The sequence below is a fragment of the Burkholderia sp. WSM2230 genome, from assembly GCF_000472445.1.
Taxonomy (GTDB): domain Bacteria; phylum Pseudomonadota; class Gammaproteobacteria; order Burkholderiales; family Burkholderiaceae; genus Paraburkholderia.
In genome coordinates this window covers 569982-625489 of sequence record NZ_AXAJ01000002.1, presented here as the reverse complement: position 1 = coordinate 625489, position 55508 = coordinate 569982, and the positions used below count along the sequence as shown (strand labels likewise).

The following is a 55508-nucleotide window of genomic DNA, read 5'->3' as shown; positions in this document are numbered from 1 at the left end:
CGTGTGCCGCCGCGTGTTCTGGGAAGGCACGCATTGGCAGCGGATGCGCGCGTTGATCGACAGCGTCGCGGCAAGGCCGACTGTGTCCGACGCCGGCGCTGACGGTGCTGACGGTGCTGACGGTGCTGCCGGTGCTGGCGGTGCTGGCGGTGCTGACAGTGCTGACGGTGCTGGCGGTGCACCCGGCGCTCCCGACGCCCCCGCGTGACGCACGGCGCGGCGCGCTCGCCCGCGGCAACGCAGCCTGCGTACAATGCGGGATTACCTATCTGGCAGAGGCCTGACGTATGGCGATGAAAAAGACCGACCTTGAAAAGAACAAGGCACTCAAGCTCAATAATGCGATGAAGCAAGGCACCGCCGAGCGCTTCGGCAAGGCCGCGGCTGCGGCGCCGAAAATCGACCGCCGCGAGCAGCGCAAGCTCGATCAGGCGCAGGGTTTGGTCGCGTTCGCGTGCAAGCTGAACGGCGATCTGGTTGCGGAGCTCAAAGAGCGCGCCGCCACGCATCCCGAAGGCATGACTGGACTGCTCAACGAAGTGATCAAGCGCGGTCTGGCGGAGTAAGCGCGCTAGTGCCGTGGACGCGCGCGGCATGAGCCTTTGCGGCGCGCTTGCCGCCATGCCGCGAACCGTCCCGACGAACGCTACCGCAAAACGAAAAGGCCAGAGCATGAGCTCTGGCCTTTTTGCTTGCGGCGCCTGCTTTCGACCCGGCCGACACGCGCCGCATTAGCGGCCTGCGCACCCGGTGAAGCAGCGCTCGCTGCCGGACAAGCCTTCTTAGTTCTGCGTGCCCTTGTCGTTCGTGCCTGCTGCCGATGCCGCCGCCGCGACCGGAGCGCGCTTGCCGTGCGACTTCAGCTTCTTGACGTGGTGCTTCTTCGGTGCGCTAGCTGCAGCGGCCGGAGCGGCTGCGTCCGACGCTTGTGCGAAAGCCTGAACCGAGACCAGCGCGATGGATGCAGCTGCGAGCGAGACGATAACTTTTTTCATGTGTTTTTCCCCAAACCTCAACGACTGAGTCAGTGTGAATGAAATAGCTGCACGGTGAAGCAGGTAGGGCTCAGGAGCCTTACCGCTCCCCGCGGGAGAGTATTACCTGGCATAGGCGGTTTGTCATGCGCGAAACCCGATATGTATTTTCCTGGAGACAGCTTGCTTTCGGCATGCTTTCACTCATGAGGCCCCGTATACGGGAAATCACCTGGCTTCAGACCAGATTGCGCAGCAGGCTGGCGGTTTCGAGCAGTGTCGGCAGAACGCGGTGCAGCGCCGCGCTGGGGGACTCCTCCCCAATCGGCATGCTCACGCTGATCGCGGCAACGACCGTGCCGTGCCGGTCGCGCAAGGGCACCGCGACGCCGCGCACACCGAGTTCGAGTTGCTGGTCGGTGACCACATAGCCATTGCGCCGGATTTCGCCGAGCACTTCGCGCAGCCGTTCCACGGTGGAATAGGTGTGCGGGGTGAACACCTTGATCGGATACGACGCCAGCCATTGCTCGATGCTCTCCGGCGCCTGGAACGCCAGCAAGACCAGTCCCGCCGACGACAAAGGCGCCGGGGCGCGCGAGCCCAGTACGAAGCCGACCGCCATCGCGCGGTTCACGCCGTTGCGAGCCACGTAGACCACGTCGTGTTCGTCGAGAATCGCGACGAGCGCCGTTTCCTGAAGCGTCGCGGTGATGCGCTGCAGGAAGGGCTGCACGGTGCGCGGCAAACGCGCCGAGTCGAGATACGACTGCCCCAGCCGCAGGACACGCGGCGCGAGCCAGAAAAGCTTGCCATCGGTGTCGACGTAGCCGAGTTCACGCAGCGTCAGCAGATAGCGGCGCGCCGCCGTGCGCGACAGACCCGCGCGGCCGGCCACCGCGGTCGGCGTCATGCGCGCGTGTTCTTCGTCGAATGCCTCGATGATCGCCAGGGCCTTCGCGGCGCCGGCGATCCAGTCTTTGTCGTCCATCGGGTTGCCTGAGATGTGGCCGGCTGATGTGGCCAACTGATGTGGCCGCTGGCGCGGTCAGCGTGTGGTCACGCGGCCGCGTCGTCGTGCGGTCGTGTCGTCGTGCAGTCGTGTCGTCACCGGCCGCGTGGCGAAGACGGCCGGTGCGCGGGACGCCGGTCATTGCGCGCAATTGTGCCCGAAGCCGCGCTGACCTTGCGCGGTTATCGCGCGGAAAGGGGGGAATCTCAGGTGACGGTTCGGCTTGCAGTCGCAGGACTGGCGGGGGCTCACGAACCAACCCCGCTCGAAGGCGTATGGGAGGCGGCCGCCGCGGCTGCACGACGGCGATCAGGCCGCCCGGGGGTGCGCATACTGATGATGCTGGACGTCGCCGGTCGGCGGAAACACGCACCAGCAACCGTCGTCATGACGGAAGAAGAAAAGTCCGCGTGAGCCGTTTCCGGCCGAAGTCTCGACGCGGACATAGCGTCGGCCGCCCACGCGCGTACGGCTGAATTCGGTGACATGAAGATCCGCGGAAGGCGCTGGCGCGAGCCATTTCTCGACCAGGAAACGCAACGAGTGTTCGCTTGCGCCTCTCATGATCCACTCCTCGCCGGTTTGTTTTTCCGTGCTTCGCGAGTCGTGTCCGTGGTGTCGTCGCTTTCGTGACTGCCCGTTGAGCTTTCGTCCCGCTCGGCCGATGCAAGCGCTATCTCGCGGTTCGTGGCTGCTGCCCGCAGCGTGCTGCAGTGAGCCGCATGCCGGAGATCCGAGAGGAGACGGACCAACTGTCGTGCTGTTCTGCGCTTCATTCCACACCCCCGCACTGCATCAAGGACTTCAGAAAACACTTTAACTCTATGCCTGGATCGGGCGTTGCCAAACCTTTTTTGACTAAATAGCAACAGCTGCGCTTGCAAAAATAGACACGCAATCTTCGTACCGTCCGGCTTCAATTTGCGCGCCGCGCGCGAGGCAATCTGTACGCTCGCGAGCCAACGACAGACGAAACCGGTACGTCCGCAAAAGCGCGGCGCCATTGGCAGTTGTCCACAGCGGCCTTTGCATAACGTTGGGATAGCGCATGGAACAGCCTGTGCGCCGAATCTTCATAACAGGGGTCTGCTGTCTGTCTCTGCGAAACTTATCCCGGGCTGGTAGTTTTTCTACAGAACCGTCCCGCACGGTTATCGGATTCGCACTACCTTGATGTACGGAAGAATCCGCAGTTATCCACAGAGCGGGCTTACCCTTGTTAACTACTACTACGTATGTATACGAAGAAAGTAAATGACATAGGAGAACTGCCGCTGCGCGCCGCTTTTGCAAGCGGAGCGCGCTGCGTTGTGGGACGATGCGGGTTGGGTCGGGAAGCTTCAGCGGATCGTGTCCGCTTCGCTCGCTGGCCGGATAGCAGCGGCCGTGCCGATGAGGTCCGGTGTGTCCGACACTGACGCAGGCGACGGCGCGGGCGCTGTTGCTGGTGCCACCGCCTCGACTGGCACAGGTAACAGGCGCGTCTCGATGCGGTCATTGACGACAGGCTGTGTCCGCACGACCGTCTGCAGATAATGGTCGACCAGACCGAAGAAGCGGTCGTAGAACTTGCCCGACGGAATTGTTTCGCTGGAGATCTTCACCATGGCGTCGCTGTTCGAGCGGATCGGCAGCGACAGCGAACCGAGCACGCTCAACCCGACGCTCGCCGAGGTATCGCTCTTCTTCAGCGCGAAGCCGTTCTGCACAGCGTTCACGTAGACGATGCTCGAACTGCTCGCCTCCTCGCCCGGCGTGCACACCACGTGAAATTCGACGACAACGTGCGTATCGCCGGACGGCTGGAAGTTCTTCGTGCCGTCGACGGTATCGTTACGCGTCATCGTCGTCAGATAGCCCTGGCTCAGCAAAGCGCGACGCGCGGCTTCGCACGTGTCAGTCACGCTCGAATTGAAATTGCGTGCATAAGGGCTCGCACCGGTTTCAAACAGCTCCTGCTGGAACTTGGGCGTCGGCGCGCTGCTGCAAGCGGCGAGCATCAGCACGCCGCATAAGGAGGCGACAGTGGTCTTCAAAAGCGAGGTAGACATGGTCAATCTAAAAAACGCTGCTTAGGTGCGCGAGGAACCGCGGAGGAAATGCATTGTAGAGCGGTTGGCGTACGTGCGTAAAAAGCGTGCAGCGAAGCAGACGGTGCGCGCATTGCGCCGCCTTTCACGGTGTATCGGATGGGGAGAAAGCAGGCTGACTTGTTGCGAGTGCCTTGATGCGTTGCGTGCAGGCGTCGCTAGAGAAAACGAATCGCCGACGTTCAGTTTGACGTCGCAGGAAGCCCCGCCGACGTCACCGCGCCGCCAGTGCTGGTGCTGGTGCTGGTGCTGGTGCTGGTGCTGGTGCTCGGAGCATTCGCGGAAGGAACGGCGAACGCGTTGGTCCAGTTCCCGGCCGCGGCCGGGCAACGACCGGACACGCGGGCGTCGCAGAGATCTGTCTGGGCGTTGGGGTTTTTTGCCGAATCTTGCTGGGTGGCGACGTTCGCGAAGTCGCCGGCGCGCAAACTGACCTTCTTTGCGTATGCCTGTGAGCCGCCATAGCTCTTGAGCGCGGCGTTCATATCGCCGTTGGCCGAGCGCATGTAGCCGTACAGGATCGCGGAGCCTACTTCGATGTTCGCTGTCGGCTCGGTGAGATCCTTCACGTTCCGCAGAAGCCCGCGATGCGCGCTCGGCACGACCTGCATGAGGCCGGTTGCGCCGTTCGCGCCCCTCGCCTTTTCCTTGAAGCGCGATTCGATCGAAATGATTGCCAGCAGCAATGCAGGAGGCAATGAATATTTCGATGCGGCGGATTGCACTGCATCCGAGATTTTTTCCGCCTTTTCCTTCGCGAGGCCAAACTTCTGCGTCAGATACGCGGACACGCGGTCGCCATTTTCCTCGGCCATCGCGGATTGAGCGAGGCCGAGCGAAAAGAGAATCAGGCAGAGTAACCGGCTCATAGGAAACGTCTGAGGAAAAAGTCTGCGCATTATAACCGTGCCTTAAAAAGTGGCATCTACTGGGTCGAATGCGGATGCAGACGGTCGGGCAGGTGCCCTAGGTCGGCTAGTACAGGCTTGCGCGCCGCCGCACGGCTTGCAGGCTCCGCTTTAATACTTGAACAGCATGTCGGTTAGTTGCGTATTTGACTTGAGCTGGCCGTTGGCAGCAATCCGCGCGGCGGCGAAAAAGCCTGCCTTCCACCGATTTGAGACAATGGCGGTCGCGCGGTCGACGAACAGCCGTTCGCGTCAATCGCAGATCTATGGAACACGACACGTCCTCTGTATGAGCAAGACCGCATTTATCCCGAGCGTCCCCGCAGCGTCAGAGGACGATTTCGAAATTTCCGCGATGTCGAGGCTCGCCGGCTATCGGCGCTTCTTCGGCGTGTTGAAGGTGGTCCGAACCACGGACGGCCGCGTACTGTTCCCGTTCGACGGCGCTCCAGAACTCGGGCCCTACCCGACCAAACTCGAAGCGATCGCGGCCGCGCAGGTCTACGGTGAGCACATCGTCACGAGCGACCTTGCCCGGCCGGAGTTGTAATGGAGGGCGACATGGGCCGTGAAATTAGTCGCGGCCGCTGCATCAAGGAAACGCGATAAAAAAGCGCCGGCTGTTTAGCCGGCGCTGCGAGAGTTGACTGAATGGGCGTCCAGCCATTCTCCTTTGATGCCGCTAGTGGACCTCGGGGACGCGTGCCGGCTCGCGAGAGACGTGGTCGTGCGAACGATTCAGTATTTCGCCCGGCGGCCTGCCTATCAGGTGTCCAGGACAGAAAATCTAGGCGCCAACTACGTCTTTACCTATTCGTATAACCGAAACAGCCTGTCAGACATTCAAAGCCATTGAATGGATGGAGCTCTTTTTGGGGGCTTGGTGCGGCATCCTGCGGATGCTGCACAAAAGACGCCTCAGGCCTGGCGGAAATGGACTCGGCATAGGCAGGTCTCAAGCCCTGCAAGTCGCAAATCAGGCATGTCATATACGTGCACGTGCGTTCGACCGGGCGCGCTCTCAGCACAGCACCGCTGGAACAACTTACGAGCACTGTCAAGGCAGGGATGACTGCGCCTGGCACCGGTAAGGAGTTTTCATTGAGGTATACTCCCCCACCCTATGAGGAGGAATCGTGGGTCACACCATTCGCGAGAAGCAAAAGCTGCTCAACAGAGTTCGCCGGATCAAAGGGCAGGTTGAGGCCATCGAACGCGCACTCGAAGACGAGCGTGGGTGCAACGACGTCCTGCAACAAATCACCAGTTGCCGGGGCGCGATGAATGGTTTGCTGGCAGTGGTACTTGAGGACCACATTCGCTCCCATCTCGTTGACGCAGACGAAGCTGGCACCCACCACGACGGTAGCGCGACGGAGCAGTTAATCGAAGTAGTCCACAGCTACTTCAAGTAGAGGTAGAGATGAGCGATTTGGAGAACAGCCCCTTTGGCGCGGGGCACGACCATGTCTTTCTAGGTGCAGGCCACGAAAAAAACGAGCGCAAGACATGGGCGGTGATTGCCCTGTGCAGTGCGATGATGCTAATTGAAATCGTCGGTGGCACTCTGTTCGGCTCTTTGGCGCTAGTCGCCGATGGGCTCCATATGTCGACCCACGCAGGTGCCATGCTAATCGCGGCGTTCGCGTACACCTACGCGCGCAAGCATGCTACCGATTCACGGTTTGTTTTCGGCACCGGCAAGCTCGGCGACCTGGCAGGCTTCACCAGCGCCATCGTACTCGCGATGATTGCGCTGCTGATTGGCTACGAGGCGGTCTCGCGATTCCTCTCACCGGTCCCCATTCACTTCAGCGAAGCGATTCCCCTCGCAGTGATAGGTCTGCTTGTCAATGTCGCGAGTGTCTGGCTGCTCAGTGGTGACCATCACGGCCACAGCCATGGTCACGGCCATAGTCATGGTCACGACGAACACGCTCACGCGGATGAAGTGATGCGCGTGGTCGCACCGTCCGGCGCGTTTGCGGTCTCGATTTTCGAGGATGGTGTGCCAGCGGTGTTTCGCATCACGCCGGAAACTGAAGGTTCCAGGCTTGAGGCAGCAGCAATTTCCGTGACGACAATTCGGTCCGATGGTACGCGCCAGTCGTTCGCGTTTGCTGACCGGGGGGGTTATTTTGAGTCGAAAGAGGACATCCCCGAGCCGCATGCATTCAAAGCCCTTGTTGCGCTGCCGGATGGCCAACATGAAGTGGAATTCGAAGAGCACGAGCACGGCCATGTCGATGCTCATGGCACTGCTACCCGGGACCACAACATCCGCTCGGCGTACGTGCACGTGATGGCGGACGCAGCAGTCTCGGTGCTGGCCATCATTGGACTGGTGCTGGCACGCGCATTCGGCTGGCTCTGGATGGACCCGCTTGCTGGCGTCATCGGCGCCCTGGTGATTGCAAACTGGTCCTACGGCCTGATGCGTGACACAGGTGGAATCCTGCTGGACATGAATCCGGACCGGCGTATGGTGGACAGCGTCCGTCATGTGATTGAAGACAACGGTGACAAGGTGCTCGACCTGCACGTATGGCGCCTCGGCCCGGGTCACATGAGCGCTGTCGTATCAGTGACAACGACTGATACGCAGCGTACTCCAGGCTTCTATCACGCGGCACTGAAACGCTTCAAAGCACTGTCGCATCTGACGGTCGAGGTCAATCCCATTCCGGCGGCTTAAGCGATGGCCGTGAAATCACCATGCATTGACGTGTGCACGTTACTCATCGTCCGAGGCGGCCGGGAAAGACTTCACGCTGACAGACATCGCTTGCTGTTGACGCGTCGCGGCTTGTGTACCGGGACGCTCTCTCGAGTCTATAGTCGCCGCCAGCTGTGACTTAGGCTTGAGGAGATTACCAATAACGACGACCAGCAGAAGCAGTAGTAGCGCGATGGTCCACCCGCCTTTCGGCGCGACGACCATTGCGAAGATGATGGTGATGACAGCGCCTCCGACGCCCGCCCCCGACTTCTTCCCGCGAACCATTGGCCTGCCCCTTTATTTACTTCGTTCATGCGATTCGAGCATGAGCGGACCGCATTTGTGGCTGTTGGCAGTTCCGGACGTCAGACCGATGCCGATAGTCTTGACCTTTTCGACCGTACCAAATAGCGGCGAATGTTGATTGCACGCTTGCTGACAACAACGGAAGTGCCGCCCGCACACGCGCATCATTCCGAATGGCATCTTGAACAAATCTGCCAGCCAAAGCCGCCACTTTTCCACTCGCAATTAGAAGCGTTTGCGCTTTGCAATAAATTACTTGTCGACAAAAAGTGGGAGGGAAACGGATAGAAGCGTTTATATGTAAACGCTTCTATCTACGGTCGGCAGAAACCGGCAAGCACGAATCCCCTCACTCCACCGTCACCGACTTCGCCAGATTCCGCGGCTTATCCACATCCGTCCCCCGCGCACAAGCCGTGTGATACGCGAGCAACTGCAGCGGCACCACATGCAGAATCGGCGAGAGCAGCCCATAGTGCTCCGGCATTCGAATCACGTGAATGCCATCGTCGTTGACGATCCTGGTGTCCGCATCCGCGAACACATACAGCTGGCCGCCGCGGGCGCGCACTTCCTGAATGTTCGACTTGAGCTTCTCGAGCAACGCGTCGTTCGGCGCCACCGTCACGACCGGCATCGCCTCGGTCACGAGCGCCAGCGGTCCGTGCTTCAATTCGCCAGCCGGATAAGCTTCCGCATGAATGTAAGAGATTTCTTTTAGCTTCAATGCACCTTCAAGTGCAATCGGATAGTGCATGCCGCGCCCGAGGAAAAGCGCATGTTCCTTGCGCGAAAATTCCTCCGACCACGCGATAATCTGCGGCTCCAGCGCGAGCACGCTGTTAAGCGCGGCCGGCAAATGGCGCAGTTGCCGCAAGTATTGGGCTTCCTGCTCAGGGCTCACACGTCCGCGCAACTTCGCGAGCGTGACGGCCAGCACGAACAGCGCGACCAGCTGAGTGGTGAACGCCTTCGTGGATGCCACGCCGATTTCGCGGCCCGCATGCGTGAGAAACGCCAGTTCGGTCTGACGCACCATCGCGCTCGTGCTGACGTTGCACACGGCAAGCGTGTGCCGATGCCCCAGCTCCTGCGCGTGCTTGAGCGCTGCAAGCGTGTCCGCGGTTTCGCCCGACTGCGAGATCACCACGACCAGCGACTTCGGATTCGGCACCGACTCGCGGTAGCGATACTCGCTGGCAATTTCCACCTGCGTCGGAATCTTCGCAATCGATTCGAGCCAATACTTCGCGGTGAGCCCCGAGTAGTAGCTCGTGCCGCAAGCGAGGATCAGCAGATTGTCGATATCAGCAAAGACTGCGTCGGCGCCCTCGCCGAACAACGACGCATCGAACGAATCGGATTGCGGGATCGTGTCCGAGATCGCCCGCGGCTGCTCGAAAATTTCCTTCTGCATGAAGTGACGATACGGACCGAGCTCGACCGCGCCGCCATAGGCCGCGACCTGACGCACTTCGCGCCGCGCTTCGTTGCCCTCGCGGTCGGCAATCCGCACGCCCTCGAGTGTCAGCTCGCACACGTCACCTTCCTCGAGGAAGATGAAGCGCTCGGTGCTGCCCGCCAGCGCAAGCGCGTCTGAAGCGAGGAAGTTCTCGCCCTCGCCCAGTCCCACCACCAGGGGCGAGCCTTGCCGCGCGCCGACCACGGTATGCGGCTGATCCTTATGCAACACCGCAATCGCGTAGGCGCCATGCAGTTGGGCGACGGCCTCGCGCACAGCGGCGAACAGATCGCCGCGATACAGGCTGTGAATCAGATGCGCGATAACCTCTGTGTCGGTCTGCGAGACGAACGTGTAACCCTTGCCACGCAGCGTCTCACGCAGCGATTCATAATTTTCGATGATGCCGTTGTGTACCAACGCCAGCGCGTCTTTCGAGAAGATTGGATGCGCGTTGTCGGTCACCGGCGCGCCGTGCGTCGCCCAGCGCGTATGCGCGATACCGGTGATGCCGCCCAGGTGGCTGTCGCGCACCTGATCGTCGAGATCGGCAACGCGCGCCACGCTGCGCGCGCGCGCCGGGCCGCTGTCGCCTAGCACCGCGACGCCGCACGAGTCATAGCCGCGATATTCGAGGCGCCGCAGTCCTTCAATCAGGACAGGGACGATATTACGTTGCGCTGCCGCGCCAACAATGCCGCACATGGTCTATTCCTATTCAGTGCTGGAATTTCGCGGGGCGCGCGTCGCGCCGCCCTCGCCTCTTCGTCAACTCTTCTTTTTGGTCGGGCGCACGTAGCCCGTCTTGCTGGTTTGCGTCTTGTCGTTCAGCACGAGTGCGTCGGCTTCCACGTCTTTCCACACCGTCGTGCCTGCCGCGATCGTCGCACCGCGCTTTACCCTCACCGGGGCAACCAGTTGCGTGTCCGAACCGACGAACACGTCGTCTTCAATGATCGTGCGGAACTTGTTCGCGCCGTCGTAGTTGCAGGTGATGGTGCCCGCGCCGATATTCACCCGCGCACCGATATCCGAGTCGCCGATATAGGTGAGGTGATTCGCCTTCGAGCCGTGCCCGAGCACCGCGTTCTTCACCTCGACGAAATTGCCGACGTGTGTTTCGTCTTTCAGCGACGCACCCGGCCGCAGCCGCGCATAAGGTCCTAGCACGGCGTTCGCGCCGACTTCCGCGCCTTCGATATGCGTGAACGCGTCCACCCGGGTGCCCGCGCCGATGCTCGCGTTGCGGATCACGCAGTTCGGACCGATGGTCACGTTGTCGGCGAGTGTGACGCGGCCTTCGAACACGCAGTTCACGTCGATCGACACATCGCGGCCGCATTCGAGCGTGCCGCGCACGTCCACGCGCGCCGGGTCGGCAAGCGTGACGCCGGCGACGAGCAACGCATCGGCCACATTGCGCTGATGAATCCGCTCAAGTTCGGCGAGCTGCTGCTTGCTGTTCACCCCAAGCGTTTCCCATTCGTCCTGCGGCTGCGTGGTGATCACTTCGAGACCCGCCTCGATTGCCATTTCCACAGCGTCGGTCAGATAGAACTCGCCTTGCGCGTTGTCGTTCTTCAGCGCGGCGAGCCAGCCCGACAGCCGCTCGGTCGGCGCAACGACGATGCCCGTGTTGATCTCGTCGATCAGAAGCTGGTCGGCGCTCGCATCTTTCTGTTCGACGATGCGCGAGACGTTGCCCTGCGGATCGCGCACGATGCGGCCGTAGCCGGTCGGATCCGCGAGCGTGACCGTCAGCACGCCGTAGGCAAGCTGGCCCGCGCGCTCGACGAGCGCCTGCAACGTGCTCGCGCGCGTGAGCGGCACGTCGCCGTAAAGCACGAGCGTGGGCACGGACGGATCGAGAAGCGGCAACGCCTGCTGCACCGCGTGGCCGGTGCCGAGCTGCTGCTCCTGCACGGCGAATTGCAGATCGGGCGCAGCGACGGCTTCGCGGACCGCTTCGGCACCATGGCCGATTACCACGACGAGGCGCGTGGGCTGCAGCGTGCGGGCAGTGTCGATGACATGAGCGAGGAGCGGCCGGCCGGCGAGGGGATGGAGCACCTTGGGCAGCGCGGAACGCATGCGCTTACCGGTGCCTGCCGCCAAAATCACGATGTTCATGGCGTCGGCAAATAGACGAGTTTGGAGCCGACGATTCTATCACGCACCCTGTTGCGAAAATGGCCGCGAAAGCGGCCACATTGCAAGCGAAAGTAAGTGCCGAAACGCCCTTTTTGCGGGGTTTCCGGTCAAAGATCGTCAAACTGCACGATCGAGATCGGCCGTGCCGCACCAAGGGGCGCGCCGTCGTTCGCATCGGTCGAACATGGTTCTTCGTCGAATGCAATGTCGCCTTGCGGATCGGCCTCGCCGGTCGCGCGCAGGCCCGCGAACGGAAACAGCTTGTGATCCATCAGATGCGAAGGCACGACGTTCGACAACGCGTTGAACATGTTCTCGATGCGACCAGGAAAACGCTTCTCCCAGTCGCGAATCAGCGCCTTCATTTCCGCACGCTTCAGGTTCGGCTGACTGCCGCACAGATTGCACGGAATGATCGGGAATTCACGCAATTCCGCGTACTTTTCCAGATCGGTTTCCTTCACGTAGGCGAGCGGGCGGATCACGATGTTCTTGCCGTCGTCCGATTGCAGCTTGGGCGGCATGCCCTTCAGCTTGCCGCCGTAGAACAGGTTCAGCAGCAGCGTTTGCAGAATGTCGTCGCGATGATGGCCGAGCGCAATCTTCGTCGCGCCGAGTTCGCCCGCCACGCGGTACAGAATGCCGCGCCGCAGCCGCGAGCAGAGCGAACAGGTGGTTTTGCCTTCGGGCACCAGCCGCTTGACGATGCTGTACGTGTCCTGATTCTCGATGTGAAACGGAATGTCCAGCTGCTTCAGATACTCGGGCAACACGTGTTCCGGAAAGCCCGGCTGCTTCTGGTCGAGATTCACCGCGACGATATCGAAGTTGATCGGCGCACGCTCGCGCAGCCGCATCAGAATGTCGAGCATCGCGTAGCTGTCTTTGCCGCCCGACAGGCACACCATCACCTTGTCGCCGTTCTCGATCATGTTGAAGTCGCCGATCGCCTGGCCGACCTGGCGCGCAAGCCGCTTGAAGAGCTTGTTGTTCTCGTACGCCTCCTTCTGCTCGCGGCGCGTGAGCGGCGACTTCTGGCGGGTGGCGGGCGTGGTGTCGTCGATGATTTCGGGAGCGTTCATGCTCAGTCCTCCTTGATACGGAAAACTTCGACGCCCACCGCGTCGCAGTCGGGATACACATCGGGCTTTTCGGTCGAAACGCGCGCCGCCCGCACTTGCGGATGCTCAAGCATGGTCTTCACGAGATCGTCGCAGAGCGTTTCCTGCAAGTGAATATGGCCCTGCTCGACGCGGCGCGAAATGGTCGAACGCATGAAGTCGTAGTCGACGACCTCGTCCAGCTTGTCCGCTACCGGCGTGGAAAGCGCGAGCGGCACGAACAGTTCGACGTTGATCACGACGCGCTGTTCGCCGCGCTTTTCGAAGTCGTGCACGCCGATGTTGATGTGCACTTCGTAATTGCGCAGAAAGAGCCGGCGACAATCGGCGAGCCGGGGATGCGAAAGAGCGGCAAACATGTTCGTTCCAGTCGAAAAAAGCGTGCGTGGCACGCAAAGGGGCGCAGTGCTTCAGGCGCCCGTCAAAAACATTACGTCGCGCGGCAGCGGCACGAGGTGCTGCCCGCCGTCGACCACCAGCGTCGTTCCAGTGACGCCGGTTGCATCCGCGAGATACAGCGCGGCGGCGACAATATCTTCAGGCCGCGACGCGCGGCCCAAGGGCGTAACACGGTGAGCGGCGGCGAAACTTTCCGCCGTCTGGTCGCCGGATTGCATGGTGAGGCCCGGCGCGAGGCCGACCACCCGGACTTTCGGCGCCAACGCCTGCGCAAGCGCGACCGTCGCGGTCTGCAACGCTGCCTTCGACAACGTGTACGACAGATAGTCCGGGTTCATGTTGTAGAGCTTCTGATCCAGCACGTTGATTACCACGCTGCGCTGCGTTTCGTCGGCGAGCGCGGCCTGCGGCGTCGCGTCGTACAACATGCGCGCGAGCACGAGCGGCGCGCCGAGGTTCATCGCGGTCAGCTTCAGCAGCAGCTCGTAGCCGACGTTGTGCGCCGTGTCTTCCTCAAAGCGCGACGCATTATTGACGATGCACTGCGGCCGGCCGAGCGTCGCGATACAGGCCGGCAACAGGCCCGCGACTTGCGCCTCGTCGCCCAACTCGGCGTGCAGCGCCACCGCCTTCCGGCCCATGGCGACGATTTCCTCGACCACCTCTTCTGCTTCCCGCCGCGAGGCGCCGTAATGCACGGCCACGTCCCAGCCCCGCGCGGCAAAGCCGAGCGCGAGCGCGCGTCCGATGCGGCGCGCGGCGCCGGTAATCAGCACGACACGCGGCGTTTCACGCGCGCCGGCGGCTGCGGTGTCCGTAGAAGCGGTCATTTACAATGCGGGAATGAATCCGAAAGCTCACCAACCCGATAGTTTACCTGCTCCCGGCCCGAGCGCGCTCGCGCAGTCCGAAGCACTCGTCGCGCGGATTCGTGCGGAGCTCGAAGAGGCCGGCGGCTGGATGCCGTTCGACCGCTACATGGAGCGCGCGCTGTACGCGCCCGGACTCGGCTATTACAGCGGCGGCGCCCGCAAATTCGGGCTGCGCGGCGACGACGGCAGCGACTTCGTCACCGCGCCCGAACTGTCGCCGCTTTTTGCGGCCACGCTCGCGCGCCCCATCGCCGAAGCACTGCAGGCAAGCGACACGCGCGACGTAATGGAGTTCGGCGCCGGCACCGGCAAACTCGCCGCGGGCTTGCTGAACGCGCTGGCAGCGCTGGGTGCCGAGTTCGACAGCTACTCGATTGTCGATCTGTCAGGCGAATTGCGCGAGCGCCAGCGCGAGACTATCGAAGCCGCGGCGCCCGCGCTCGCCGGCAAAGTGCGCTGGCTCGACGCGCTGCCCGAGCGCTTCGAAGGCGTGGTGATCGGCAATGAAGTGCTGGACGCCATGCCGGTGCGGCTTTTCGCTTTCGTCGACGGCGCGTGGCGCGAGCGCGGCGTGGTCTGGCGCGACGGGTGGTTCGCATTCGAAGACCGTCCAGTGACCGAGTCTGCCGATCTGGCGCGACTGTCCGAAATCGACACCGCCGGCAGCCAATACATCGCCGAGACGCACGACGCCGCGTGCGCCTTCACGCGCACTATCTGCACGATGCTCGCGCGCGGCGCGGCGTTTTTTATCGACTATGGTTTTCCGCGTCACGAGTACTACCACGCGCAGCGCGCGCAGGGCACGCTAATGTGCCACTACCGGCATCGCGCGCACGGCGATCCGTTTGTTTACCCAGGCTTGCAGGACATTACCGCGCACGTGGAATTCACCGGCATCGCCGAAGCGGCTGTGGAGACCGGCGCCGATCTGCTTGGCTTCACGTCGCAAGCGCGCTTCCTGCTGAACGCGGGCATTACCGATGCACTTTCGGAGATCGATCCCACGGACACCGCCCGCTTTCTGCCCGCGGCGAATGCCGTGCAAAAGCTCTTATCAGAGGCCGAAATGGGCGAGCTGTTCAAGGTGATCGCGTTCTCGCGCGGGCTCGCGGACACGCTGCAGGCGTTTTCCAGCGGCGACCGGTCGCACACGTTGTGATGCCAGGATACGCGACATGATCCGCTGGCTGCTCACCACCTTTGTTGCGTTGGCCGTGCTGTCGGCTTGCTGGCCGTGGCTTCGCAAACTGGGCATTGGGCGGATGCCGGGCGACGTGACCGTGCGCCTCTTTGGGCGCGAATATCATTTTCCGTTCATGTCGACGCTGTTGCTGTCGATGCTGCTGTCGCTTATCGCCCGGCTTTTGTAAAGGCTGCGTTTTCGCTCGAAGGCGGCCGCATTCGCAAGCCGCCGCCACCGCAACTCACTCCAGCGCCGCAGCCACTGCTTGCACGCGCTCCTTGTGCACGGCGTCCTTGATGCCGGCCGGCGCATCAGCGAACCGCTTCGCCACCGCGCCCGCATCGACGCCTCGCGCGGCGACGAGCGCGACTCTCAAACGCTCGGCTTGCGGATAATCGCGCGCCTCGAAACCGAGCCGCCCGCGCGCGTCCGCCTCGCAGGCCTGCAACGCTTCGGCAAAACGCGAAGGCTTGCGAATCGCGTCGCTGCGCTCGAGCAGACGCACGAGCGCAGCCGCTCCCATTTCCATCACGCGATGGATGTTGCCGTGCTCGCGCGCCACCAGCAGAGCCAGGTCGCGGCATTCGTTCGGCACGCGCAAGCGCTCGCACAACGGCTTGAGCAAATCCACGCTACGGCCTTCGTGGCCGATATGCCGAGGCAGAATATCTTCCGGCGTGGTCGCCTTGCCCAGGTCGTGCGTGAGCGCGGCAAACCGCACCGGCAGCGCGTAGCCCTGCTGCGCGGCGTGGTCGAGCACCATCATCACGTGCACGCCGGTGTCCACCTCGGGGTGATAGTCGGCATGCTGCGGAACGCCCCACAGCGCGTCGATCTCCGGCAGGATCCGCGCCAACGCGCCGCACTCGCGTAGAACCTCGAACATGCGCGACGGCTTCTTTTCCATCAGACCGCGCGACAGTTCCTGCCATACGCGTTCGGCGACGAGCGCATCCACTTCGCCATCCGCGACCATCTTGCGCATTAGCGCCAGCGTTTCGGGCGCGACGGTGAAATCCGCGAAACGCGCGGCGAAACGCGCGATGCGCAAAATGCGCACGGGATCTTCCAGAAACGCGTCGCTGACATGGCGGAAGAGTTTCGCCTGCAGGTCGCGCTGACCACCGAACGGATCGATAACCGGCCCGGTCAGTTCGCCGTCGGGGCGCACTTCACGCGCCATCGCGTTGATCGTGAGATCGCGGCGCGCGAGGTCTTCCTCCAGCGTCACGTCGGGCGCATAGAAAAACTGGAAGCCGTGATAGCCGGCCGCGGTCTTGCGTTCGGTCCGCGCGAGCGCGTATTCCTCGTGCGTCTGCGGATGCAGAAACACAGGAAAATCTTTGCCAACCGGACGATAGCCCTGCGCGACCATCTGCTCGGGCGTCGCGCCGACCACCACGTAATCGCGGTCCTGCACCGGCACGCCCAGCAATTCGTCGCGAATCGCACCGCCTACTGCATAGATATTCATGGGCATTCGTCTAGATACGCGACGGCGTAGGTGTCGCGCAACGCGTCCTCAATCCAGGCTTTTACCGCGGTCTGTGCGGTCAGCCGCTGCACGTAGGCCCGCGACGTCTCCGACAATGCCGGCTGCCAGGTGTTGAAGCGCATCGCCACCGGCGCATACATCGCGTCGGCAATGCCGAACTCGCCGAAGAGGAATGGACCGCCATAAGTGTCGAGGCACTCGCGCCAGATCGCCTCGATACGCGCGATGTCGGCCAGCACGCCCGGCGTCGCATTCTTGCCGGGAAACGACGCGCGAATGTTCATCCACATGTTCGATCGCAATTCGCCGAAGCCCGAATGCATCTCGGCGCTGACGCTGCGGGCGTGCGCGCGCGCCGCTGCATCGCGCGGCCACAACGCGTGCTGAGGGAAGCGCTCGGCAAGTGTTTCGGCGATGGCGAGCGAGTCCCATATCGCGAGGCCCGCGTCGTCGATCAGACACGGAATCTTGCCCGGGCTGTTCGGCGCGTGCGCGAGCACCGCGGGATTGGTGCCGGGCTGATTCAAATGGATCAGCACTTCGTCGAATGGAATGCCGAAGTGCTTGAGCAGCACCCATGGCCGCATCGACCATGATGAGTAGTTCTTGTCACCAATAAGCAGCTTCATGCCTGTTCGTATGAAGAGTGAGAAAAATTCAGCGGCCCGCGCTCGCGCGGAACGCATCGAAACGCGAGCGTGCCGACGCGCCCGTCAGGTACACAGGCGCAATCGTTTCGATGCTGGCCGGCTCGAGTCCGAGCTCGGGCGCGAGCGGGCGGCTCAGCACGTTGTCGCGTTTCATGGAGTCGAGATTGTCGCGCGTGATGACCGGTTCGCCCGGCGCCATTTCGAAAGTCATGGCCTGCATGCGCGCGAGCGCTTGCGGCAGGCGAATGATGCTCGCGTGCCGGCCGATCACGTCGCCGCAGTATTTGACGAGTTCTTCGAGTGTATAGACGCTCGGGCCGCCGAGTTCATAGGTCTTGCCGCTGGCCGCGTCAAGATCGAGCACGTTCACGATTGCCTTGGCCACATCGCCGACATAGACCGGCTGAAACTTCGCGTCCGGCATGGCGAGCGGAATGACCGGAAAGATGCGCTGCAGAAACGCGAACTTGTTGAGGAACTGGTCTTCGGGACCAAACACCACGGAAGGCCGGAACACCGTCCACGCGAGGTTGGCCGCGTGCACCGCTTTCTCGCCGTCGCCCTTCGAGCGCGAATACATGCTCGGACCATTCGAATCCGCGCCGAGCGCGCTCAAGTGAATCAGCCGATGCACGCCCTTGCCTTCGCAAGCCGCGACGATGCGGGTGGGCAGCTCGACATGCGCGCGCGCAAATTCGGGACCGTATGGCGTGCGGCGCTTGCCGTGCAGCGTGCCGACCAGGTTGATCACGCAGTCCGCGCCTTCGACAAAGCGCGCGAGTTGAACCGGATCGAACACGTCGGCTTCGATCACGTCTATAGGCAAAAGCGTGAGATGGCGCGCGTTGTAGCGCCGCCGCGTGGCGATGCGCACGTCTTTGCCCATTTCGACGAGGGCGTTGACGAGATGGCTGCCGATGAAACCGGAACCGCCGATGATCGCAATGGCTTTATGTCGCATTTTCGACTCCCTGGTGGAAGCCGCGGCAACGGCTGGCGTGGCGCGCCGCTACCTCAGCAGGCAGCGGCGGCCCGGCGCTTACGGTGCGATGTAACCCAGACGCGCCTTCAGCGATTGCGGACGGCCTTCGAACAATGCCGCGTAGTAGACCGTGTTGGACAACACATTCTTAACGTAGTCGCGCGTTTCCTGGAACGGAATCGCCTCGGCGAAGATCGCGCCTTCAACCGGATGCTGCAATGACTGCCGCCAGTTGCGCGGACGGCCCGGTCCGGCGTTATAGCCCGCGGTGGCCAGTACGGCGGAACCATCGAACTGATTGTAGATCATCGACAGATAGTTCGTGCCGAGCAGAATGTTGGTGTTGATGTCGTTCATCTGCTCGCGCGAAATCGGGCCGAGGCCGATCTTCTTCGCGACCAGTTGCGCGGTGCCGGGCATCAATTGCATCAATCCGCCCGCGCCGACTTCGGAGCGCGCGTTGATGATGAAGCGCGATTCCTGACGAATCAGCCCGTATGCCCATTCCACGTCCAGACCGGTGGACTGCGCGTCGCGCTCCACGATGTCGCGGAACGGCGACAGATAACGCAGCGAAAAATCGTGTTCGGTTTTCGTGCGATCCGCCGTGTTGACGGTGCGGTCGTAGAGCTGGATGCGGCGTGCGTATTCCGCGGCGGCGAGCAGTTGACGGTCGCTCATGTTGCGCAGCGGCCAGTTCCATTCGCGATTGCCTTCCAGCCGCAGGTTCAGCGCATAGAAGCGCTGCGCGAGATCGAAACCGGGCGTGTTGCCGGCCTGCTGGATTTCGGAATCGGTGACCATGGTTTTGGGCGGCAGCGTGATCTTCTGGCCGAGCTCTTCTGCGGCGAGTTGGCCATAGAAGTTAAAGCCCTGCGAGATCGACTCGAATTCCTGGTTCGCTGTAGTGGTGTCGCCCGCCTGCTTGAGCGCGCGCGCATGCCAGTAGACCCACGACGGCTGGTTGCGCAGCACAGCCGGCATCTGTTCGATCGACCAGCGCACCATGTTCCAGTCGCCAGCCAGAAGCGCCGTGCGCGTGCGCCATTCGTACGCAGGGTTCGAGAGCGGCGCATTCGCCGACAGTCTGTACCAGTCCACCGCGCTCGGCATCTGCTTCGCGGCGGCCTGATAGGCAATCGTGCCCCAGCCGATGGCGCGCTCCGGAGAATTCAGCGAAGGCGCGACCGACGCGAAGGTGGCCGCTGCCATGGCCGGGTCGTTGCGCGCCATGCGCGTGATCGCGAGCAACGCGAGTTGGTGCGATTGCGGATCGGGACCGACACCGCGTGCGAGCAGCAGCGGCGGCGTATTCGCGGCCTGGCCGAACAGCACAGGATCGGGCGCCTGATTGCCGAGCGCGTCGACGAGCTTGCTGCCGGTGTTGGTGTAATTCTGTTCGTACGCGAGACGGATCTGCTGCCAGACGTCGTCGGTACTGAACTGCTTGTTGACGCCGAGCATGGTGATCAGGTCGACACAGCCGTCGCCGTACCATTTCGGATCGACGAGCAGCGCGCGCGCCGCGTCCGCGACATTTTCGCCGCGCGACGCACGCGATTCGAGCGCGTAGCACTTCACCTGGGTGTCGTCGTTCAGAACGAAACGCGCGTATTGCTGATCGAAGTTGCGCCAGTCGTGGCGCGTGCCGAGCACCGTCAGATAGTCGTTGCGCATGCGGTCTGCAATGGCCTGACCGTCGTATTTCTGCAGAAACGCGAGAACCGGCGCGTCAGGCGCGTCGACGCGCGCATGGCCGCCCGAATCGAAGAGCTGCGGCTTGATCTGGAAGTACTCCAGATAGGAAGGCGCCGGATAGCCCGGAATCATGCTTGCGAGCTGCACCGCACGGGCCGCGTCGTTATTGCGGGCGGCTTCACGCAACTGGACGAAAATCTGATCGTCGTTCGTGAGCTGCGAAATGGGAAGTGGCTTGACGGCTGACGCGGTGCTGCATGCAACGAGTGCGGCTGCGGCAAGCGCCATACCGGCCGCGCGATATACTCGATAAAGACTTTTTGACATCGTTGTTTCTGGAGCGCGAATTGAACCCAAGCATAGCATGCAACCCTGTGACGGAATCGAAAAAGGCTCTGCGTAGAATGCTATTGGAAGCAAGGCTGCAAGCGGCTTCCGAGCCGACGAAGAACACCGCGCTCGGGCGCCGCGTGCTCGACGCTTTGAAACATTTTGACGCGAAAAGCGTGGGGTTCTACTGGCCGCTCGCAGGCGAATTCGATGCGCGCACAGCGATCTCCCTGTGGCTGACCGGCGGCTCGCCGCGCGAGGCCAGTCTGCCGATCATCAGGGAACGCGGCTTGCCGCTGGAGTTCCACGCATGGTCGCCGGATACGCCGATGAAGATCGGCCATCACAAGATCGCGGAGCCAGCAACCGAACGCTTAGTGATCCCCGAGCTGCTGCTCGTGCCGTGCGTGGGTTTCGACGCCGACGGCTATCGCCTCGGCTACGGCGGCGGCTATTACGACCGCACGCTCGCCGGCTGGCCCGGTGCGGCGAGGCCGATCACCGTGGGTGTCGCGTATGAAGCGTGCCGCACGGCGGCGCTCGAGCGCGAGGCGCATGACATTCCGCTCGACATGATCGTCACGGAGACGGGTCTGCATACGCGGTCGGCTGGTTAGGCATACGTGAACCGCACAGCGCGCCCGCATTCACGCGAGGCGCGCGATGCACGCGATGTCCACGCAAACGCGAGGCCGCGCGCCGCCGCACAACCCCGCACTTCTTCCTTATAACGACGCCGCCGCGCGTGCGGCCGTGTCGTACATTCCGGACGCATTGCGCATCAACTGCGCCGCCTCGCCGATCTGCTCGTTGGTGAGGCCGCTTTCTTTCAGCGTCGAAATCAGGCAGCTCTCGCGCACCTCGCGGTACTTCAGGCACAGCGCGCGGCCGGCCTCGGTCGCCGAAAAGAACACTTCCTTGCCGGTCTTTTCGCTTTTTACATACCCTCTAGCTACGAGCTTCTTCAACGCATAGGTCGCGACGTGCGTGTCTTCGATGTTGAGCACGAAGCAGATGTCGGCCAGCTTCTTGCGGCGTTCGCGATGACTCACGTGATGCAGCAACGAGACTTCGATGGCGGTCATGTCCTTTTCCCCGGCCGCCGACATGCAGCGCACCATCCATCGGTTGAATGCGTTGCCGGCCATGATGAGCGCGTACTCGAGCTCGGACAGCTCCGCGCTCGTATCGGACACGAGGTGTTCCGACGAGACGATCTTGGTGGGATGCCGCGACATGTGAAATTCTCAGGAAACGGAATGGAGAGTGTCCGGAGTGTACGACGAGCGGCCTCGCGCGGCGAGCCTGGCGAAAACTCTTATTGAGAAATTGTTGATATTTTATTGACAATGTATGCTCCAGACACCGCGCAACGGTCTTGCCATGGTTTTGTCCACGGTGCGCAGTGCAGAACTCTTCGACTTCTTCGGGTCTTCAAGCCATGAGCCAACCCAAAATCTTTCCGCTCGGCGATGCCGCGCTGGTCTGCGAGGCGCCTGCGCCGGCGACGCTCGACTGCCAGCGCCGCGTGTGGGCGGCCGCCGAACTCGCGCGTGACTGGCCGCATGTGCTTGAAGTGGTGCCGGGCATGAACAATCTGACGCTTGTATTCGACCCGCTCGAAGCCGACCGCGACGCGCTGTCGAGCCGCTTGCAGCAAGCGTGGAACGCAGCCGGCGAAGCGCCCACGGCAGGCCGCGACGTCGAAATTCCGGTGCAGTACGGCGGCGAGTTCGGCCCCGACCTCGGCGCGGTGGCGAATCACACGGGCTTGAGCGTGCGCGAAGTGATCGAGCGCCATTCGGGTGGTCAGTACGTGGTGTTTTTCCTCGGCTTCCAGCCGGGCTTCGCCTATATGGGCGGGCTCGAAGCGGCGCTGCACACGCCGCGCCGCGCGTCGCCGCGGCTCGAAGTGCCGGCGGGTTCGGTCGGCATCGGCGGCGAGCAGACGGGCATCTACCCGGCCATTTCGCCCGGCGGCTGGCAACTGATCGGCCGCACGGAACTGCCGCTTTTCGATCCGGCGCGCCGCCCGCCCACCCTGCTACAGCCGGGCGACCGCGTGCGCTTCACCATCGCGGGGATACACGCATGATCGACGTGATTCGCGCAGGTCTTCTGACCACCATTCAGGACCTCGGCCGCCACGGCTACCGGCATCTCGGCGTGGCGATGGGCGGAGCGCTGGACCGCCTGTCGCTGGAAGTCGGCAACCGGCTCGTCGGCAACCGGCCTGACGCGGCCGGCCTCGAAATCACCTTCGGCCCAACCGTGCTGCGTTTTCTGCGCGCGACGCGGGTCGCCATCACCGGAACGGAATTCGGCGCGACGCTCGACGGCAAGCCGGTCTATTCCTGGTGGAGCCTGCCGGTCAAGGCCGGCCAGGAACTGGTGCTGAACGCGGCCAAGCGCGGCATGCGCGGCTATGTGTGCATCGCGGGCGGCATCGACGTACTGCCGATGCTCGGCTCGCGCAGCACGGACCTCGCCGGCCGCTTCGGCGGTCTCGGCGGCCGGGCGCTGCGCGACGGCGACCGCGTGCCGCTCGGCGCGCCGCCGCAGCGCGGCCAGGTCGGCTTCTCGCCTGAAGCGCCGGAGTTCGGCGTGAAGGCGCCCGCGTGGTGCAAGTTCGTGCTCGTCGACGAGCCGCTGCGGCGCGGCCGTCACCCGAGCGGCGTGCCTTGGGCGGTGCCGATTCGCGTGCTGCGCGGCCCGGAATACGACAGCTTCACCGAAGAAGCGCAGGAGTCGTTCTGGTCCGACGAGTGGCTCGTCACGCCGAACAGCAACCGCATGGGCTACCGGCTCGCCGGCAGCGAACTGAAACGCAGACAGAAGGCCGACCTGCTGTCGCACGCGGTTTTGCCGGGCACGATTCAGGTGCCGCCGAACGGCCAGCCCATCGTGCTGATGAGCGACGCGCAGACCACCGGCGGCTATCCGAAGATCGGCGCGGTCATCCAGGCTGACATGTGGAAACTCGCGCAGGTGCGGCTGAACGCGGCGGTGCGCTTCATCCCGACCACAGCTTACGAGGCGCGCCAGGCGTTGCTCGAAGAGCGCACCTATTTGCGGCAGATAGACGCCGCTATCGCCATGCATGAAGAGCGTTGCGCACGCCAGATGGCCGTCGCAACGTTGTGACTGGCAAGAACTGAGTAGAGGAACATCATGGAAATCGATCTGAACGCCGATCTCGGCGAAGGCTGCGGCTCCGACGAGGCGCTGCTCGACCTCGTCAGTTCCGCGAACATTGCGTGCGGATGGCATGCGGGCGGTGCGAAGGCGATGCGCGACTGCGTGCGCTGGGCGGTGCAGAAAGGCGTGTCGATCGGTGCGCATCCGAGCTTCAACGATCCCGAGAATTTCGGCCGCAAGGAAATGGACTTGCCGGCGAGTGAAATCTACGCGGGCGTGCTGTATCAGCTCGGCGCACTGTCGGCGATCGCGCAGGCCGAGGGCGGGCGCATCGCACACGTCAAGCCGCATGGCGCGCTTTACAACCAGGCCGCGCGCGACCCGAAGATCGCGGATGCAATCGTTTCGGCCGTGCATGACTTCGACCCGTCGGTGGCGGTGTTCGCGCTCGCCAACAGCGGGCTCGTGACGGCCGCGCGCGAGGCGGGCTTGACCGCCATCGAAGAAGTCTTCGCCGATCGCGGCTATCGCGCCGACGGCTCGCTGGTGCCGCGCAAGGAACCGGGCGCGCTGCTCGACGATGAAGACGAGGTGCTCGAACGCACGCTCGCGATGGTGCGCGAGCAGCGTGTGCGCGCCGTCGACGGCCAGTGGGTGCCGCTCCACGCGCAGACCATTTGTCTGCACGGCGACGGCCCGCACGCGCTCGCGTTTGCCCGACGCATCCGCAGCGCGCTCGAAGAGGCCGGTATCGAAGTGCATGCGGCCGGCGCCGCCAGCGTCTGACGCCGGCGAGAGTCTCTTCCGATCATGCCTTGAAGGTCCAACCAACGCCCCGCTCCACGCGGGGCGTTCGCCAGGTGCGGGAGGCTTGGGCGTGATTTGCCGTCCTCGCCTCCGCAGTCGATTTTTTATCGCAGTTGCAGTTAGTAGTCGCAGATGAAGTTGCAGTGCGTAGCAACGCGGCCGCCAAGAGCCGCGGAAACAAGACGGCGCGCGGATCGCCACGCGTCGGCCCATGTTGGCCGCCACAAGCGGCGAGGTTGAAACCTGTTTGGAGATCCAGATGCAGACAACAGTCAGTTTATGGCCGCTCATCGGCGTGGCCATCATCATCGTTGGCTTTTTATTGCGGTTCAATCCGATGCTGATCGTGGCGGTTGCCGCCATCGGCACAGGGCTCGCCGCGCACTTCCCGCCTGAGAAAATCCTCGCGGAGATCGGCACCGGCTTCATCAAGACGCGCAACATTCCGTTGATCATTCTGCTGCCGCTCGCGGTGATCGGCCTGCTCGAACGGCACGGCCTGCGCGAGCGCGCGCAGACCTGGATCAGCGGCATCAAGGCCGCCACGGCCGGGCGTCTGCTGATCGTTTATCTGCTCGTGCGCGAACTGACCGCGGCGGTCGGTCTGACGGGTCTCGGCGGGCATCCGCAGATGGTGCGTCCGCTCATCGCGCCGATGGCCGAAGGTGCGACCGAAACGCGTTTCGGCAAGATCAGCGACGCGGTGCGCTTCAAGCTGCGGGCCTTCTCGGCGGCCACGGACAACGTGGGTCTCTTTTTCGGCGAAGACATTTTCGTCGCGTTCGGCGCGATCGTGCTAATGACCACCTTCCTGAAGGAAGCGGGCATCATCGTCGAGCCGATTCATGTGGCGGTGTGGGGCATTCCCACTGCTGTCTGCGCGTTCCTGATTCACGGCTTGCGCCTGTATCTGCTCGACCGCAAGCTCGACCGCGAATTGCGCGGCAATGCCAACGCGGGTAACGCCGCCGTATCGCCGGCGCAATCGGCTGCAGGAGACAAAGCATGACGCTCACCATTACCTATCTGTTCTGGCTGCTGGGCGTGGTGCTGCTGATCATCGGCGGCATGATCGTCACCGACAAGGAGCATCCGCGCCGCCTCACGGCCGGCGGTTTCTGGATTCTCTACGCGCTGATCTTTCTGATCGGCGACAAGCTGCCGCCCGCCGTAGTCGGCGCCGCGGTGATCGTCATGGCGTTGATCGCCGGCTTTGGCGGCGTCACCGCGGGCAAGCCCAAAGTGCTGTCGCTCGAAGCGCGCAAGGCGAGCGCCGCGCGCCTTCGCAACAAGCTCTTCGTGCCTGCGCTGACGATTCCGGTGATCACGGTGATCGTCACGTTGTCGGCGAGCCACCTGGTGTTCGGCGGCATGCCGCTAATCGAAAAGGCCAACGTCACGCTGATCGGCTTCGGCATTGGCTGCGTGATCGCGCTCGCCATTGCGTGCGTGCTGACGCGCGACACCGTCGGCCAGTCGATGAAGGAAGCGCGCCGCCTCGTCGACGCGCTTTCGTGGGCCGCGGTGCTGCCGCAGATGCTCGGCATGCTGGGCCTCGTGTTTTCGGATGCGGGCGTCGGCAAGGCCGTCGCGCACGTGACCACCGCGTACATCAGCCTCGATTACCGCTTCATTGCGGTGGCCGTGTACTGCATAGGCATGGCGCTCTTCACGATGGTGATGGGCAACGGCTTTGCCGCTTTCCCGGTGATGACGGGCGGCGTCGGCGTACCGATCCTGGTCGGCGTGTTCCACGGCAACCCGGCCGTCATGGTGGCGATCGGCATGTTCTCCGGCTACTGCGGCACGCTGATGACGCCAATGGCCGCCAACTTCAACATGGTGCCGGCGGCGCTGCTCGAACTGCCGGATAAGAACGCGGTGATCAAGGTGCAGATTCCGACTGCGCTGACGCTGCTGGTGGTGAACATCTTCCTGCTTAACTTCCTGATGTTCATGTAAGACATTGCAGTAAAAAACCAGCAGTTTCCGGTGTGTCGCGCGACGTTTCCGCGGCACACCGGCGAAGCGCCTCGAACAGGAAAAACCTGCAACGGAAATGGGATGCATCCGAACGTCGGCCCATGAGACCGACCATAAGATGCAGGACGATCTCCCATCCACACGCGCGGGCGCGTGCAACGCGCGCCGCCGTGGTTCTTCCTGCAGGCTTCCATGGAACGTCAATCACAGCGTCCCGGCGGACGCACCGCGCCGCCACCGCCGTCCAACGTCGCTTCGCTCGTCAATGCCGCGCTCGACGCGCATCAGGCCGGCCGCCTCGGCACCGCCGACTCCATCTACCGTGAAATCCTCGCGCTGGACCCCGCCAATACCCGCGCCTTGCATTACTTTGGCGTACTGCACTATCAGCGCGGACAGCACGAAGCAGCCGCCACGCTCATGAGCCAGGCGCTCAAGCACGACCGGCAGGACGCGGCCTGCTGGAGCAACCGCGGCCTCGCCGCCGCCGCGCTCGGGCGTCTGGAAGAAGCCACCATCTGTTATGACCAGGCGTTGCAGCTACAGCCCGATTTCGCCGATGCGCGCAACAACTTCGGCGTGGCCTTGCAGGCACAAGGCGCGTTCAATGACGCGGTCGAACAGTACCGGCTGGCCATTACGTCGAACCCCGCACTCGTCGACGCGCACCTGAACCTCGGCACGGCGCTCGGCAAGCTTGGCCGTTTCACGGAAGCGCTCGCATGTTATCGCGACGCGTTGCTGCTTGATCCGGCGTCGGCGGAGGCGCACTTCAACGCGGGCAATGCGTACAACGCGCAGGGCCAGCATGAGGCCGCGGTGGCCAGCTTCGAGCGCGCGCTCGCGCTCAAGCCGGATTACGCCGAGGCGCACGTCAACCTGGGCAGCGCCGTCGGCAAGCGCGGGGACTATGCGGGTGCCGAGGCGCATTACCGGCGCGCGGTCGCGCTGAAGCCGAATCCCACCAACCTGGTGTGCCTCGGCGGATCGCTCGGCGCACAGGGGCGGCTCGACGAAGAAGAAGCGTTCTATCGCAAGGCCCTGGCGCAAGATCCGAACTACGCGGATGCGCATCAGAACCTCGCATGGCTGCTCCTCAAGCAGGGCGACTACCGGCAAGGCTGGGCCGAGTTTGCGCGGCGCTGGCGCAAGAGCGATTACGACGCGCTCGCGGTGGCAGGCGTGGCCGAATGGCGCGGCGAGCCGCTCGAAGGGCGCCGCTTGCTGATCGTCGGCGAGCAGGGTTTCGGCGACCACTTCCAGTTCCTGCGCTACGCGCGCGTGCTGCACGAACGCGGCGCGATAGTGGATGTATGCGCGCGCGAGCCCTTGCTACGTCTTGCGGAACGGGTGCCCGGCGTGCATCGCGCGTTCGCCGGCAAGCCGGGCGCGGAATACGACTTCTGGGTGCCGATGATGAGCGTGCCGTCATGCGTCGGCACGGAACTCGCCATCATTCCGGCGGCAGTACCGTACCTGTTCGCAGACAACGCGAAGGTGGAGGCCTGGCGAAAGAAGCTGGAGACAAGCGGCAACACGAACCGCAAGATCGGGCTGGTATGGGCGGGCAGCCCCACGTTCGGCAACGACCGCTATCGGTCGATGGCGCTTTCGGACCTGCATCCGATTGCCGATGCCGCAAATGTGAGTTGGTATCCGTTGCAAAAAGGCCCGGCGCACGCGCAACTGGCCGACGCACCGCAGGCGTTGCGCGCGCATGACTTCAGCGATGAGCTGGACGACTTCGAGGACACCGCTGCGCTCATCGTGAACCTTGACCTGGTAATTGCCGTCGATACCGCCGTCGCCCATCTGGCCGGCGCGCTCGGCAAACCGGTGTGGCTGCTGCTGCCGGCCAATTCCGACTGGCGCTGGCTGCAAGCCCGCAGCGACTCGCCGTGGTATCCGGGAATGCGGCTCTTCAGGCAGCAGGTGTTGGGGGAATGGGCGGGCGTCGTGAGCGAAGTGGTGCGAGCATTGAAAGGCATGGAGCGAGCGCCGTAGCCCTCGCTTCGTGTCAGCCCGCCTCCACCACGAAGCCGTGCTGGCGCAGCAACTGCAGCACGCCTTTGCGTCCGCCGAGATGCAACGCGCCAATCGCCACAAACACCGGCTTGTTCGGCGCAGCGATCTGCAGCATCCGCGAGACAAAACGCCGGTTGCGCGCATAGACGATTCTCTCGTCAATCGAATCTGAAACGCGCTTGTCGCGCGCCAGCTTTTCCGCTTTCGCGGCCTCCCACGCGGCGATCGCATCGGCATCGCCCACACGCCACAGGCGGTGCAAGGTGCGTACGTCTTCGACGTTTTGCGCCGGCGTCTGCACGAGGTCCTGCGCGAGCATTTCACGTTGCTGCGCGAGCGTGAGACCGGTGAACGCGCGCATCTGCTGCGGCAACGTCTCCAGACCGACAATTTTGCCGCGTGTGCGCAGATAAACGTTCTGCAATTGCGCCTCCGTGCCGTATTCGGTCTGCAAACCGGCGCTCAACGAATCGTAGGTTTCCACCAGCAGCGAGGCGAGCCACGGCCGCATCTTCTTGATTTCATCCAGCGCCGCGGGATTGCCGCGCAGACGCAACGCGAGCTTGCGCCACAGCGGCTCGGGCAGCAAGCCAGGCAGACAGTCGCGCCGACATACGCCGTACTTCGAGACGTCGTCTTGCGAGACGAGCAGTTCGTCGGGCGAGAGCTCCAGTGCGAGTGTCGGCGAGGCGGCCAGGGCGCCCATGATCGGCGGACGAAACGGCTGGGGCGCCGGATAGTCGGCGGGATCGCCCACATGCAGCGTGCCGAGCACGTAAACGGTCGTGGTGCCGCGCGTCGCGACATAGAACGGCATGCGCGCCGGCTGCAAACGCACGGGACCGCTCGCAGTCGTGCCCGGCGTAGCGGGCGGCGGATTGAAGCCGGGCAGCGCGGCGCGCGGCGGCGGCGAATGCGGCAGCGGGACCGTCGGGCGCGCACCTTTGGCGCTGGCATCGGTGGATACAGCAGGGGTATTGGCCGCCGCGCCGGCCGCATGGACGGCATCCGACAGCACGGCACAGCAACAGAAAACGCCGACGAGCGCGGCACCGTTCAGTGCGCGCGCCCGTAAGCGTGGCATGAAGGCAGCGCGGCGGCCGCCTTCACGCGAGCGGCGCGCAGGACGACGCGCCGCCAGCGCATCAGGCATCCACGTCCCCCACCTCCTCGGCGCGGTGACACGACACCAGACGGCCATCCACTTCACGCAGCTTCGGTTCCTCGCTGCGGCAGCGGTCGATCACATACGGGCAGCGTTGATGGAACGTACAACCCGACGGCGGATTCAGCGGCGACGGCATTTCACCTTGCAGCTTGATCTTGATGGTGCGATCCGCTTCGAAGATGGACGGCGTCGCCGACATCAACGCGCGCGTGTATGGATGCCGCGGCTTCGAGAAAATCCGCTTCTTGTCACCGAGTTCCGCCACGCCGCCGAAGTACATCACCATCACGTCGTCAGCAATATGCTCGACTACCGACAGATTGTGCGAGATGAACACGTAGCTGGTCTTGAACTCCTGCTGCAGATCCATGAAGAGATTCAGAATCTGCGCCTGGATGGACACGTCGAGCGCTGACACGGGCTCGTCGGCAACCACGATCTGCGGGTCCAGAATCATCGCGCGCGCAATCGCTACACGCTGACGCTGGCCGCCCGAGAACATATGCGGATAACGCTTTGCATGTTCTGGACGCAGACCGACCGTGCGCATCATCTGCGCGATGCGTTCTGCGCGTTCTGTTGCGCTCAGTTGCGTGTTGATGGCAAGCGGTTCGCCCAGCGTCTGCTCGACCGTCTTGCGCGGATTGAGCGACGCAAACGGGTTCTGGAACACCATCTGCACGCGCCGCCGCAGCGCGGCGATCTTCGCGTGATCGGCGCCGGCCACGTCTTCACCGTCGATCAAAAGACGGCCCGCACTGGGCGATTCGATCATGGTTAGCTGGCGCGCGAGCGTCGATTTGCCGCAGCCGGATTCGCCGACCACCGCGAGGGTCTTGCCGCGTTCGAGCGCGAACGACACGCCGTTCAGCGCCTTGACCGTGCCCGTTGCGAACATGCCGCGCTTGACCGTGTAGTAACGCGCGAGCTTGTCGGCGACCAGCACGTGATCGCCCGCATGGTCCGACTGGCGCCGCGTTTCGGGTACTGCATTCATCGTGCGCCTCCATGGGTGTGAACGTTCGCGTCGCCGGCGAGGTTCAGGGGTTTGATGCAGCGCACGCGCGCGACTTCGGCGTGACCTTGCATGGGCGCGAGCGCGGGGCGTCCCTTGTTGCAGTCGTCGACCATGTACTTGCAGCGCGGCGCAAAGAGACAGCCTTTCGGACGATCGTCGCGCCCCGGCACCATGCCCGGCAGCGCGGCGAGCCGCACTGCGCCCACGTTGTGCTCGGGAATCGCGGCGAGCAGTGCTTCCGTGTACGGATGATGAGGCGCCGCGAAGATGTCCGGCACCTTGTTGGTTTCGATCACTTCGCCAGCGTACATGACCGCAACGCGCTGCGCGACTTCGGACACCACCGCGAGGTCGTGCGAGATCAGCACGAGCGCCATGCCGCGCTCTTTCTGCAAGCGCATCAGCAGTTCCATGATCTGCGCCTGGATCGTCACGTCGAGCGCGGTGGTCGGCTCGTCGGCGATCAGCAGCTTCGGGTTGCAGGCAATCGCCATCGCAATCATCACGCGCTGATTCATGCCGCCCGACATCTGATGCGGAAACGCACCAATGCGGCTCTTCGCGTCCGGAATGCCGACCTGGTCGAGCAGTTCGAGCGCGCGTTTGTCGAGCGCGGCGCCGCGCAGGCCTTCGTGCAGCTTCAGCACTTCCTTGATCTGATAGCCGACCGTGTAGCTCGGGTTGAGACTGGTAAGCGCGTCCTGGAACACCATCGCGATATCTTTGCCGATGATCTTGCGGCGTTCCTTCGCCGATGCCTTCAGCAGATCGCGGCCGTTGAACGTGATTTCGTCGGCGGTGACCTTGCCGGGCGCGTCGATCAGGCCCATCAGCGCCATCATCGTCACGCTCTTGCCGGAGCCCGATTCGCCGACGACGCCGAGCACTTCACCCGGCGCGACGTCGAGATTGATACGGTCGACAGCGGGCAAGCCGTTGAAGTTCACCGCGAGATTGCGGATGGTCAGTAGGTTATTGCTCATTTATGCCATCCGTTTGAGTTTCGGATCGAGTGCGTCGCGCAGCCCGTCGCCGAGCAGGTTGATCGCGAGCACCGAGATCAGGATGGACAAACCAGGCATCGTGACGATCCACCATGCGCTGTCGATGTAGTCGCGCGCCGAAGCAAGCATGGCGCCCCACTCCGCCGACGGCGGTTGCACGCCGAGGCCGAGAAAGCCGAGCGCGGCCGCGTCCAGAATCGCCGACGAAAAGCCGAGCGTGGCCTGCACGATCAATGGCGCCGTGCAGTTGGGCAGCACTTGCGAGAACATCAGGCGCAACGTGCCGGCGCCCGCCACGCGCGAAGCCGTCACGTATTCCTTCTGCAACTCGCCTTGCGCCGACGCGCGCGTCAAACGCACGTAGCCAGGCAATGCAACGATCGCAATCGCCAGCATCGTATTGACGAGGCCGGGACCAATGATCGCGACGACCGCGACTGCGAGCAGCAGCGAAGGCAGCGCGAGCAGCACGTCCATGATGCGCATGATCGGCGTGTCGGCCCATTTCTCGAAGAATGCCGCGATGAGCCCGAGCACGATGCCCGGAATCAGCGCGAGCACCACTGAAACGAAGCCGATCCAGAACGACAGCCGCGCGCCGTACATCAGACGCGAGAGGATGTCGCGGCCCGCTTCGTCGGTGCCGAGAATGAACTTCCAGTTGCCGCCTTCAAGCCATGCCGGCGGAATCTTCACGAACTCGCGGTACTGTTCGATCGGGCTATGCGGCGCGATGAGCGGCGCGAAAATCGCCACGACGATCAACAGCAGGACGACGATTCCGGCGCCGACCGCGCCGCGATTACGCGAAAAATTTGCCCAGAACTCGCGGGCGGCGATAGCGCGGCCACTCGGCGGAGTGACTGCGGTGGGGACTGTGTTTTGGATGTCTGCCATCATGCCTCCCGCAGAGCCGCCTCAAGGGAGGCATGCGCCCCCTCGGGGGGCAGCGAACGTGAGTGAGCGTGGGGGTTCATGTAATCACCTCGTATGGCGGATGCGCGGGTTGAGCACGCCGTACAGCAGATCGACGACGAGATTCACGAAAATCACCAGCGTGGCGATCATCAGGATGCCGCCCTGCACGACCGGATAGTCGCGGCGGCCAATTGCGTCGATCAGCCACTTGCCGATGCCGGGCCACGAAAACAGCGTCTCCGTCAGCACGGCGCCCGCGAGCAACGTGCCGACCTGCAGACCGATCACCGTCACGACCGGAATCAGCGCATTGCGCAACGCATGCACGACGATCACACGGCCTGGCGACAAACCCTTCGCGCGAGCGGTGCGGATGTAGTCCTCGCGCAGCACTTCGAGCATCGAAGAGCGCGTCATGCGCGCGACGACCGCGAGCGGAATCGTGCCGAGCACGATGGCCGGCAGGATCAGATGGCTCAATGCGGATTTGAACGCGCCTTCGTCGGTGGACATCATCGCGTCGATCAGCATGAAGCCGGTCACGTGCGGAATGTCGTATTCGACCGCGATGCGGCCCGACACCGGCGTCCAGCCGAGCTTCACCGAGAACACCATGATGAGGATCAAGCCCCACCAGAAGATCGGCATCGAATAGCCGGTGAGCGCCGTGCCCATCACGCCGTGATCCACGGCCGTGCCGCGCCTGAGCGCCGCGAACACGCCCGCCGGCAGGCCGACGACGAGCGCAAACAGCATCGCGCAGATCGACAGTTCAACGGTGGCGGGGAAGCGGGCGAGAAATTCGCCCATGACGCTGGTGTTGGTGATGATGGAGGTGCCGAGGTCGCCATGCAGCGCGCGACCGATGTAGTGGACATACTGCATGGGCAGCGGTTCGTCGAGCCCTAGCCGGTGCATGGCAGCGGCATGCATGGCGGGATCGACGCCGCGCTCGCCCATCATCACTTCGATGGGATCGCCCGGTATGAGGTGAATCAGCGCGAATGCAAGGATCGTGATGCCGATGAACGTCGGTATCACCATGCCTATGCGGCGCAAAACAAAGCGGAACATGGTTCGTCCCTATGGTCTTGATGAAGAAAAAACGCAACCGGCGACGAGGGCTCGTGACCCCGGTCGCCGGACCATTTCGACCAGTTTTCTAACCGTGCGAAAAGCGTACTGCGCGAATTTTACGACTTGCCCGACATGTTGCCGGGTGCCTTACTTGACGCTGACGCCGTCGAAGCGGGCATAGCCGAGCGGCTCGATGCGCATATCGACCACCTTCTTGCTGACAGGCTGATAAACGGTCGAGTGAGCGATCGGCGAAAACGGCAGTTGCTGCGCGAAAATCTGCTGCGCCTGCGTGTATGCCGTGGTGCGCGCGCCCTGATCGGACGTGGAGCGGCCCTTCTGGATCAGGTCGTCGAACGGCTTGTAGCACCACTTGGAGAAGTTGTTGCCGTTCACCGCTTCGCAGCCGAGCAGCGTGCCGAGCCAGTTGTCCGGATCGCCATTGTCGCCCGTCCAGCCGATCAGCATCGTGTCGTCCTCACCTGCGTGAGCGCGCTTGATGTACTCACCCCACTCGTATGTGACAATCTTCGCCTTCACGCCGATCTTGGCCCAGTCGGCCTGGATCATTTCCGCCATCAGGCGCGCGTTCGGGTTGTAGGCGCGTTGCACCGGCATTGCCCAAAGCGTGATGTCGAAGCCGTTGGGATAACCGGCCTTCGCCAGCAGCGCCTTGGCCTTTTCGGAGTCGAACGATGCGGCCTTCAGGTTCTTGTCATAGGACCATTGGGTCGGCGGCATTGGGTTCGTGGCGGCCTGGCCGGCGCCCTGATACACCGAGTCGATGATCGCCTTCTTGTTGATCGCCATATCGAGCGCCTGACGCACTTCGACCTTGTCGACCGGCTTATGCGATACGTTGTACGCGAGATAGCCGAGGTTGAAGCCCGGCTGTGAGGGCATCGCGATGTTGGCTTCCGACTTGAGCGGCGCGATGTCGGCGGGACGCGGATAGCTCATCACCTGGCATTCGTCGCGCTTCAGTTTCTGCACGCGCACGCCGGCGTCCGGCGTGATCGAGAAGATCAGCTTCGAGATCTTGACCGCGTTCGGCTTCCAGTAATCCGGATTGCCGTCGAAACGGATGGTCGCGTCTTTGGTATAGCTGCGGAAGATGAACGGGCCCGTGCCGACCGGGAACTGGTTGATGTCCGCGGCCTTGCCGGCCTTCAGCAACTGGTCGCCGTATTCGGCGGACAGGATCGACGCATACTCCATCGCCATGTTCTGGATGAACGGCGCGTTGACTTCCTTCAGCGTGAACTTGACCGTGTACGGATCGACCTTTTCGACTTTGGTGATCAGCTTGTCGAGGCCCATGTCGGTGAAGTACGGGAACTGCACCGCGTACGCCTTGCGGAACGGCTGATTCGTGTCGAGCATGCGCTCGAACGTGAACACGACGTCGTCCGCGTTGAATTCGCGCGTGGGCTTGAAGAACGACGTGGTCTGGAACTTCACGCCATGACGCAGATGGAACGTGTACGTCTTGCCGTCTGCGGAGACGTCCCACTTTTCGGCGAGGCCCGGTTCGACCTTGGTGCCGCCGCGCTCGAACTCGACGAGCCGGTTATAGACGGTGAACGTGTTGGCCGTGAAATCGGTGCCCGTGGTGTATTGGGCCGGATCGAAACCCGCGGGGCTGCCTTCTGAGCAGTAGACCAGGGTTTTGTTCGGAATCTCAGCCCGCGCGACGCTTGCGCCCAGCATCGATGCCGCTGCAGCTGCGACGAGCGTCGTAACACGCGCGGCGCGCAACAGATTGTTTTGCTTCATGTTTCCTCCAGGTTCGGGGCTGGCTGACGCCAGCGTAGCGCGATATTACTGAGCTTTCCCCGGTGTCACAAGCAGAGGAAATTATCCGCGACGCCGTTGCCAGCGCACCTCGGCGGATATTTAGTAGCCTCTTTCGAATGACTTTCAGAGTAGGACATGGGCGGGATTCGTGGGGAATCCGTTGCGGTTGTACTGATTGGGGGTTTTGCGAACGGCGTCAGACAAAGACAACTTGCCAGAGCCGCCGCGCATTGATCCGCACGACGCTCTGGCAAGGACAAACATCAAAAAGGCGCCAGTGCTATGGCCGCTCAGCCCTTCAACCGCTCACAAATCGCCTTGGTCGCCGCCGCGCCATTGAGCGTATAGAAGTGCAAGCCCGGCACCTTCGCGTCGATCAGCCGTCGGCACAGGTCAGTCACGACGTCCAGCCCGAAGGCGCGGATCGACTCGCGGTCGTCGCCGAAGCTCTCTAGCCGGCGCGCGATCCAGCGCGGCACTTCCGCGCCGCACATCTCCGAAAAGCGCATAAGCTGCGAGAAGTTCGTGATCGGCATGATGCCCGGCACGATCGGCACGTCGACGCCGAGCTTCCTTGCGTCGTCGACGAAACGGAAGTACGCGTCCGCATTGAAGAAATACTGCGTGATCGCCGAATTGGCGCCGGCCTTCACCTTGCGGGCGAAGTTTTCCAGATCGTGACGCGGCGAGCGCGACTGCGGGTGGTATTCCGGATAGCCGGCCACCTCGATCCAGAACCAGTCGCCGAACTCGGCGCGGATAAAGCTCACCAGTTCCGACGCATAACGCAATTCGCCGACCTCGCCCATGCCGGACGGCAGATCGCCGCGCAGCGCGACGATATGGCGGATGCCATGCGCGCGGTACTGGTTGAGAATCGCGCGCAGGCTCTCTTTTGAAGAGCCGATGCACGACAGGTGCGGCGCGGCCTCGAGCCCTTCCTTCGCCATCTCGACGACGGTATCGAGCGTGCCCTGTTGCGTCGAGCCGCCGGCGCCGAACGTGACGGACACGAACTTGGGCTTGAGCAGCGCGAGTTGCGCACGCGTCGCGCGCAGCTTGTCGACGCCTTCCTGCGTCTTCGGCGGGAAGAATTCGAATGAAAGTTCGATCGGGTTCATGATTCAGTATGTCAACCGAGACTGCGGTTGCCGAAAATGAGCGCGGACAGCAGCCATGAAACGATGCTGTACAGAATCGAGCCGAAGAACGCCGACCAGAACCCCGATACTTCGAAACCCTTCAGCAGCGACGCGCACAGCCAGAAGCACAGCGCGTTGACCACCAGAATGAAGAGCCCGAGCGTGAGAATCGTGACGGGCAGCGTCAACAAGATCAGCACCGGCCGCAGGATCGTATTGATCAGGCCGAGCACCACCGCGACGATCAGCGCGGTGCCGAAACTGCGGATGTGGATCGACGGAACGAGGTAGGTGATGATCAGGAGCGCCAGCGCATTGATCAGCCAGGTCAGCAGCACGGTCATGTAAAGCTCCTTGCAGGCAGAATGTCCGGTAAACGATAGGGAGCGGGCATGCCGAAGAAAGCGGCGCATGCGCGCCGCCCCGTCGTCATACCGTCATGCTTTCGGGCAGCCCGCGCGCTCGCGCGCGGCAGGCATGCCAGCAGCACGTGCTTAGTAGCGGTAGTGATTCGGCTTGAACGGACCGTTCTTTTCGACGCCGATGTAGCTCGCCTGCGCGTCCGACAGCTCGGTCAGCTGTGCGCCGATGCGCGCCAGATGCAGGCGCGCCACCTTCTCGTCCAGGTGCTTCGGCAGCACGTACACGCGGTTCTCGTACTTTCCGCCTTGCGTGAACAGTTCGATCTGCGCGAGCGTCTGATTCGTGAACGAGTTCGACATCACAAACGACGGGTGGCCCGTCGCGCAACCCAGGTTCACGAGGCGGCCTTCGGCCAGCAGGATCACGCGCTTGCCGTCGGGGAAAATGATGTGGTCGACTTGCGGCTTGATGTTTTCCCACTGATACTGGCGGGTCGACGCCACGTCAATTTCCGAATCGAAGTGACCGATGTTGCAGACAATCGCGTTGTGGCGCATCGCCTTCATGTGATCGTGGTTGATCACATGGTAGTTGCCGGTCGCCGTCACGAAAATGTCGGCCTTGTCAGCCGCGTATTCCATGGTCACCACGCGGTAGCCTTCCATTGCTGCTTGAAGTGCGCAGATCGGGTCGATTTCCGTGACCCACACCGTCGCGCCCAAGCCGCGCAGCGATTGCGCGCAGCCCTTGCCCACGTCGCCATAACCGGCCACGACCGCGATCTTGCCCGCGATCATCACGTCGGTCGCACGCTTGATGCCGTCGACGAGCGACTCGCGGCAGCCATACAGGTTGTCGAACTTCGACTTGGTGACCGAGTCGTTGACGTTGATCGCCGGGAACGGCAGGCGGCCTTCCTTCTCCATCTGGTACAGGCGATGGACGCCGGTCGTGGTTTCTTCGGTCACGCCCTTGATGTGCGCGAGGCGCGTGGAATACCACGTCGGATCGGCGTCCAGATGACGCTCGATCGACTTGTACAGCGCAACTTCTTCCTCGTTGGTCGGCTTGGCGATCACCGAGCGGTCTTTCTCCGCCTTCGAGCCGAGAATCAGCAGCAGCGTTGCGTCGCCGCCGTCGTCGAGAATCATGTTGGCGAACTCGCCGTTCGGCCATTCGAAGATGCGGTGCGAGAACTCCCAGTATTCGTCGAGCGACTCGCCCTTGAACGCGAACACCGGCGTGCCGGCCTTGGCAATGGCGGCGGCCGCATGGTCCTGCGTCGAGAAGATGTTGCACGACGCCCAGCGCACGTCCGCGCCCAGCGCGGTCAGCGTTTCGATCAGCACGCCGGTCTGGATCGTCATGTGCAGCGAACCGGCGATGCGCGCGCCCTTCAGCGGCTGCTGCGCCTTGTATTCGTCGCGCGTCTGCATGAGGCCGGGCATTTCCGTCTCTGCAATCGTGAGTTCCTTGCGACCCCAGTCGGCAAGCGACATGTCGGCAACGAGGTAGTCCTGGGAATTTTGGGAATCGATAACTGCGGCGTTCATCACGCCCTCCTTTCTAAGTAGTGACTAGAAATTTGACGTGAGCGCGGTTCGATGCGGTGGATGGGACTGCGCGACAGCGCATCCAGCCCTCCGATTGAAGCCTTCGAGCCTGGCGGGCGGCCGGCGAATATGCGGAATTCGCGGTACCCGTCGCAACGCTCCTCGAAGACGAACGGCGATTGTAGCAAATCGGGATGACGGTGGGGCGCGCGGATTCGGGTGTAACGGTGCCGGTTGCCGACTGTGTCTGGGCGTCTGACGTCAGCAGAGGCTGCGGGCGCCCGGCGAGTCCGCAGCCACTTTCATCCGGCGCTTACGTCACAGCGGCGCCGCGTGCCGCGTGCCGCCTGCCGCGTGCGCGGCAGTTTCTGCGTTGATGCACGCGCCGCGTACTTGCCCGATGCCCGCTCGCGCCCTTTCGAGAAAGCGCTGCGAAAAGCAGAACGCGTCAGCGACGTCGGCGGGATCGGGCGTGAGCCAGCCGAACGCGATCCGGAAATAGCGCTCGGCATGAATGCCCGCGTGGTAATGCATGCGCACGCGCTTCGCGTCCTGCAGACGCGGGTTGCCGAACACCTCGCGCAGTGCCCACGAAAACGCGCCGTCCTCGCCGCCGAGACGGCGAAAGGCGTCATCCATCGGAAAGCCGCCGAGCGCCGCAAACGCCGCCCGTCGCATGACAAGACTGCTCGGCACTGTATTGCTGAGCGTCGCCGCGTGCTGCGCAAAGTCGGGATGCGCGCAGATTTCAGCGGGAAAGCCAACATACTCGACGTCGAGCCGCACCGACACCTGCGCCGGGTTCTGCGCGAAGAATGCGTTGGCCGCGGCCAGTGCGCCGGGCAGATATTCGTCGTCGGCATCGAGAAAGGCGAGCAGGTCGTGCGACGCGTGCAGCGCGCCCCAGTTGCGCGCCCGCGCCGCGCCGCCGTTTTCAGGCATGTGCAGCAGCTGAACACGCGGGTCCGAGCGCGCGTAGTCGAGCACGAGGTCCGCGGAGGAGTCGGTCGAAGCGTCGTCCACCACGATAATCTGCGCGGCCTCCGGCTGCCGGCTGCAGCTTCGCAGCGCGCGAGCGAGCGTCGACGCGCCGTTGTAGCAGGGAATGACAATGCTGATACCGGAAGCGGACGTCATAAGAGGGAGCGGCGGGCGGCCATCGCGGAAAGCGGCGATGGTAGCGCGCGCGGCGCCCGGTTCATCCCGATAAAGCGCGGCACGTTGAGCCAGGTCCAGAAGGCGCCGCGCGCCCTCGCCGCCATAAAAAGCATGACTTACAATCGTCCGATTCATTCCAATTTGGAATCTGGAGCCGACCGTGGAACTGCGTGCGCTGCGCTATTTCGTCGAAGTCGTTCGTCAGCAGAGCTTCACTGTCGCCGCCGAGCAGATGTTCGTCACCCAACCCACCATCAGCAAGATGGTGAAGTCGCTCGAGGACGAGATCGGCTCGCCGCTGCTGCTGCGCGACGGACGGCAGATGGTGCTCACGGACGCCGGGCGCATCGTCTATCAGCGGGGCCAGGAGGTGCTGGCCGCGCACGCGCAGTTGCAGGCGGAGCTGAACGACCTCGGCACGCTGGGGCGCGGCGAACTCACCATCGGCATTCCGCCGATGGGCGGGTCGCTCTTCACGCCCGCCATCGCCACCTTCCGCCAGCGTTATCCAAAAATCGAGTTGAAGCTGTTCGAGCAAGGGTCGCGCGCCATCGAGACCGCGCTGATCAACGGTGAACTCGAGCTCGGCGGCGTGCTGCAGCCAGTCGACCCGGAGAATATCGAGGTGCTGCCGATCACGCGCCAGTTGCTGTGGCTCGTGGCACGCACCGGCTCACAGTGGGACGAGTTGCGCGAAGTGCCGCTTGCGGAGCTCGCGAACGAGCCCTTCGTGTTCTACGGCGAGAGCCTCGCGCTCAACGACGTGGTGCTAAGCGCGTGCCGCGCGGCTGGCTTTGCGCCGACTATCGTCGGGCGCAGTGGTCATTGGGACTTCATGGCGGCGCTCGTGCTCGCCGGCGTCGGCATTGCGCTGTTGCCCGCGCCGTATTGCCGGCGGCTCGATGCTGCGCAGTTCACCTGCCGGCCGGTCGTCACGCCGGAAATTCCCTGGGAGATGGCGATTGGCTGGCGCCGCGACGGCTATCTATCGCACGCTGCGCGCGCCTGGCTGGAAGTCGCTCGCGAAACTCTGCCCGGCCGCGCCGGCGACGATCTGATGCTCGGCCTGACCGGCATCGCCGCGCCGCTTCAGGTGGTGCGGCCGGAATAGCGTCTTCAGGTGGCGGCGGGCACGCGCTCACGCGGCGCTGGCGGCCGGCGCGGTCGCCGCCGCCACGCCTTGCAATTCCATCGCTTGCGGCTCCCTGCGGCTCGCCGCAATCAGCTCGGCCGCGCGTTCGCCAATCATCACCGTGGGCGAATTCGTGTTGCCGCCGATCAACGTCGGCATCACCGATGCATCGACGATCCGCAGCCCCGCAACACCTCGCACACGCAATTGCGGATCCACCACCGAACGCGCGTCGCCGCCCATCCGGCAGGTGGCGACCGGGTGATAGATCGTGTCCGCGTGCTCGGCGATGGTCCGGCGCAATTGCTCGCCGGTCTGTCCGGGCCGCGTGTAAAGCTCGCGGCCGCCGTGCACCGCGAGCGACGGCGCGTCGAGAATGCGCCGCGCCATCTGCACGCCTTCCACCAGCAGATCGAGATCGCGCGAATCGCTGAAAAAACGCGGATCGATCACCGGCGCCGTGCGCGCATCTGCGCTCGCGAGCGTCACGGTGCCGCGGCTGAAGGGCCGCAGCACACAGACATGCAGCGAGTAGCCGTGGCCCCAATGCATGTGCCGGTTATGGTCGTCGACGAGAGCCGCGCAGAAGTGCAGCTGAAGGTCGGGCCGCTCGACTGTCGGTTTGCTCTTCAGAAAGCCGCCGGCCTCCGCGACATTGCTCGACAGCATGCCGCGGCCATGGCGCATGAAAGCGACGAACTGCGGCACCATTCGCGCGATGCCGCGCACGGAGAAGCCGGTCGGCTCGATCGACGACACGCGCTTGTTGATCGTGAAATCGACGTGATCGATCAGGTTCTGGCCGACCTCCGGCGCGTCGTGCAATACCTCGATGCCATGCGCCTGCAGATGCGCGGCCGGTCCGACGCCGGAACACATCAGCAGTTGCGGCGAATTGAACGCGCCCGCCGCCAGCACGACTTCGGCGCGCGCCGTCAGCGTTTCGCGACGGCCGCCCCGCACCACTTCCACGCCGCTCGCGCGCTTGTCCCTGAAGACCACGCGCAACACGGTGGCGTCCGCGATAGTGTGCAGATTGGCGCGCTCGCGGTCGTAGATATACGCGCGCGCCGCGCTGCAACGCCGGCCATCGCGCTGCGTGACTTGATAGAAGCCAATGCCCTCCTGATCCGCGCCGTTGAAGTCGTCGTTCGGCTTGTAGCCCGCTTCCAGCGCGGCCTGCACGAAACGCTTCGAAAACGGATTGCGATAGCGCAGGTCCGACACGGTCAGCGGCCCACTGTCGCCGTGCCACGCGTTCGCGCCGCGCTCGTTGCCCTCGGCGCGGCGGAAATACGGCAGCACGTCCTGCCATGACCAGCCTTCGCAGCCGAGTTGCGCCCATTCGTCGTAATCGAGCGGATGGCCGCGCGTGTAGATCATCGCGTTGATCGCACTCGATCCGCCGAAGCCGCGCCCGCGCGGCTGGTAGCCTCGCCGGCCGGCCAGACCCGGTTGCGGTGTCGTCAGATAGCCATAGTTCGTCTTCAGCTTCTTCGGCACCACCGCCGCGACGCCCACCGGCATATTGACGAGCAGGTTGCGCTTCGTGTGCGGGCCCGCTTCGATCAGCGCGATCGTCGCGTCTGGACAGTTGTCCGCGAGACGGCTCGCGAGCGCGCAGCCGCCCGAGCCGGCACCTACGATGATGTAGTCGTATTCCATCGCTCCTCCTGATGGGCCGCGTTGTCCGCGCGCCCTGTCTCGTGCACACTTGTCTACGTGTGTTTCCCGGCATTGTAGGTAGGCTTCCCATGCCGCGGCAGCTTCGCGTCAGAGCGATTACTCTAAACGTAAGCGCCCCCGCGCCCCTATGATGAAAGACCCCGCAGGCGCCGCCGGACGGCCGCTCGCGGCATTCAAACAGCGGCTCGCGCGCGGTGCGCTTTCAACGCGCGGCAGACACGCGGCGATCAAACGGCGCAGCGCGAATTCATGCCGCGACCGCGCCTGCAATGCGAACGGAAGACGCACCGAAGACGCACCATGCCGCGCGATAAAGCGCGCCGACGAGCCTGCCGCGAACCTGCGGTAAACGGAGACAGCAGATGCAACGCCATAGCTTCGGCCAGACTCACGAGGTCACCAATCAGGTGCCGCCGCTAGCGGACTACAACCTTTTTTCCACCGACGCCGCGCTCTCGGACGCTGTCGAACGCGACGGCGCTGCATGGCATCGCGACGCCCTGCTGCGCCACGGCGCGGCGCTCACCACTCCGGACACGCTCGCGCTCGCCGAGCTAGCCAACCGTCACGCGCCCGAGCTGGTCACGCACAGCCCGCGCGGCGAAAGAATCGACGCGCTGGAGTTTCACCCCGCGTGGCATGAACTGCTTGCGCTGCTGCGTCGCGAGGGGCTTCACGCGCTGCCGTTCTCGGACCCGCGGCCCGGCGCAATGGCCGCCCGTTGCGCTGGCTATTTCCTGCACGCGCAGATCGAATCAGGCTCGCTGTGCCCGTTGACCATGACGTTCGCGAGCATTCCGGTTTTGCAGCGCGAACCTCAACTGTTCGACACGCTGCGCGACAAGCTGTATGCGCGCGAGCACGATCCACGCGACATACCGCTCGCGCAAAAGACTTCCGCGATGATCGGCATGGGCATGACCGAAAAACAGGGTGGCTCGGACGTGCGCAGCAACCAGACCCAGGCACGCGCGATCGCCGCCGGCGGTCGCGGCGGGGCTTATGAACTGGTCGGCCACAAATGGTTTTTCTCGGCGCCGCAATGCGACGCTCATCTGGTGCTGGCGCGCACGCATGATCACGTGGGCCTGTCGTGCTTCTTCGTGCCGCGCTTCACGCCGGACGGCAGCAAGAACGCCGTGCAGATCCAGCGCCTGAAAGACAAGCTCGGCAATCGCTCGAACGCCAGCAGCGAAGTCGAATTCCTCGACGCGTTCGGCATCATGATCGGCGACGAAGGACGCGGCGTGCCGACCATCATCGAAATGGCCAATTACACGCGGCTCGATTGCGTGATCGGCAGCGCGGCGCTGATGCGCGCGGCGCTCGTGCAGGCCGTCCATCATGCGCGCCACCGCAGCGCGTTTGGCCGCAATCTCGCCGATCAACCGTTGATGCGCAACGTGCTTGCGGACCTCGCGCTCGAATCGGAAGCGGCCACGGTGCTGTTCATGCGGCTCGCGCGGGCGTTCGAGCAATCCGCCGACGCCGCGCCGGCAACCTCCACCGCCACTTCGACGGCCGCGCTCACCGAGCGCGCGTGGCGGCGGATCGTGACGCCGGCCGCCAAATACTGGGTGTGCAAGCGAACGCTCGAATTCACCGGTGAAGCGATGGAAGTGTGGGGCGGCAACGGTTATGTCGAAACTGGCCCGATGGCGCGCTTCTATCGCGAGGCGCCCGTCAACTCCATCTGGGAAGGCTCGGGCAACGTGATGTGCCTCGACGTGCTGCGCGCGATGGAACGTGAACCGGAAGCGGCGCAGGCGCTTTTCGCCCAATGGCAGGCCGATGCCGCCGCGCATCCGGCGTTGAGCGCCGCGCTCGGCAAACTCGCCGCGACCTTGGCTGGGCCCGCAGAACACCGCGAGAGTTTGGGGCGGCGCATCGCGCAGCAAATCGTGCTCATCGCGCAGGCCACGCTGCTCGTCAAGCATGCGCCCGCCGCTGTCGCCGAGGCCTTCATCGCGACGCGTCTCGCGGACGGCTGTGGCGAAAGCGGCCGCGTGTACGGCACGCTACCCGCCACGTTCGATCATGCGGCGATCATCGATCGCGCTTTTCCAACTTGAAATTCAAACGCCGAAAACATCAATAAGCGCGCAATCCGAGCGCGCACTTTCATCAGGGCCTGGCTAAAAATGAAGAACGATTTGCCCGAAATCGCCGCGCTCGAAGCGCTGCTTCGTGAGCAGCGCCATGCATATTTGCGCGCGCCATATCCGTCGTGGGAAACACGCGCGGCGCATCTGAAAGCGCTGCGCAAAGTGCTGCTCGATAACCGCGACGCGCTCGCCAACGCGATGAGCGCCGACTTCGGCAATCGTGCGAAACAGGAGGTGCTGCTCGCTGAATTCCTGCTGGTGAAGGAGGAAATCGACGCCGCGCTGCGTCACGGCAAACGGTGGATGAGAGCGCAGCGCCGCAGCACCAACAAGTGGCTCTTGCCGGCCCGCGCGAAAGTAGTGCCGCAGCCGCTCGGCGTGGTCGGCATTATCGTGCCGTGGAATTATCCGGTCCTGCTGGCCGCCGGGCCGCTGGTCAGCGCGCTCACCGCGGGCAATCGCGCGATCGTCAAGATGTCCGAACTGACGCCGCGCACGTCCGCGTTGTTCGAGCAGTTGATCGGCGAGACCCTTGCACGCGATCACGTCGCTGTGGTGAATGGCGACGCCGGGCTCGCCGCCGCGTTCAGCGCGCAGCCCTTCGATCATTTGCTGTTCACCGGGTCGACCAAAGTCGGTCATGAAGTGATGCGCGCGGCGGCCGCGAACCTGACGCCGGTCACGCTGGAGCTCGGCGGCAAGTCGCCGGCGATCATCGGCACGCACGCGCGTTTTGACAATGCCGTGGATAACCTGATCGCCGGAAAAACGCTTAACGCCGGGCAGACCTGCGTCGCGCCGGACTACGTGCTGGTGCCGCGCGGCAAGGAGCAGGCTTTCATCGACCGGGCGCGCGTCCGAATGGCGAAGATGTATCCCGGCTTCGCGCACAACCCGGATTACACGTCGATCATTTCGCCGCGGCACTTCGAGCGGCTTGAGCGTCTCGCGGACGAAGCCGAGGCCGCGGGCGCGCAACTGCATCCTTTGACCGACTGTGCGCCCGACCCCGCGAGCCGCCGTTTTCCGCCCATCGTCGTGACGAATGCTCCGGCCGCATGCGAGCTGATGCAGGAGGAAATCTTCGGGCCTTTGCTACCCATCGTCCCGTATGACACGCTCGACGACGCCATCGCCTGGATCAACACGCGGCCGCGCCCGCTCGCGCTTTATCTGTATGCGGACGACGCCGCGACCATCGAGCGCGTCACGCATGAAACCATCGCGGGCGGCATGGCGATCAACGAAACGCTGATGCATCTGGCGTGCGAAAGCCTGCCGTTCGGCGGAGTGGGCGCGAGCGGCATGGGCGCCTATCACGGCTACGAAGGCTTCGTAACGTTCTCGAAGATGAAGCCAGTGTTGACCCAAGCGCGTCTGAACGCGCGCGGATGGATCGCGCCGCCGTACGGCAAGCGCGTCAACGCGTTGCTCAAGCTGATGATGCGGTTCTGACCGGTGAGCCTGGTTGCGGGAGGTGGGACCGGCTTGGCTGGTGTGGCTGGTGTGGCTGGTGTGGCGTACAGATCATCGCCCAATCAACGCCCGCCCGCGCCTCCATCCACGTCGACCGCGACGACATCCGTGACATCGTCGGCGCGGCTCTTCGCGCCGCCCGGCGCGGCGTGCGGCGGCTCGTGCTCCGCCCCGCTTTCCAGCCGATGCAGCCACGCCAGTAATTCCGCCACCGCCTGATACAGCTGCGGCGGAATGCGCGCGTCGAGGTCCACCTGCATCAGCAGCGAGACCATTTCGGGCGCTTCATGCACATACAGGCCGGCTTCCTTCGCGCGCTGCACGATCATCTCGGCGAGCATGCCGTAACCCTTGGCGATCACGCGCGGCGCCGGGTCGCCGCCGTGGGCGTCGTAGACGAGCGCAGCCGCGCTGCGGCGATGTTTGCGGCTCATCACATGTCCCAGTCGAAATCGTCGAGCGCCGCGCGGGCGTTCTTTGCCGACGCGGTGCCCGGGGTGGCCGCCGCAGCCGCCGCACTTGCCGCACTTGCGCCCGCCGAAGCCGAACGCGCATACGCCGACGCCGCTGCCTGAGCCGCAGCCGCGGCACCCGCTGCCGCCGCGCCCGTGGCGGGCGTGCCGCCGCCAATCTCGCGAATCGTCAAACCGTGCAACTGGATGCCCGCCGCCGCGAGCCGCTGACGAAAGCTCTCGCCCTGCATCGCCAGACGCGCCGCGCCGCCTGGACTCGCCTGCACGCGCGCGACGAGGCGCATGCCGGTCAAGGTCAATTCGGCGTCGACGGTGCCGAGCGTCGGAAGCGAGAGCGTGAGGCGCGTGCGCCACGGTTGATCTTCTTCGCTTGCCGTGCCGCCGCCGCTGCGGTCCCACTCGTCGCCTTCCTGCTCGATGGTCCAGTCGAATTTCGCGCCGGGCCAGGCTTCGCCGGTCCAGCGAAACTGACCGGTTGCCAGCAGATCGAGTTGCTGGCGCACGAGCGGCACCGTCGCGGGATGAACCGCGGCGGCTTGAGCTGTCTGCGCCGCGCTGCCGTCGGCGGCTACCGAGGCCGCGTTGTGCAAGCCCGCATGCGCCGGCTGACCGTTCAGATCCGACAGCGAACTCGCCAGCACTTCACCCGCGACGAAGCGCGCGGCGTGCGCGGTGTCGATCGATGGCATTGCGCGGCCGGCGCTGATGCCGGCATTCGCATCCGCTGCATTTCCGGCATTCGCTGCATTCGCGGCGTTCGGATTTCCCGCGCCCGCCGCGCCGGATGAACCGTTCGGCGCCGCGCCCATGCCAGGCCTCGCGGCGGCGGAAGCAGACGACGCGTCGCCAGCCGTGCCGCCCGCGTTCAGCGGCAATTGCGTGGCTGCGGCGACGAGCCTGTTCTGCGTCTCGCCGGCGAGTGTCTCCGGCGCCCGCTGGCCGCTCAGCCATTGCGCGAGATGCGCTTCGTAAAAGAGACCGCTGTCGCTGACCGTCTGCGAGAGCGCGGCCGCGAGCGCCGCCACGGGCACCTGCGCCGCCGCGACATTGGCGGTGGCCGCTGAGCCGGCGGTGTTCGAGGTCGTGTAGGAAGCAGCGGGCGCGTCGAAGAGCGGCAAGGCGCCAACTTCGACATCGAGCGCGGGAGCGGCGGGCCAGATCGGCGTCTGGCCGACAATCGCCGGAGTCGCTTCGCCGCCCGAACGCACGATCGCGTTGAGCGTGAGCGCGACGGCGGACAAGGCCGTCTGCGCGGAAGGCTGCGGCGGCGCCGGCGGGGCGACCGGAGCGCCCATGTTCGGCGCCTCCTCGACGTCCGCCGCGCCAGTCTGCGTGGTGGCGGCGCTGCCAGGACCAATGTTCAGCAGGCTGTCGATGCGGGTCGCAAGCAGCGATGCGAGGGCCGTGTCGATTCCGTTCATGCCGATTCCTTGGTCACATTGGCGGCAGCGCGCTCAGATTCATTCAGTTGGACGCCTTGGGACTGCCTCGTGGCGTCCTCAGCGCGCGCCGTACAGCTCCTGCAGCACTCGCGACGGCCGCCCACCGAACAACGCCGACAGCTTGGCGAGGCTCGGGTTGGCCAGATCGCGGATCGCGGCGTCATCGGCGAGGATCTGCCGGATCAGCGCGTACTTGCGCAGGCGCTCCGTCTCGTCGAGCTTGACGCCCGTCTCCGCCTCTTTCAGCGCATCCACGAGTTGCCGGTATTCTTCCTGCAGGTGAACCAGGTCGTTCCACAGGGCGCGTCGGGCTGCGGTCAGCATGCGGCACGACAGCGCTGCGATAGCCTCGTAGCGGGCAAAATATTCTGCGTTCGATGTCATCTCATGCTTTCCGCGGTCGGCTGAGCCGCCATCCGCGCGATCTCCGGGGCAATCCCGATCCATGCTTCCTCGAGCGTCGCCAGCAGACCGTCGACCTCGACCAGCATTGCCTCGCTCGCCTTTATATTGGCTTCCAGCAGCCGCCGCGACATATAGCTATATAGCGCGTTCAGCCGCTGCGCAATCTCGCCGCCAACCTCGAGGTTGAGCGACTGTTGCAGCCCGCTTTCGACGATCTGAATCGCCTTGCCGATCGCCTCTCCACGACCGGACACATTGCCCTGCTGCACGTGCATGCGCGCCTGCGCGATGGCCTGCCGGGCCCCCTGATACAACATCACGATCAGACGATGCGGACTCGCGCCCATCACCCCTGTCTCGACGCCCACGCGTGCGTACGCATTGGCTCCAGAGTGTCCTGGGGAAAACATCGGCGCTCCTCCTCAATTGCAACTACGGTTGGTCGTGGCAGCCCATCGGGGTACGTCGCCGCAACCCGGATTCATGCCTGTATCTGGTTATCGGATACGCAGCGAAAAAGCTTTAGGCCGGTGTAAGGAGGATTAAGGGGTCAGGCTGCGCCCCGCGCCAACGCGGCGCGCACGCGCGTGCAGTTGCGGCCAGGGCGGGCGGAACAGCCTTGCCGCCGCGGCCGCAGTCGGGTTCACACCTGCATCTGCATGATGTCGTTGTAGGCGGTCACCAGCTTGTTGCGCACCTGCAGGCCGAACTGGAAGCCGACGTTGGCCTTCTGCATGTCGACCATCACGTCGTTCAGCGACACGTTCGACGCGCCAAGCTCAAACGCCTGCGATTCGCCGATCGCCTTGGTCTGATCGCCGCTGATCTTGTCCAGCGAGGCCTTGAGCGCCGACGCAAAGCCGCCGGCCGTGGCCGCGCCGGACTCTCCCGCGGCCGAAGCGCCGCTCGCCGCGGTGCTGCCGCCGGCCGCCTGGGCCGCCATCGAATGCAACTGTTGCAGCGCCGACGAAATCGCGTTTACGGGCAAAGTCATGTTCTCTCCAGTAATGACGAGCGGCACGACCAAACCGTACCGATCTGGACGAAAGCATAGCAGCGGGCTTTAGGGGAAAGCCCCGAAACTAGGGGGGAAACCCGGCTCTATTCAAGCAATCGGGCGGGGCTGCCGTGCGGATAATTTCAGTCGTGAAAGTATCTGTCCATACTCCCGCCGGCCGTCGGCGCGGTAGCGCGGCAGAACGCAAAGGCATCCCGGAGAAACCCGACGCATGGATTCGTCAGCCAACTCTTTGATCAACCCCGACGCCCGCATGGGCCTCGCCGGCGCGCAGCCCGGCGCGGCCGCGGCGGGCGCCGGCCAGCCCGGCGGCAACGCGGACCTGGGTGGCCTCGGTGGCGGCCTCGGCGGCAATTTTGGCCAGCGCCTGTCGGGCCTCGCGCAGATGCGCGGCAACCCGCGCGCCCCGCTGATCTTCGCGGTCGCGCTGCTCGTCGCGGTGGTCGCGGGTCTGTTCCTGTGGTCGCGCGCGCCGGACTACAAGGTGCTCTACAGCAACCTGTCGGACCGCGACGGCGGCGCCATCATCACGGCGCTACAGCAGGCGAACATTCCCTACAAGTTCTCCGATGCCGGCGGCGCGATCCTCGTGCCGGCCGAGCAGGTGCATGAGATGCGGCTGCGCCTCGCATCGCAGGGCCTGCCGAAGAGCGGCTCGGTCGGCTTCGAATTGATGGACAACCAGAAGTTCGGCATCAGCCAGTTCGCCGAGCAGATCAACTATCAGCGCGCGCTGGAAGGCGAGCTGGAACGCACGATCGAATCGATTTCGTCGGTGAAGTCGGCGCGCGTGCATCTGGCAATTCCGAAGCCGTCCGTATTCGTGCGCGACAAGGAAGCGCCGTCCGCTTCGGTGCTCGTCAACCTGTACCCGGGCCGCGCGCTTGACGAAGGCCAGGTGCTGGCGATTACCCACATGGTGTCCTCCGCGGTGCCGGAAATGCCGGTCAAGGGCGTAACCATTCTCGACCAGGACGGCAATCTGCTCACGCAGCCGTCAGTGGGCGGCGGACTCGACGCATCGCAACTGAAGTATCGCCAGCAGATCGAGCGCAACACGCAGCAGCGCATCGACGCGATCCTCGCGCCGCTCTTCGGCGCCGGCAACGCGCATTCGCAGGTGAGCGCCGACATCGACTTCTCGCGCAGCGAACAGACTTCGGAAAACTACGGCCCGAACGGCAACCCGCAGCAGGCGGCAATCCGCAGCCAGCAATCGAGCACGGCGACCGAAATGTCGCAAGGCGGTGCCTCAGGTGTGCCGGGCGCGTTGTCGAACCAGCCGCCGCAGCCGGCCTCCGCGCCGATCAATGCGCCAAATGGCGCGAGCAGCAGCGTCACGACTACGCCGGTCAGCGACCGCAAGGACATGACGACCAACTACGAGCTCGACAAGACCGTGCGTCACCTCGAGCAGCCGATGGGCGGCATCAAGCGCCTGTCGGTGGCGGTGGTGGTCAACTATCTGCGTGTGGTCGACGGCAAGGGTCACGCCACGATGCAGCCGGTCAGCGCCGACAAGCTCGCGCAGGTCAACCAGCTCGTGAAGGACGCGATGGGCTTCGACGCGCAGCGCGGCGACTCGGTCAACGTGGTCAACAGCCCGTTCACCGCCGAACTGGACCCGAACGCGGACCTGCCGTGGTGGCGCACGCCTGACATGCTCGCGCTGTACAAGCAGATCGCGACGTATCTCGGCATCGGCGCGGTGGCCCTGTTCCTCTACTTCGTGATGGTGAAGCCGGCGCTGCGCCGCGCCTTCCCGCCGCCGGAGCCGGTCGCCGCAGCGGCGCTGCCGTCGCCGGACGAGCCGATCCTGCTCGACGGCATTCCGGCTGCGGAGCGGGCCGCCAACGGCACCGTCGAGATCGACACCAGCGACGCCGAACTGCTCGCGCTGGAAAACGCGAAACACAAATATGAGCGGAATCTCGAGTTCGCGCGCAACATCGCGCGCCAGGATCCGAAGATCGTTGCAACTGTCGTCAAGAATTGGGTGACCGATGAGCGCTGAAGGCGTAATGAAGAGCGCGCTTCTGCTGATGTCGATCGGCGAGGAAGAAGCTGCGCAGGTGTTCAAGTTCCTTGGACCGCGCGAAGTCCAGAAGATCGGCGTCGCGATGGCCGCCATGAAGGCCGTGACGCGCGAGGAAATCGACGCGGTCCTGCACGAATTCGTGCGCGAGGCGGAAAAGCACACCGGCATGTCGCTGGACTCGAACGAGTACATCCGTTCGGTGCTGACCAAGGCGCTCGGCGACGACAAGGCCGGCGCGATCATTGACCGGATTCTGCAAGGCAGCGATACGAGCGGTATCGAGGGCCTCAAGTGGATGGACTCGCCGGCGGTCGCCGAACTGATCAAGAACGAGCATCCGCAGATCATCGCGACGATTCTCGTTCACCTTGACCGCGATCAGGCGTCGGAAATCGTCGCCTGCTTCACGGACCGCCTGCGTAACGACGTGCTGTTGCGGATCGCCACGCTTGACGGTATCCAGCCGGCCGCGCTGCGCGAACTCGACGACGTGCTCACGCACCTGCTGTCGGGCAGCGACAACCTGAAGCGCAGCCCGATGGGCGGCATCCGCACGGCGGCGGAAATTCTCAACTTCATGTCGAGCAATCACGAGGAAGGCGTCATCGAGAACGTCCGCCAGTACGACGCGGAGCTCGCGCAGAAGATCGTCGACCAGATGTTCGTGTTCGAGAACCTGCTCGACCTGGAAGACCGCGCGATCCAGTTGCTGCTGAAGGAAGTGGAGTCGGAAGCGCTGATCATCTCGCTGAAGGGCGCGGCGCCCGCGCTGCGTCAGAAGTTCCTGTCGAACATGTCGCAGCGCGCGGCCGAACTGCTCGCCGAAGACCTCGACGCGCGCGGCCCCGTGCGCGTCTCCGAAGTGGAGACGCAGCAGCGCCGCATCCTGCAGATCGTGCGCAATCTGGCGGAAAGCGGTCAGATCGTGATTGGCGGCAAGGCGGAAGATGCATATGTCTAATCGCAACTCCACGGCGAAGGAAAGCCTCTCGGCCTACCAGCGCTGGGAGATGGCCTCGTTCGATCCGGTGCCGCCGGCGCCGGCGAACTCCGAGGCCGACGAAGCGGCGCTCGAAGCCGAACTCGAACGGCTGCGCGAAGCCGCGCACGCGCAGGGCATCGCGTCGGGCCATGTGGCCGGTCAGGCACTCGGCTATCAGGCGGGCTATGAGCAGGGTCACGCGCAAGGCTTCGAACAGGGAAGAAGCGAAGCGCGCGAGGAAGCTGCAAGACTCGCGGCACTCGCCGAAACCTTCAAGGCGGCGCTCGACGGCGCGCAAGGCGCCATTTCGGAGACGCTCGTCTCGCTCGCGCTCGACATTGCGCAACAGGTGGTGCGCCAGCATGTGCAGCACGACCCGACCGCGCTGATCGCCGCCGCGCGCGAAGTGCTCGCCGCCGAGCCCGCGCTCACGGGCGCGCCCGCGCTGATCGTGAGTCCGGCCGATTTGCCGGTGGTCGAAGCCTATCTAATGGAAGAACTGCAAACGCGCGGCTGGACCGTGCGCACCGATCCGGCGGTTGAGCGCGGCGGCTGCCGCGCACAGGCCGGCAGCGGCGAAGTGGATGCGGGCATCGAGACACGCTGGGAACGCGTCGCCGCGGCGCTCGGCAAAGTGAGCACATGGTGAAGCCGACGCTCGAGGAAATCCGCGCAAGCGACCTGACGCCGCTCGAACGCGAGCTGGCGCTGGCATCGTTCGGACCGGAGGCGCTGGCGGACACGCCGTTTGCGGACGCGGTTTCGGCCGTTGGCGTTTCAGCCGCCTCGGCAACAGACATGGCGGACGCGGCGGACATGACAGATGTCGCGGCTGCGAGCCACACGCATCCACTGACTGGCGCAGCCGCGAGCCGCGAGTCGGCGCCATCTGCCCACGCGGCCGCGGGTATAGCGGGCGTCGCGCGCGCCGCTTCCAAAGCAGCGGCTGCCGCGCCTTACGATCCCGCGCTCGACAGCAATCCGCACGTGCAAGCCTGGCGCGGCCGGCTCGATGCCCTGCGCGCGCGCAACGCGATCGCCAAGCCGATGCGCGCCTGCGGACGCCTCACGCGCGCCGCCGGTCTCGTGCTCGAAGCGGTGGGGCTGCGTCTTTCGGTGGGCGCCGAAGTCATGATCGAGCTGCCGCCCGGCAGTTCGCTGCCGATGGCCGAAGCCGAAGTGGTCGGCTTCTCCGGCGACAAACTGTTTCTGATGCCGACTACCGAAGTGATCGGCCTCTTGCCCGGCGCGCGCGTCTTTCCGCTGGAAAGCGCGCCGATCGCCGACCCGATGGCGGGCGCCAAGCGCCTGCCGGTCGGCTGGGAACTGCTCGGCCGCGTGCTCGACGCGTCCGGCCGGCCGCTCGACGGCCTCGGCCCGCTCGGTGCGCATGCTGATGCGCCGCTCTCCGCGCCGGTCATCAACCCGTTAAACCGGGAGCCGATCCACAAGGTGCTGGACGTCGGCGTGCGCGCGATCAATGCGCTGCTGACGGTGGGACGTGGGCAGCGCATGGGCCTCTTCGCCGGTTCGGGTGTCGGTAAATCGGTGCTGCTCGGCACGATGGCGCGCTACACCAGCGCCGAAGTGATCGTGATCGGCCTGATCGGCGAACGCGGCCGCGAAGTAAAGGAATTCATCGAACAGATTCTCGGTGAGGAAGGCCTCGCGCGTTCGGTAGTGATCGCTGCTCCTGCGGACGTTTCGCCGCTTTTGCGGATGCAGGCGGCCGCCTACTCCACGTCGCTTGCCGAATATTTCCGCGACCAGGGCAAGCACGTGCTGCTGCTCATGGATTCGCTGACGCGTTACGCGATGGCTCAGCGCGAGATCGCGCTCGCCGTGGGTGAACCGCCCGCGACGAAGGGCTATCCGCCTTCGGTGTTCGCCAAGCTGCCGGCGCTCGTCGAACGTACCGGCAATGGCCCGGCGGGCGGCGGCTCGATCACCGCGTTCTACACGGTGCTGACCGAAGGCGACGACCAGCAGGATCCGATCGCCGACTCCGCACGCGCGATTCTCGACGGCCATATCGTGCTGTCGCGCTCGCTCGCGGAAGCCGGCCACTATCCGGCGATCGACATCGAAGCGTCGATTAGCCGGGCAATGACCGCGCTGATCGACGACAATCATCTGGACAAAACGCGTATGTTCAAGCAGATGCTGTCGCGCTATCAGCGCAACCGCGATCTGATCAACGTGGGCGCTTATTCAAGCGGACGCGACGCGCTGCTCGATCGCGCCATCGCGCTATATCCGCGGATGGAAGCCTTCTTGCAGCAAGGCTTTCGCGAATGCGCGAACTTTGAACCGAGTATAGAGATGCTGGACGCGCTGTTTGCCCAAGGAGGCTGACGATGGCGAAACACTTTCCGATCAAGACGCTGATTGGTCTCGCGCAGGACGACGTCGACGCCGCCGCGCAACGTCTTGGCCGTGCGCAGCGCGAGCGCAACGAAGTCGAGGCGCAGTTGAACGCCCTCGTGCAGTACCGCGACGAATACCACGCGCGTTTCACGGCGACCGCCCAAGCGGGCATGCCCGCCGGCAACATGCGCAATTTCCAGGCGTTCATCGACACGCTCGACGCCGCCATCGAACAGCAGCGCAAGCTGCTCGCCGCGGCGACTGCGCGGCTCGAGGCGGCCAAGCCTGACTGGCAGCGTCAGAAGCAGAAGCTCGGCTCTTACGAGGTGCTGCAGGCGCGCGGCGAAGCCGCCGAGGCAAAAACCGTGGCGCGGCGCGATCAGCGCGACGCCGACGAACATGCAGCAAGAATTCTGAGGATGCGCGCGGAAGGTGCCTGACGCCGCGCCGCCCCGACCCACTGACTCGACACCGTACCCTTTGACGGATTGACAGGACACTTATGTCGTTTCTCTCACAGATCGGCTCGCTGCTCGGCGCGAGCGGCAGCAGCTCCACCAGCAGCTCCAGCAATTCCAGCAATGCGGCGGCGCTTGCCGCTGCCAATGCGAAGCCGTTTTCGCGGACGCTGCAACAAAGCATCGACCTGCAAAATGCTGCGGCGGCGAGTGCGGCGGCGAGTAACGCTGTGAGCACGACGCCCGACGTGAACGCCGGTGCAAGCCGGCCGTCCGCGGATGTATCGCAGGGCTCCAGCGTGCACGACGCGCCCCCGCCGGACGATTCCACGACGCAGAGCGCCGACGACGCGAAAAGCCACAGCGACGACGACACCACGACAGAGACGGCGTCATCCGCTGCGCCGGCGGACAAGCCGC

At 64.1% G+C, this 55508-nt stretch carries 54 protein-coding genes and 1 riboswitch (2 of these 55 cut by a window edge); of the genes, 23 read left to right on the top strand and 31 right to left on the bottom strand.

Features of this window, described 5'->3' with window-relative positions:
• A protein-coding gene (locus A3AC_RS0108375) for a Mut7-C RNAse domain-containing protein (RefSeq protein ID WP_025598327.1) crosses the window boundary here: on the top strand, positions 1-208 show its end. The gene continues 662 nt to the left of window position 1, outside the view; the window shows 208 of its 870 coding nt (coding positions 663-870); its start codon lies off the left edge, out of view; the stop codon is at positions 206-208.
• Between the two features lie 79 nt (positions 209-287).
• Positions 288-566: a hypothetical protein gene (locus A3AC_RS0108370; protein WP_025598326.1), complete on the top strand. Its 279-nt coding sequence runs from the start codon at positions 288-290 to the stop codon at positions 564-566.
• 216 nt (positions 567-782) lie between these two features.
• On the opposite strand, the gene A3AC_RS0108365 is transcribed toward A3AC_RS0108370, so the two are convergent.
• The 5 genes from A3AC_RS0108365 to A3AC_RS0108345 form a co-directional block, all read right to left on the bottom strand.
• Positions 783-995, bottom strand: coding sequence for a hypothetical protein (locus A3AC_RS0108365; protein WP_006052583.1), 213 nt, complete (start codon positions 993-995; stop codon positions 783-785).
• A gap of 217 nt (positions 996-1212) precedes the next feature.
• Positions 1213-1965, bottom strand: a complete 753-nt coding sequence (locus A3AC_RS0108360) for an IclR family transcriptional regulator domain-containing protein (protein WP_025598325.1) — start codon at positions 1963-1965, stop codon at positions 1213-1215.
• A 330-nt stretch (positions 1966-2295) separates the two neighbouring features.
• On the bottom strand, positions 2296-2550 hold the full coding sequence (locus A3AC_RS30945; RefSeq protein WP_025598324.1) for a hypothetical protein: 255 nt from the start codon (positions 2548-2550) through the stop codon (positions 2296-2298).
• A 776-nt stretch (positions 2551-3326) separates the two neighbouring features.
• The gene (locus tag A3AC_RS0108350; RefSeq protein WP_025598323.1) at positions 3327-4037 is read right to left on the bottom strand and encodes a DUF2242 domain-containing protein; all 711 of its coding nucleotides are present in this window, start codon (positions 4035-4037) and stop codon (positions 3327-3329) included.
• A 221-nt stretch (positions 4038-4258) separates the two neighbouring features.
• Positions 4259-4945 carry a lytic transglycosylase domain-containing protein gene (locus A3AC_RS0108345; RefSeq protein ID WP_025598322.1) on the bottom strand — a complete coding sequence of 229 codons (687 nt, stop codon included), beginning with the start codon at positions 4943-4945 and terminating at the stop codon, positions 4259-4261.
• Positions 4946-5273: 328 nt separating this feature from the next.
• Here A3AC_RS0108345 and A3AC_RS0108340 point away from each other — a divergent pair, with 328 nt between their 5' ends.
• The 3 genes from A3AC_RS0108340 (at position 5274) to dmeF (ending at position 7679) form a co-directional block, all read left to right on the top strand.
• Positions 5274-5534, top strand: a complete 261-nt coding sequence (locus A3AC_RS0108340; RefSeq protein WP_025598321.1) for a DUF6723 family protein — start codon at positions 5274-5276, stop codon at positions 5532-5534.
• Between the two features lie 586 nt (positions 5535-6120).
• Complete coding sequence (locus A3AC_RS0108335) at positions 6121-6399, top strand: metal/formaldehyde-sensitive transcriptional repressor (RefSeq protein ID WP_025598320.1); 279 nt, start codon at positions 6121-6123, stop codon at positions 6397-6399.
• An 8-nt stretch (positions 6400-6407) separates the two neighbouring features.
• Entirely contained in the window at positions 6408-7679 is a 1272-nt protein-coding gene (gene dmeF / locus A3AC_RS0108330) for a CDF family Co(II)/Ni(II) efflux transporter DmeF (protein WP_025598319.1), read from the top strand.
• Between the two features lie 679 nt (positions 7680-8358).
• Here dmeF and glmS read toward each other — a convergent pair.
• The 5 genes from glmS to A3AC_RS0108295 all read right to left on the bottom strand — a co-directional run bounded on the left by glmS (position 8359) and on the right by A3AC_RS0108295 (position 13972).
• Complete coding sequence (glmS, locus tag A3AC_RS0108315) at positions 8359-10176, bottom strand: glutamine--fructose-6-phosphate transaminase (isomerizing) (protein WP_025598315.1); 1818 nt, start codon at positions 10174-10176, stop codon at positions 8359-8361.
• Between the two features lie 63 nt (positions 10177-10239).
• Positions 10240-11601 carry a bifunctional UDP-N-acetylglucosamine diphosphorylase/glucosamine-1-phosphate N-acetyltransferase GlmU gene (gene glmU, locus A3AC_RS0108310; RefSeq protein WP_025598314.1) on the bottom strand — a complete coding sequence of 454 codons (1362 nt, stop codon included), beginning with the start codon at positions 11599-11601 and terminating at the stop codon, positions 10240-10242.
• A gap of 128 nt (positions 11602-11729) precedes the next feature.
• Entirely contained in the window at positions 11730-12704 is a 975-nt protein-coding gene (gene ttcA / locus A3AC_RS0108305; RefSeq protein ID WP_025598313.1) for a tRNA 2-thiocytidine(32) synthetase TtcA, read from the bottom strand.
• Positions 12705-12706: 2 nt separating this feature from the next.
• Entirely contained in the window at positions 12707-13102 is a 396-nt protein-coding gene (locus A3AC_RS0108300; RefSeq protein ID WP_025598312.1) for a dihydroneopterin aldolase, read from the bottom strand.
• 51 nt (positions 13103-13153) lie between these two features.
• A complete protein-coding gene (locus A3AC_RS0108295) occupies positions 13154-13972 on the bottom strand; it encodes an SDR family oxidoreductase (RefSeq protein ID WP_025598310.1) in 819 nt (272 codons plus the stop codon).
• 13 nt (positions 13973-13985) lie between these two features.
• Between A3AC_RS0108295 and A3AC_RS0108290 the strand changes: the two genes are divergently transcribed.
• Together A3AC_RS0108290 and A3AC_RS0108285 are read left to right on the top strand one after the other, a co-directional pair.
• Positions 13986-15176, top strand: coding sequence for a class I SAM-dependent methyltransferase (locus tag A3AC_RS0108290; protein ID WP_025598309.1), 1191 nt, complete (start codon positions 13986-13988; stop codon positions 15174-15176).
• A gap of 16 nt (positions 15177-15192) precedes the next feature.
• Positions 15193-15387, top strand: coding sequence for a DUF2905 domain-containing protein (locus A3AC_RS0108285; RefSeq protein WP_025598308.1), 195 nt, complete (start codon positions 15193-15195; stop codon positions 15385-15387).
• A gap of 54 nt (positions 15388-15441) precedes the next feature.
• Here A3AC_RS0108285 and A3AC_RS0108280 read toward each other — a convergent pair whose 3' ends face one another.
• The 4 genes from A3AC_RS0108280 to A3AC_RS0108265 form a co-directional block, all read right to left on the bottom strand.
• Positions 15442-16674 (bottom strand): multifunctional CCA addition/repair protein, encoded by a 1233-nt coding sequence (locus tag A3AC_RS0108280; RefSeq protein ID WP_025598307.1) that lies wholly within the window; start codon positions 16672-16674, stop codon positions 15442-15444.
• Entirely contained in the window at positions 16671-17324 is a 654-nt protein-coding gene (locus A3AC_RS0108275) for a glutathione S-transferase family protein (RefSeq protein ID WP_025598306.1), read from the bottom strand. Before A3AC_RS0108275 ends, A3AC_RS0108280 begins: the two co-directional genes overlap by 4 nt.
• 28 nt (positions 17325-17352) lie before the next feature.
• The gene (locus A3AC_RS0108270) at positions 17353-18306 is read right to left on the bottom strand and encodes a complex I NDUFA9 subunit family protein (protein ID WP_025598305.1); all 954 of its coding nucleotides are present in this window, start codon (positions 18304-18306) and stop codon (positions 17353-17355) included.
• Positions 18307-18384: 78 nt separating this feature from the next.
• Positions 18385-20352 (bottom strand): lytic transglycosylase domain-containing protein, encoded by a 1968-nt coding sequence (locus tag A3AC_RS0108265; RefSeq protein ID WP_025598304.1) that lies wholly within the window; start codon positions 20350-20352, stop codon positions 18385-18387.
• A gap of 77 nt (positions 20353-20429) precedes the next feature.
• Here A3AC_RS0108265 and A3AC_RS0108260 point away from each other — a divergent pair, with 77 nt between their 5' ends.
• On the top strand, positions 20430-20972 hold the full coding sequence (locus tag A3AC_RS0108260) for a 5-formyltetrahydrofolate cyclo-ligase (protein ID WP_025598303.1): 543 nt from the start codon (positions 20430-20432) through the stop codon (positions 20970-20972).
• A 108-nt stretch (positions 20973-21080) separates the two neighbouring features.
• On the opposite strand, the gene A3AC_RS0108255 is transcribed toward A3AC_RS0108260, so the two are convergent.
• Entirely contained in the window at positions 21081-21593 is a 513-nt protein-coding gene (locus A3AC_RS0108255) for a winged helix DNA-binding protein (protein WP_013340794.1), read from the bottom strand.
• A 203-nt stretch (positions 21594-21796) separates the two neighbouring features.
• Here A3AC_RS0108255 and pxpB point away from each other — a divergent pair, with 203 nt between their 5' ends.
• The 6 genes from pxpB to A3AC_RS0108225 all read left to right on the top strand — a co-directional run bounded on the left by pxpB (position 21797) and on the right by A3AC_RS0108225 (position 28287).
• Positions 21797-22450, top strand: a complete 654-nt coding sequence (pxpB, locus tag A3AC_RS0108250; RefSeq protein WP_025598302.1) for a 5-oxoprolinase subunit PxpB — start codon at positions 21797-21799, stop codon at positions 22448-22450.
• On the top strand, positions 22447-23499 hold the full coding sequence (locus A3AC_RS0108245; protein WP_025598301.1) for a biotin-dependent carboxyltransferase family protein: 1053 nt from the start codon (positions 22447-22449) through the stop codon (positions 23497-23499). Before pxpB ends, A3AC_RS0108245 begins: the two co-directional genes overlap by 4 nt.
• Before the next feature lie 27 nt (positions 23500-23526).
• Positions 23527-24279, top strand: coding sequence for a 5-oxoprolinase subunit PxpA (gene pxpA / locus A3AC_RS0108240; protein ID WP_025598300.1), 753 nt, complete (start codon positions 23527-23529; stop codon positions 24277-24279).
• 280 nt (positions 24280-24559) lie between these two features.
• Positions 24560-25309, top strand: a complete 750-nt coding sequence (locus A3AC_RS0108235) for a DUF969 domain-containing protein (protein WP_025598299.1) — start codon at positions 24560-24562, stop codon at positions 25307-25309.
• Positions 25306-26262, top strand: a complete 957-nt coding sequence (locus A3AC_RS0108230; RefSeq protein WP_025598298.1) for a DUF979 domain-containing protein — start codon at positions 25306-25308, stop codon at positions 26260-26262. The genes A3AC_RS0108235 and A3AC_RS0108230 overlap by 4 nt, the downstream gene beginning before the upstream one ends.
• Positions 26263-26475: 213 nt before the next feature.
• The gene (locus tag A3AC_RS0108225) at positions 26476-28287 is read left to right on the top strand and encodes a tetratricopeptide repeat protein (protein WP_025598297.1); all 1812 of its coding nucleotides are present in this window, start codon (positions 26476-26478) and stop codon (positions 28285-28287) included.
• 13 nt (positions 28288-28300) lie between these two features.
• On the opposite strand, the gene A3AC_RS0108220 is transcribed toward A3AC_RS0108225, so the two are convergent.
• The 10 genes from A3AC_RS0108220 to A3AC_RS0108175 all read right to left on the bottom strand — a co-directional run bounded on the left by A3AC_RS0108220 (position 28301) and on the right by A3AC_RS0108175 (position 39485).
• Positions 28301-29461, bottom strand: coding sequence for a TraB/GumN family protein (locus A3AC_RS0108220; protein ID WP_025598296.1), 1161 nt, complete (start codon positions 29459-29461; stop codon positions 28301-28303).
• On the bottom strand, positions 29454-30473 hold the full coding sequence (locus A3AC_RS0108215) for a peptide ABC transporter ATP-binding protein (RefSeq protein ID WP_025598295.1): 1020 nt from the start codon (positions 30471-30473) through the stop codon (positions 29454-29456). Before A3AC_RS0108215 ends, A3AC_RS0108220 begins: the two co-directional genes overlap by 8 nt.
• Entirely contained in the window at positions 30470-31477 is a 1008-nt protein-coding gene (locus A3AC_RS0108210; protein ID WP_025598294.1) for an ABC transporter ATP-binding protein, read from the bottom strand. Before A3AC_RS0108210 ends, A3AC_RS0108215 begins: the two co-directional genes overlap by 4 nt.
• Positions 31478-32395 carry an ABC transporter permease subunit gene (locus tag A3AC_RS0108205; RefSeq protein ID WP_025598293.1) on the bottom strand — a complete coding sequence of 306 codons (918 nt, stop codon included), beginning with the start codon at positions 32393-32395 and terminating at the stop codon, positions 31478-31480.
• 84 nt (positions 32396-32479) lie between these two features.
• A complete protein-coding gene (locus A3AC_RS0108200) occupies positions 32480-33490 on the bottom strand; it encodes an ABC transporter permease subunit (protein ID WP_025598292.1) in 1011 nt (336 codons plus the stop codon).
• A 150-nt stretch (positions 33491-33640) separates the two neighbouring features.
• A complete protein-coding gene (locus A3AC_RS0108195; RefSeq protein ID WP_025598291.1) occupies positions 33641-35269 on the bottom strand; it encodes an ABC transporter substrate-binding protein in 1629 nt (542 codons plus the stop codon).
• A gap of 311 nt (positions 35270-35580) precedes the next feature.
• The gene (gene metF / locus A3AC_RS0108190) at positions 35581-36411 is read right to left on the bottom strand and encodes a methylenetetrahydrofolate reductase [NAD(P)H] (protein ID WP_025598290.1); all 831 of its coding nucleotides are present in this window, start codon (positions 36409-36411) and stop codon (positions 35581-35583) included.
• 11 nt (positions 36412-36422) lie between these two features.
• A complete protein-coding gene (locus A3AC_RS0108185) occupies positions 36423-36776 on the bottom strand; it encodes a phage holin family protein (protein ID WP_013340808.1) in 354 nt (117 codons plus the stop codon).
• 150 nt (positions 36777-36926) lie between these two features.
• Positions 36927-38348 carry an adenosylhomocysteinase gene (gene ahcY / locus A3AC_RS0108180; RefSeq protein WP_025598289.1) on the bottom strand — a complete coding sequence of 474 codons (1422 nt, stop codon included), beginning with the start codon at positions 38346-38348 and terminating at the stop codon, positions 36927-36929.
• 32 nt (positions 38349-38380) lie between these two features.
• A riboswitch (S-adenosyl-L-homocysteine riboswitch) is annotated at positions 38381-38518 on the bottom strand.
• A gap of 148 nt (positions 38519-38666) precedes the next feature.
• Positions 38667-39485: a glycosyltransferase family 2 protein gene (locus A3AC_RS0108175; protein ID WP_025598288.1), complete on the bottom strand. Its 819-nt coding sequence runs from the start codon at positions 39483-39485 to the stop codon at positions 38667-38669.
• Positions 39486-39666: 181 nt separating this feature from the next.
• On the opposite strand from A3AC_RS0108175, the gene A3AC_RS0108170 reads away from it, so the two are divergent.
• Positions 39667-40617, top strand: a complete 951-nt coding sequence (locus A3AC_RS0108170) for a LysR family transcriptional regulator (RefSeq protein ID WP_025598287.1) — start codon at positions 39667-39669, stop codon at positions 40615-40617.
• 27 nt (positions 40618-40644) lie between these two features.
• Here A3AC_RS0108170 and A3AC_RS0108165 read toward each other — a convergent pair whose 3' ends face one another.
• Complete coding sequence (locus tag A3AC_RS0108165; RefSeq protein WP_025598285.1) at positions 40645-42303, bottom strand: GMC family oxidoreductase; 1659 nt, start codon at positions 42301-42303, stop codon at positions 40645-40647.
• 383 nt (positions 42304-42686) lie between these two features.
• Between A3AC_RS0108165 and A3AC_RS0108155 the strand changes: the two genes are divergently transcribed.
• Positions 42687-44396, top strand: a complete 1710-nt coding sequence (locus A3AC_RS0108155) for an isovaleryl-CoA dehydrogenase (protein ID WP_025598283.1) — start codon at positions 42687-42689, stop codon at positions 44394-44396.
• Positions 44397-44465: 69 nt separating this feature from the next.
• Complete coding sequence (locus A3AC_RS0108150) at positions 44466-45884, top strand: coniferyl aldehyde dehydrogenase (RefSeq protein WP_025598282.1); 1419 nt, start codon at positions 44466-44468, stop codon at positions 45882-45884.
• Between the two features lie 83 nt (positions 45885-45967).
• Here A3AC_RS0108150 and A3AC_RS0108145 read toward each other — a convergent pair whose 3' ends face one another.
• The 5 genes from A3AC_RS0108145 to fliE form a co-directional block, all read right to left on the bottom strand.
• Positions 45968-46339, bottom strand: a complete 372-nt coding sequence (locus A3AC_RS0108145) for an EscU/YscU/HrcU family type III secretion system export apparatus switch protein (protein WP_025598281.1) — start codon at positions 46337-46339, stop codon at positions 45968-45970.
• A complete protein-coding gene (gene fliK / locus A3AC_RS0108140) occupies positions 46339-47799 on the bottom strand; it encodes a flagellar hook-length control protein FliK (protein ID WP_025598280.1) in 1461 nt (486 codons plus the stop codon). The genes A3AC_RS0108145 and fliK overlap by 1 nt, the downstream gene beginning before the upstream one ends.
• A 78-nt stretch (positions 47800-47877) precedes the next feature.
• Positions 47878-48204 carry a flagellar protein FliT gene (locus tag A3AC_RS0108135; RefSeq protein ID WP_025598279.1) on the bottom strand — a complete coding sequence of 109 codons (327 nt, stop codon included), beginning with the start codon at positions 48202-48204 and terminating at the stop codon, positions 47878-47880.
• Entirely contained in the window at positions 48201-48635 is a 435-nt protein-coding gene (gene fliS / locus A3AC_RS0108130; protein WP_025598278.1) for a flagellar export chaperone FliS, read from the bottom strand. The genes A3AC_RS0108135 and fliS overlap by 4 nt, the downstream gene beginning before the upstream one ends.
• A 233-nt stretch (positions 48636-48868) precedes the next feature.
• The gene (gene fliE, locus A3AC_RS0108125) at positions 48869-49219 is read right to left on the bottom strand and encodes a flagellar hook-basal body complex protein FliE (RefSeq protein WP_025598277.1); all 351 of its coding nucleotides are present in this window, start codon (positions 49217-49219) and stop codon (positions 48869-48871) included.
• Between the two features lie 235 nt (positions 49220-49454).
• Between fliE and fliF the strand changes: the two genes are divergently transcribed.
• The 6 genes from fliF to A3AC_RS0108095 all read left to right on the top strand — a co-directional run.
• Positions 49455-51257 carry a flagellar basal-body MS-ring/collar protein FliF gene (gene fliF / locus A3AC_RS0108120; RefSeq protein WP_025598276.1) on the top strand — a complete coding sequence of 601 codons (1803 nt, stop codon included), beginning with the start codon at positions 49455-49457 and terminating at the stop codon, positions 51255-51257.
• Positions 51247-52242: a flagellar motor switch protein FliG gene (gene fliG, locus A3AC_RS0108115; RefSeq protein WP_025598274.1), complete on the top strand. Its 996-nt coding sequence runs from the start codon at positions 51247-51249 to the stop codon at positions 52240-52242. Before fliF ends, fliG begins: the two co-directional genes overlap by 11 nt.
• On the top strand, positions 52229-52912 hold the full coding sequence (gene fliH, locus A3AC_RS0108110) for a flagellar assembly protein FliH (protein ID WP_025598273.1): 684 nt from the start codon (positions 52229-52231) through the stop codon (positions 52910-52912). Before fliG ends, fliH begins: the two co-directional genes overlap by 14 nt.
• Positions 52906-54618 (top strand): flagellar protein export ATPase FliI, encoded by a 1713-nt coding sequence (gene fliI, locus A3AC_RS0108105; RefSeq protein WP_025598272.1) that lies wholly within the window; start codon positions 52906-52908, stop codon positions 54616-54618. The genes fliH and fliI overlap by 7 nt, the downstream gene beginning before the upstream one ends.
• Before the next feature lie 2 nt (positions 54619-54620).
• Complete coding sequence (gene fliJ / locus A3AC_RS0108100; protein ID WP_025598271.1) at positions 54621-55070, top strand: flagellar export protein FliJ; 450 nt, start codon at positions 54621-54623, stop codon at positions 55068-55070.
• Positions 55071-55132: 62 nt separating this feature from the next.
• Positions 55133-55508: the beginning of a flagellar hook-length control protein FliK gene (locus A3AC_RS0108095; RefSeq protein WP_025598270.1), read on the top strand. It continues 1163 nt past the right edge of the window; only the first 376 of its 1539 coding nucleotides appear in the window; it begins with the start codon at positions 55133-55135; its stop codon lies off the right edge, out of view.

What these genes read in the sequence shown, in the direction of transcription:
- A3AC_RS0108370 (WP_025598326.1), top strand. Translation starts at nt 288, where the DNA reads ATGGCGATGAAAAAGACCGACCTTGAAAAGAACAAGGCACTCAAGCTC.
- A3AC_RS0108365 (WP_006052583.1), bottom strand. Translation starts at nt 995, where the DNA reads ATGAAAAAAGTTATCGTCTCGCTCGCAGCTGCATCCATCGCGCTGGTC.
- A3AC_RS0108360 (WP_025598325.1), bottom strand. Translation starts at nt 1,965, where the DNA reads ATGGACGACAAAGACTGGATCGCCGGCGCCGCGAAGGCCCTGGCGATC.
- A3AC_RS30945 (WP_025598324.1), bottom strand. Translation starts at nt 2,550, where the DNA reads ATGAGAGGCGCAAGCGAACACTCGTTGCGTTTCCTGGTCGAGAAATGG.
- A3AC_RS0108350 (WP_025598323.1), bottom strand. Translation starts at nt 4,037, where the DNA reads ATGTCTACCTCGCTTTTGAAGACCACTGTCGCCTCCTTATGCGGCGTG.
- A3AC_RS0108345 (WP_025598322.1), bottom strand. Translation starts at nt 4,945, where the DNA reads ATGAGCCGGTTACTCTGCCTGATTCTCTTTTCGCTCGGCCTCGCTCAA.
- A3AC_RS0108340 (WP_025598321.1), top strand. Translation starts at nt 5,274, where the DNA reads ATGAGCAAGACCGCATTTATCCCGAGCGTCCCCGCAGCGTCAGAGGAC.
- dmeF (WP_025598319.1), top strand. Translation starts at nt 6,408, where the DNA reads ATGAGCGATTTGGAGAACAGCCCCTTTGGCGCGGGGCACGACCATGTC.
- glmS (WP_025598315.1), bottom strand. Translation starts at nt 10,176, where the DNA reads ATGTGCGGCATTGTTGGCGCGGCAGCGCAACGTAATATCGTCCCTGTC.
- glmU (WP_025598314.1), bottom strand. Translation starts at nt 11,601, where the DNA reads ATGAACATCGTGATTTTGGCGGCAGGCACCGGTAAGCGCATGCGTTCC.
- ttcA (WP_025598313.1), bottom strand. Translation starts at nt 12,704, where the DNA reads ATGAACGCTCCCGAAATCATCGACGACACCACGCCCGCCACCCGCCAG.
- A3AC_RS0108300 (WP_025598312.1), bottom strand. Translation starts at nt 13,102, where the DNA reads ATGTTTGCCGCTCTTTCGCATCCCCGGCTCGCCGATTGTCGCCGGCTC.
- A3AC_RS0108295 (WP_025598310.1), bottom strand. Translation starts at nt 13,972, where the DNA reads ATGACCGCTTCTACGGACACCGCAGCCGCCGGCGCGCGTGAAACGCCG.
- A3AC_RS0108290 (WP_025598309.1), top strand. Translation starts at nt 13,986, where the DNA reads ATGAATCCGAAAGCTCACCAACCCGATAGTTTACCTGCTCCCGGCCCG.
- A3AC_RS0108285 (WP_025598308.1), top strand. Translation starts at nt 15,193, where the DNA reads ATGATCCGCTGGCTGCTCACCACCTTTGTTGCGTTGGCCGTGCTGTCG.
- A3AC_RS0108280 (WP_025598307.1), bottom strand. Translation starts at nt 16,674, where the DNA reads ATGAATATCTATGCAGTAGGCGGTGCGATTCGCGACGAATTGCTGGGC.
- A3AC_RS0108275 (WP_025598306.1), bottom strand. Translation starts at nt 17,324, where the DNA reads ATGAAGCTGCTTATTGGTGACAAGAACTACTCATCATGGTCGATGCGG.
- A3AC_RS0108270 (WP_025598305.1), bottom strand. Translation starts at nt 18,306, where the DNA reads ATGCGACATAAAGCCATTGCGATCATCGGCGGTTCCGGTTTCATCGGC.
- A3AC_RS0108265 (WP_025598304.1), bottom strand. Translation starts at nt 20,352, where the DNA reads ATGTCAAAAAGTCTTTATCGAGTATATCGCGCGGCCGGTATGGCGCTT.
- A3AC_RS0108260 (WP_025598303.1), top strand. Translation starts at nt 20,430, where the DNA reads ATGCTATTGGAAGCAAGGCTGCAAGCGGCTTCCGAGCCGACGAAGAAC.
- A3AC_RS0108255 (WP_013340794.1), bottom strand. Translation starts at nt 21,593, where the DNA reads ATGTCGCGGCATCCCACCAAGATCGTCTCGTCGGAACACCTCGTGTCC.
- pxpB (WP_025598302.1), top strand. Translation starts at nt 21,797, where the DNA reads ATGAGCCAACCCAAAATCTTTCCGCTCGGCGATGCCGCGCTGGTCTGC.
- A3AC_RS0108245 (WP_025598301.1), top strand. Translation starts at nt 22,447, where the DNA reads ATGATCGACGTGATTCGCGCAGGTCTTCTGACCACCATTCAGGACCTC.
- pxpA (WP_025598300.1), top strand. Translation starts at nt 23,527, where the DNA reads ATGGAAATCGATCTGAACGCCGATCTCGGCGAAGGCTGCGGCTCCGAC.
- A3AC_RS0108235 (WP_025598299.1), top strand. Translation starts at nt 24,560, where the DNA reads ATGCAGACAACAGTCAGTTTATGGCCGCTCATCGGCGTGGCCATCATC.
- A3AC_RS0108230 (WP_025598298.1), top strand. Translation starts at nt 25,306, where the DNA reads ATGACGCTCACCATTACCTATCTGTTCTGGCTGCTGGGCGTGGTGCTG.
- A3AC_RS0108225 (WP_025598297.1), top strand. Translation starts at nt 26,476, where the DNA reads ATGGAACGTCAATCACAGCGTCCCGGCGGACGCACCGCGCCGCCACCG.
- A3AC_RS0108220 (WP_025598296.1), bottom strand. Translation starts at nt 29,461, where the DNA reads ATGCCTGATGCGCTGGCGGCGCGTCGTCCTGCGCGCCGCTCGCGTGAA.
- A3AC_RS0108215 (WP_025598295.1), bottom strand. Translation starts at nt 30,473, where the DNA reads ATGAATGCAGTACCCGAAACGCGGCGCCAGTCGGACCATGCGGGCGAT.
- A3AC_RS0108210 (WP_025598294.1), bottom strand. Translation starts at nt 31,477, where the DNA reads ATGAGCAATAACCTACTGACCATCCGCAATCTCGCGGTGAACTTCAAC.
- A3AC_RS0108205 (WP_025598293.1), bottom strand. Translation starts at nt 32,395, where the DNA reads ATGGCAGACATCCAAAACACAGTCCCCACCGCAGTCACTCCGCCGAGT.
- A3AC_RS0108200 (WP_025598292.1), bottom strand. Translation starts at nt 33,490, where the DNA reads ATGTTCCGCTTTGTTTTGCGCCGCATAGGCATGGTGATACCGACGTTC.
- A3AC_RS0108195 (WP_025598291.1), bottom strand. Translation starts at nt 35,269, where the DNA reads ATGAAGCAAAACAATCTGTTGCGCGCCGCGCGTGTTACGACGCTCGTC.
- metF (WP_025598290.1), bottom strand. Translation starts at nt 36,411, where the DNA reads ATGAACCCGATCGAACTTTCATTCGAATTCTTCCCGCCGAAGACGCAG.
- A3AC_RS0108185 (WP_013340808.1), bottom strand. Translation starts at nt 36,776, where the DNA reads ATGACCGTGCTGCTGACCTGGCTGATCAATGCGCTGGCGCTCCTGATC.
- ahcY (WP_025598289.1), bottom strand. Translation starts at nt 38,348, where the DNA reads ATGAACGCCGCAGTTATCGATTCCCAAAATTCCCAGGACTACCTCGTT.
- A3AC_RS0108175 (WP_025598288.1), bottom strand. Translation starts at nt 39,485, where the DNA reads ATGACGTCCGCTTCCGGTATCAGCATTGTCATTCCCTGCTACAACGGC.
- A3AC_RS0108165 (WP_025598285.1), bottom strand. Translation starts at nt 42,303, where the DNA reads ATGGAATACGACTACATCATCGTAGGTGCCGGCTCGGGCGGCTGCGCG.
- A3AC_RS0108155 (WP_025598283.1), top strand. Translation starts at nt 42,687, where the DNA reads ATGCAACGCCATAGCTTCGGCCAGACTCACGAGGTCACCAATCAGGTG.
- A3AC_RS0108150 (WP_025598282.1), top strand. Translation starts at nt 44,466, where the DNA reads ATGAAGAACGATTTGCCCGAAATCGCCGCGCTCGAAGCGCTGCTTCGT.
- A3AC_RS0108145 (WP_025598281.1), bottom strand. Translation starts at nt 46,339, where the DNA reads ATGAGCCGCAAACATCGCCGCAGCGCGGCTGCGCTCGTCTACGACGCC.
- fliK (WP_025598280.1), bottom strand. Translation starts at nt 47,799, where the DNA reads ATGAACGGAATCGACACGGCCCTCGCATCGCTGCTTGCGACCCGCATC.
- A3AC_RS0108135 (WP_025598279.1), bottom strand. Translation starts at nt 48,204, where the DNA reads ATGACATCGAACGCAGAATATTTTGCCCGCTACGAGGCTATCGCAGCG.
- fliS (WP_025598278.1), bottom strand. Translation starts at nt 48,635, where the DNA reads ATGTTTTCCCCAGGACACTCTGGAGCCAATGCGTACGCACGCGTGGGC.
- fliE (WP_025598277.1), bottom strand. Translation starts at nt 49,219, where the DNA reads ATGACTTTGCCCGTAAACGCGATTTCGTCGGCGCTGCAACAGTTGCAT.
- fliF (WP_025598276.1), top strand. Translation starts at nt 49,455, where the DNA reads ATGGATTCGTCAGCCAACTCTTTGATCAACCCCGACGCCCGCATGGGC.
- fliG (WP_025598274.1), top strand. Translation starts at nt 51,247, where the DNA reads ATGAGCGCTGAAGGCGTAATGAAGAGCGCGCTTCTGCTGATGTCGATC.
- fliH (WP_025598273.1), top strand. Translation starts at nt 52,229, where the DNA reads ATGCATATGTCTAATCGCAACTCCACGGCGAAGGAAAGCCTCTCGGCC.
- fliI (WP_025598272.1), top strand. Translation starts at nt 52,906, where the DNA reads ATGGTGAAGCCGACGCTCGAGGAAATCCGCGCAAGCGACCTGACGCCG.
- fliJ (WP_025598271.1), top strand. Translation starts at nt 54,621, where the DNA reads ATGGCGAAACACTTTCCGATCAAGACGCTGATTGGTCTCGCGCAGGAC.